The organism is Methylobacterium sp. Leaf108, from assembly GCF_001423265.1.
GTDB lineage: Bacteria > Pseudomonadota > Alphaproteobacteria > Rhizobiales > Beijerinckiaceae > Methylobacterium.
Genome location: NZ_LMND01000031.1, coordinates 1 through 56,841, shown reverse-complemented (window position 1 = coordinate 56,841; position 56,841 = coordinate 1). Strand labels below are relative to the sequence as shown.

Below are 56,841 nucleotides of genomic sequence, written 5' to 3'. Positions count from 1 at the left end.
CTGCGCGACACTCGCAAGGTCGCCACCTGCCTCGAGTTCGGGCCGCGCTTCCTCCACTCCACCGGCCAGGCCTACAAGGGCGGGCCCGACACCGGCGTGTTCCTCCAGATCACCGCCGACCCGGCGCAGGACCTCCCCATTCCCGGCCGCACCCTCGGGTTCGGGACGGTGGTGGCGGCCCAGGCGCGGGGCGACTTCTCGGTGCTGGCCGAGCGCGGGCGCCGGGCCCTGCGGGTCCACATCAAGGGCGGCGACGTCGAGGCGGGATTGAAGCGCATCGCGGCGGCGATCAAGGCGGCTCTGGTCTGACCAGGCCGGGGCTATCCACCGCGGTCCGGTCGTTCCCCTCCACCACCTCGTCCCGAGGTGCCCGCCTCGGCGGGCCTCGAAGGAGGGCTCCAGGGACGACGGCGCGAACGGGAGGGCTCCTTCGAGGCCTTCGCTTCGCTGCGGCGCCTCGGGGACGGGCGGATCGGTAGGACAAGGGTTGGCACGCATCGTGGGCCGCAGGGTCCATGATGCTTCCTCAGAGGGAGATCACCCATGCAACTCGGTATGATCGGTCTCGGCCGGATGGGCGGCAATATCGTCCGGCGGCTCATGCGCGACGGGCACACGGCGGTGGTGTTCGACCGGGACCCCGATGCGGTCGCGGCCCTGGTGGCCGAGGGGGCGACCGGCGCCGACAGCCTGGACGACCTCGTCGCCAAGCTCGACGCCCCCCGTGCCGCCTGGGTGATGCTGCCGGCCGGCGAGATCACGGACGGCACGGTGACCCGGCTCGGCGCCCTGATGGCGGCCGACGACATCGTCATCGACGGCGGCAACTCCTTCTACAAGGACGATGTGCGCCGCGCCGCCGACCTGAAGCCGAAGGGCATTTCCTACGTCGACGTCGGCACCTCGGGCGGGGTCTGGGGGCTGGAGCGCGGCTATTGCATGATGATCGGCGGCGAGACCGCCGCCGTCGAGCGCCTCGACCCGATCTTCCGCACTCTCGCTCCCGGCGCCGGCGCCATCCCCAAGACGCCGGGCCGCGAGGGCCGCGACCCGCGCGCCGAGCAAGGCTACATCCATGCCGGCCGGAGCGGGGCCGGCCATTTCGTCAAGATGGTCCACAACGGCATCGAGTACGGGCTGATGCAGGCCTACGCCGAGGGGTTCGACATCCTCCGGCATGCCGACTCCCCGGACCTGGCCGAGGCGCACCGGTTCGACCTCGATCTGGGCGACATCGCCGAGGTCTGGCGCCGGGGCAGCGTGGTCTCGTCCTGGCTCCTCGACCTCACCGCCGGGGCGCTGGCGGCCGACGAGACCCTGGCCGGGTTCTCCGGCTTCGTCGCCGATTCCGGGGAAGGGCGCTGGACGCTCAATGCGGCCATCGAGGAATCGGTGCCCGCCAACGTGCTCTCGGCGGCCCTCTACGCCCGCTTCCGCTCCCGCGAGGACGCCTCCTACGCCGACAAGCTGCTCTCGGCGATGCGGAAGGGCTTCGGCGGGCACCGGGAGCCGACCTGAGCGTCGTCCCGCCGAAGATCACTCCAATTGCCCATGCCGGCGATCCCGGGGCATCGGCAATCCAGCCTCACTCGGCCTCAGCGAGGTGCTTCGCGATGATCCCCCTCCCCCAGGGCACGGTCCTGTTCGACGACGCCGACGCGGTGGCCAGGGCCGCCGCCGACCACCTGCGGGCCCTGTGCGCCTCGGCGCCGCACGGGCGCATCGCCGTGTGCCTGTCGGGCGGCTCGACGCCCCGGCGTCTCTACACGGCGCTCGCCGGGGCGGAGTATGCCGACCTCCCCTGGTCGCGCCTGCACTGGTTCTTCGGCGACGACCGCGCCGTGGCTGCCGAGGATGACCTGAGCAACGTCCGCATGGCGCGCGAGGCCTTCGGGCCGGCGAGCGCCATCCCCGCCGGCCAGTTCCATCCGATCCCGATGGCGGACGGCCCGCAGGCCGCCGCCGGCCGCTACGAGGCGGCGCTCAAGGCGTTCTACGGTGCCGAGACCCTCGATCCGGCTCGCCCCCTGTTCGACCTCGTCCTGCTCGGTCTCGGCGAGGACGGCCACGTCGCCTCGCTGTTTCCCGGCCAGCCCGCCCTGGAGGAGACCACGGCCTGGGTGGTGGCGGTGCCCGAGGCCGGGATGACCCCGTTCGTGCCCCGCGTCAGCCTGACCTTTCCCGCCCTGGCTTCCGCCCGTTCGGTGCTGCTCCTCGTCAGCGGGCCGGGAAAACGCGACCCGCTCGCGCGGCTGGCGGCGGGCGAGGACCTGCCGGCCGCCCGTGTCCGCGGGCCGGTGCGATGGTTCGTCGACCGTGCCGCGGCCGACGTCTAGAGTCTCCGGCTGCGTCGGCGACCGGTGAGGGCGGTGCGCTCCAAGTCCGGCGGAAGTTTCGTCAGTCGACGGCTTGTCCATGTCGGTTTACCGTCCAGAAATTGACTCGTCTCCGGCGGCTCTATAGTTCCGTCAGTCATAGCGATGACAATGCGGGCGGGGGCTCGGCATGGCGGGACACAGTCAGGACGAGGCGGACCTCGACATCTCGCGGCGCTGGCGCCTTCCGTTCGGGCGACGGCTCGCCGCCGGTCCGCTGCGTTCGGTGTCGCGGCGCCGGCCGTTGGAGCGTCTGATCGTTCCGGCGCTCGTCGCGGTCGCGGTGGTGTCGGCCCTGGCGATCCCGTCCTTCGTCGGGCGAAAGCCGGTCCTCACCGCCGCCGCCCAACCCGAGGTGAAGCGGATCGAGCCGCGCCCCGTGGCCGTCGTCCCCATCGCCAGGCCGGCGCCGGGTCAGCCCCCGGCTGCGATGCCGCCGGTTCGGACGGCGGTGGCCGTCGATCCATCCAAACCCGCTGCCCCGGCGCCGACTCCCTCCGTCGTCTCGCCTCCGGCAACTCCGCTCGCGGTGCCGCCGCCCGCCAGAACGGCCGCGCGGCCGGCGCCCCCGCCCCTCAGCCTCGACATGCTGCCGGTCCTGGCCGGCGATCCGGCCGTGTCGGAGGTCGAGGCCGCGAAGCCGCCCGCCCGCAAGGGGCCGGTCCAGCGCCCGGCGGTTCCCTGAGGGCGGTCGTCCTCAGACGAAGTGCTTCGACAGCTTGAGGCCCTGGGCCTGGTAGTTCGAGCCGGCCCCGGAGCCGTAGAGGGTGGTCGGAACCTGCGCCATGCGCTCGTAGACGAGGCGGCCCACCACCTGTCCGTCCTCGAGCAGGAACGGCACGTCGCGCGAGCGCACCTCGAGCACCGCCCGCGCGCCGGCGCCGCCGGCGCTGGCATGGCCGAAGCCGGGATCGAAGAAGCCGGCGTAATGCACCCGGAATTCGCCCACCAGCGGATCGAACGGCACCATCTCGGCGGCGTGGTCGGGCGGCACCTGCACCGCCTCCTTCGAGGCCAGGATGTAGAACTGGCCCGGATCGAGGATGAGCGCGCGCGACGCGTCCGCCGGGATCGGCTCCCAGAAATCGGCCACCCTGTGGCGGCCCGGCGCATCGACGTCGACGAGGCCGGTATGGCGCCGCGCCCGGTAGCCGATCAGCCCGTCGAAGCCGGAGAGGTCCACCGAGACGGCGACACCCCCCTGGAACGAAGGCGCGGCGCTGTTCACCACCGGCGAGCGGGCATGGAGGGCGGCGAGTTCGGTGTCGGTGAGCCGGACCTCGCCGCGCCGGAAGCGGATCTGCGACAGGCGCGAGCCGGTGCGCACCTTCACCGGGAAGGTGCGCGGCGAGATCTCGGCATAGAGCGGGCCGTGGTAGCCGGCCTCGACCTGGTCGAAGGCGGCCCCCCCGTCGGTGATGACCCGGGTGAAGACGTCGATGCGCCCGGTGGAGCTCTTGGGGTTGGCGCCGGCCGAGATGTCGGGGGGCAGGGCGAGGCCCTCCTGCAACTCGGCGATGAAGACGCAGCCGGTCTCCAGGACGGCGCCGCCGGTCAGGTCCATCTCGTGCAGGGCGAAGGCCTCGATGCAGGAGGCCACCGCGCGGTTGCCCGGCAGGAAGCTGGTGCGGACCCGGTAGACCCGGCTCCCGAGCCGCAGGTCGAGGCTGGCCGGCTGGATTTGGTCGTGGGCGAAGGGCGTGGCGGGGAGGATGCCGCCGGCCTCGGTCAAGGCGGCGATGCCCTGCGCCGACAGGATGCCGGGGACGGTCGGGGCCTGGGACTCGCGCCGTGTGCTCATGCCGTTCAGCCCGCGTTCCCGTCCGGCCCGGTCGGTGGGCCGGCAAGCCTTTCCCCACCCGAGCCCTTCCCCACCTAGGCGGCAGAACGCTTAAATCCCCGTAAACCGCGTTTACCCGCGGGCGTCCGGTCAGGGTTCGGGATCGTCGGCGGTCTCCCCGGCGAGAATCCGGCGCACGATGGCCAGGCGCGCGATGCCGCCCATCGCCAGGAGGCCGGCCACGAGGCTCGCCATCACCGGAAATCCCTCCCCCCAGGCGATCGCGGCGGCGGCCAGCGCGACGGCCACCGCCGGCACGGCGCGATCGGGCAGCAGGATGAGCGAGGCCATCGCCATCGCCCCGTGGCCGGGGCTGCGGCGGGCCGCGATGCGCCCGGCCAGGCGACCGAGCCCGTCGACCAGAAGCGCCCCGATCAGGGCGCCGGCGGGCCAGCGGTTGCCCTCGGGATCGACCCAGGCGAACCCGAGGGCGAGACCGCCGAGGCCGAGCGCCCCGAGGAGCGCGTCGAAGGGGACGAGCCGCACCGGGGCCATGTCGGTCGGCGCGATGGGCCGGGTCTCCTGACGCACGGATTGGGTCCTCGGCGGGGATCGGTCGCCGTACCGATTGACGCGGTTTTCGGGCGGACGTACCACGGCATCACATCCCTGTCGCGTTGGCGGCGCGAGCCCGGACGATGCGGGTCAGGAGCTTCTTTCAGCCATGTACAAGGCCCAGACGCGCGGCATCAGCGTGACCGTCGAGCCCCGCTTCGTGGAGGAGGAATCCTCCCCGAGCGAGAGCCGCTACTTCTTCGCCTACACCGTCGAGATCGTGAACAACGGCTCCGAGCCGGTGCAGCTGCGCTCGCGCCACTGGCGCATCATCGACGGGCGCGGCGCCTGCCAGGAGGTGCGCGGCGCCGGGGTCGTCGGCAAGCAGCCGGTGCTCGATCCGGGCGAATCGTTCAGCTACACCAGCGGCTGCCCGCTCACGACGCCGGACGGGCTCATGGCCGGCAGCTACACCATGGCGACACACGCCGGCGAAAGCTTCGAGGCCGAGATCCCGGCCTTCTCCCTCGATTCGCCGCACGTCCGTCGCAGCGTCCACTGACCGTCATGTCCGCGCACGGACGGCGGCTGACGCACCTCGAGCTGCTCGAACGCCTCGTCGCGTTCGACACCGAGAGTTCGAAGACCAACCTGCCCCTCGTCGACATGGTCTGCGACTACCTCGCGGGCTGGGGCGTGCCCACGGTGCGCGTGCCCAACGCGGCCGGCGACAAGGCCGCGATCTTCGCCACCCTCGGCCCCAGGGTCGACGGCGGCGTCGTGCTCTCGGGCCATACCGACGTCGTCCCCGTCACGGGCCAGGCCTGGACCGGCGACCCCTTCGCCCTGCGGGTGGAGGACGGGCGGGCCATCGGCCGCGGGGCCGTCGACATGAAGGGCTTCTGCGCCCTGGCGCTCGCCGCCGTGCCGGACTTCCTCGCCGCAGGCCTCAAGCGGCCGATCCACATCCTCCTGTCCTACGACGAGGAGACCACCTGCCTCGGGGTGGCCGACACCATCGCCCGGTTCGGCGCCGATCTGCCCCGGCCCGGCGCGGTCGTCGTCGGCGAGCCCACCGACATGGAGGTGGCCGACGCCCACAAGAGCATCGTCACCTATCTCACCACCGTCCACGGGCACGAGGCCCATTCCGCCAAGCCCATGCTCGGGGCCAACGCCGTGATGGCGGCGGCCGACCTCGTGTCTGAGCTCAACCGCATCGCCGACGCGATGATCGCGCGGGGCGACGCCTCGGGCCGGTTCGACCCGCCGGCCACCACGGTCCACGTGGGTACGATCCACGGCGGCACGGCCCGCAACATCCTGCCCAAGGTCTGCACCTTCCACTGGGAGTTCCGCGGCCTGCCCGACCTCGACATGGCCGAGATCCCGGCCCTGTTCGAGGCGAGGGTCGCCGCCGTCACCCGCGACCGGCTCAACCGCTACGGCCCGTTCGGGCGCATCGAGACCCTGGAGGAGGTGGCGGTGCCGGGGCTGGCGCCCGAGCCCGGTTCCGACGCCGAGCGGCTGGCGCTGCGGCTGGCGGGGCGCAACCACACGATCTCGGTGCCCTATGCCACCGAGGCCGGCCGCTTCCAGGCGGCGGGCATCCCCACCGTGGTGTGCGGGCCCGGCTCCATCGACCAGGCCCACCAACCCGACGAATTCATCACCCTCGCGGCCCTGGAGGCGGGCGCCGCCTTCATGCGCCGCCTCGCCGCCGACTGCGCGGGTTCGTGAGGGCCGTCCCGTCATGAGAACCGTCACCCCCCGCACCATCGCCGCCGACGGCCCGGTCAAGCTCCGGCCGCTGGAGCGCGAGGACCTGATGTTCGTGCATCAGCTCAACAACAACGACAGCATCATGCGCTACTGGTTCGAGGAGGCCTACGAGTCCTTCGCCGAACTGGCGCAGCTCTACGAGCGCAACATCCACAACCAGACCGAGCGGCGCTTCATCATCGCCAATTCCGACGGCGCGCCCGCCGGCCTCGTCGAGCTCGTGGAGATCAACCACCTCCACCGGCGCTGCGAATTCCAGATCGCGATCCACCCCGCCTTCCAGGGGCAGGGCTATGCGCCCCGCGCCACCCGGATCGCCATGGACTACGCCTTCAGCGTCCTCAACATCCACAAGCTCTACCTGCATGTGGATCGCGACAATGCCCGCGCGGTGCGCATCTACGAACGCTGCGGCTTCGAACCCGAGGGCATCCTCAAGGACGAGTTCTTCGTGAACGGCAAGTACCGCGACGCGGTGCGGATGTGCCTGTTCCAGCCGGCTTACCTGGCGCGCCGGGGCGGCGGCGAGATCGCCGAGCCGGTGCTCAAGAGCTGACGGTTCTTCCGGGGCCCCGCGGAGACGACGTGGAAGAGCCGGAGCGGCTGGCTGCCGCTCCGGCTCTTCGGGGAGTCGGACCTGTCGCGAGCGATCAGTTGCGCGGTGCGCCACCCGGCGCGGACTGACCGGCAGCACCGCCGCGACCGCCCTCGGAGCCGCGACCGCCCTCGGAATTCCCGCCCATGGAGCGGCCGCCGGCGTTCGTGGTGCCCTTGTCGGCGTCGGCCCCGCCGCGATCGGCGGCGTTGCGGATGCCCTGCTGCTCGGAACCGCCCTCGCGGCCGGCATTGCCGGACCGCTCGGCCCGGCCCTGCCCGTTGCGGTTCTCGTCGCGGCGGTTCATGTCGCCGCGGCCGGCCTCGTTACGCCCGCCCTCGTTGCGCATGCCACCCCCGGTGCGGCGCTCCTCGCGGGACTCGCTGCGCGTCGAGACGCTGTTGCGCACCTCCACGCCACCGCGCGCGCGCTCGCTGAAACGCGCGCCCACGGACACGCCGCCACGCTCGCGGGTGGTCACGGTCAGGCGTCGATACTGCGGCGAGCCGTAGACGACGCGCTGGCCGCGAACCACCACGTAGCGCGAGCCGGGACGGCGCTTGGTGGTCTCGCTGACGGTGACGAGGCGCCGGTACTGCGGCGAGCCGTAGACGACGCGCTGGCCGCGGATGGTGACGTAGCGGCGGCGGCCGCCCTCGACGTAGCGATTGCCGCCGCGGCGACGCTCGATCACCACGAGGCGCCGATACTCGGGCGAGCCATAGACGACGCGCCGGCCGCCCAGCAGCACGGTGCGCTGGCTGGTGCGGGTGCGTCCCTCCACCCGGGTGTCGATCCGGCGCTCGCTACGGCGGCTCACCGACCGGTCGTCACGGTCGCCGCGCATGCCGTCGCGTCCACCGCGCCGCTCGGCCCTCTCGTCGCGTCCGCCGTCGCGGCCCGCGGTGTCGCGACGGTCGGAGGCCTCACCGCCGGATCTGCCCTCCGTCTTGCCGGAATCCTGCCTGGACGCATCGCGCTTGCCGGAATCCGCGCCCGCGGCGTCACGCCCCGCCGGACCCGGCTGGGCATTGTCCTGCTTGGCCGATGCGCCCGCGCGTCCCTCGGACGCCTTCTGGCCCATTCCCTGCGAGGCGTTGCCCTGCCCGGCGTTGCCCTGCCCACCGCCGCTGACTTGCCCACTGGCGCCCGCACCCTCGCGCGCGGCGCTGCCGCCGGCCGCCGTGCCGGCACCTTGTGCATAGACCGATGTCGACATCAGTAATGCGGCGAGACCCAATCCGATCTTCTTCATCGACGTTCCTCCCAGATCTTCAGGGATCCGAAACGTCGAACGGGGCAAAACCGTTCGTTTCCGCCGGCAAGAAAAACGACGTCCTGTCATCTCGCATCGCAAGATGACGGCATGCGTGACGACAGACCTCGCGCGTGACGGCGAGAGCCCGGGTCTCGGTCGAGTCTCGGGCCGTCCGGTCGACGTCAGTGCGCGCCGCCGTCCGCCTCGACCTCCGCCGGATCGAGATCGTAGCGGCGCGAGCAGAACTCGCAGGTGATGCCGATGCGGCCGTCGTCGGCGACCATGTCGCGGCGTTCCTGCACCGAGAACGAGCGGATCATCCCGAGGACCCGCTCGGACGAACAGCGGCATCGCTCGCGCACGCCCTGCGCCTCGAACACCCGGACGCCGCGCTCGTGGAACAGGCGGTAGAGCAGCCGCTGCGACGACACGGTGGGATCGACGAGTTCGTGGTCCTCCACGGTGGCGACCAGCGAGCGCGCCTCGACCCAGGCGTCGTCCTCGGGCGCCGTCCCGCCGCCGACATGGAGGTGGCCCTCGGGGATGTCGCCCGGCGGCAGGTCGGCCAACCGCGCGCGGTCGATGGATTGGGGCAGGAACTGCACGAGCAGGCCGCCGGCCCGGTAGCTGGTGACGCCGTCCTCGAACCGTTCGGCCACGGCCAGGCGCACCTGCGTCGGGATCTGCTCGGACTGGCGGAAGTACTGGTGGGCCGCCTCCTCCAGGCTCTGGCCTTCCAGCGCCACCACGCCCTGGTAGCGGCTGCGCTCGGAGCCCTGGTCGATGGTCATGGCCAGATGCCCCTGCCCGATCAGGTCCTCGCTCTTGAGCGGCGGCACGCCCAGGGCCGAGATCCGCGCCGCGTCGAAGCGGGCGGTGGCGCGCAAGGAATCGGGCGCCTCGAAATCGACGACGATCATCTCCACCGGGCCGTCGGTGCGGGTCTGGAGCTGGAAACGGCCCTCGAACTTCAGCGACGAGCCGAGCAGCACCGTCAGTGCCGCCGCCTCGCCCAGCAGCCGCGCCACCGGATCGGGATAGCCGTGCCGGCGCAGGATGGTGTCGACGGACGCGCCTAGGCGCACGACGCGGCCGCGCACGTCCAGCGCCTCCACCGAAAACGGCAGGGCGACGTCGTCCTCGCCCTCGATGACGGCGGATGTCTCGTGTCCGGAGGCCATGGCCCCTCCCTTCGGCTCGTGGAACGGTGCTGCAGGGTCATGCGGGAACCCGATGCCGAAGGAACGCAATCGACCCTTCGAAGGCTGCCGCCCGCCCGTGACTGACCGTGGATGACGTGTCGCGCCTTGGTATCACACACAAGCCTGCCGGCCCGCGTCACAGGCTGCCCGAGATCGTCCCGATGGGAAGGAACAGGGTGCGTGACCCGTCCGGAAAGGCCAGAAACTCCGCCTGCCGTCGATAGAACGCCAGCGCGGCCTCATCGAGGGCATGGACCATGACGGCGCCGATCCCGATGATCTCGGCGGCCTGCGCGATCCTCCGGAAAGCATCCGCGAGTAGGTCCGCGCCGAGCCCGCGACCGGCATGGGTAAGGTCGACCGCCAGGCGACCGAGGATCGAGACCGGGATCGGCTCGGGAGCATTGCGCCGCAGCCGCCCCGGGGCGCCTGCGCGCTCCACCGTTCCAGCCGAGACGCAGTAGTAGCCTACCACGACATCGTCTTCGCACACGACGTAGGTACGGGCGAACTTCCCTTCGCTGCGACGGGCTTGGTTCTTCAGCCAATCGTCGAGCACGGGCCGCCCGCATGCGAAGCGGTCCAGGATGTGATGCGCTCCGAGCGGCACTGGGCGCCCGAGCATCGCTCACCTGTCCCAAAGCGGTGTCTTGCGCATCAGCGCGGTCAGCCGGGGGCCAGGCGACGGCGGTGCGTCGAGGGCCGATACGAAGGCGGCGTGCCGTGCGTCGTCCAGCACGAACAGGCGCTGGTCCAGCAGAACGTCGACGGCATGGCGGCGTGCGGTATCGATCATGAACTCGGTCCGCGTCTTGCCGAGGACCGAGGCTGCGCTATCGATCAGATCGCGCGTCTCGCCCTCGATGCGCAGGTTGATCGTGGAGCCGCGTCGCGGCGGAAGGCCATCGACACTCATGGACGCCTCCGTCGTCTGGAAGGTCCGAAGACCGCGCTTCCATCGACAAATCGTATACACGATGTCAACACAGTCAAGGCCACTCCCGTCGGTGTTCCGACGTATCGGTCCTTCGCCGCCGCCGCTGCAAGACCATCCCCAACCCTGGGTTCAGGCCCCGCCCGCCCCCAGGCACCAGGCCAGGATCCCCTTCTGCGCGTGCAGCCGGTTCTCGGCCTCGTCGAACACCACCGACTGCGGCCCGTCGATCACCTCGGCGGTGACCTCCTCGCCGCGGTGGGCCGGCAGGCAATGGAGGAACAGCGCGTCCTTGGCCGCCGCCTTCATCAGGCGGGCATCGACCTGGTAGGGCATGAGCAGGGCGTGGCGGGAATGCTCGTCCTCGTCGCCCATGGAGACCCAGCAGTCGGTCACCACCGCGTCCGCACCCGCCACCGCCTCGTAGGGATCGGTGGTGAGGTTGAGGCGCGCGCCCTCGGCCTTCGCCCAGGCGATCAGGTCGGGGGGAACCGACAGGTCGGGCGGGGCGGCGACGTTGAGGGTGAAGTCGAAGCGCGCGGCCGCATGCGCCCAGGAGGCGAGCACGTTGTTGGCGTCCCCCGACCAGGCGATGGTGCGGCCCCGGATCGGCCCGCGGTGCTCCTCGAAGGTCATGACGTCCGCCATGATCTGGCAGGGGTGCGAGACCTTGGTGAGCGCGTTGATCACCGGCACCTCGGCATGCTCGGCGAGTTCGAGCATCAGGTCGTGGTCGAGGATGCGGATCATGATCGCATCGATGTAGCGCGACAGCACGCGGGCGGTGTCGCCCACGGTCTCGCCGCGCCCGAGCTGCATCTCCTTGCCGGTGAGCATCAGCGTCTCGCCGCCGAGCTCGCGCATCGCCACGTCGAAGGAGACCCGGGTGCGGGTGGAGGGGCGGTCGAACACCATCGCCAGCATCCGACCGGTGAGGGGCCGTTCGGCCGCGACCTCGCCCTTGCGGCGGCGGCCCTTCATGGCGGCGCTGGAGTCGAGGATCGCGCGCAGGTCCTCCCCGGAGAAATCCTTGAGGTCGAGGAAGTGGCGGGGACCCGCTTGGCTGGCGGCTGTGGCGGTCCCGGAGGTCGTCGTCGTCATCTGTCCGTTCTTCAACTTGTCCGGCCCCGATGAGGACCCCGTTCGATGCGTCCGGGTTCCGGTCGTCCGGTTGGAAAATGAGGCCCGTCGCTCACGACGGGATCACGTCTGCGTCGGGAGGCTCACGCGGCGGCGCCGCGGATGTCGCGCTCGAGGCCGGCCGCGGTCGCCTCGAGACGCTCCACGGCCGCCTCGACGTCGGCATCCGTGACGATCAGCGGAGGCAACAGCCGGACCACGTTGTCGCCGGCGGGGATCACCAGCAGGTGGTGGTCGCGGGCCGCGGCGGCGAAATCGGTGTTGGGCACGTTGAGCTTGAGCCCCAGCAGCAGGCCGCTGCCGCGGATCTCGGCGACGATATGGGGGTGGCGGTCCTTGAGCGCGGCGAGGCGCTGCTTGAGCAGGAGCCCCATGCGCTGGACGTGGTCGAGGAAGCCGTCGGCCAGCACCACGTCGAGGACGGCGTTGCCCACCGCCATGGCGAGGGGGTTGCCGCCGAAGGTGGTGCCGTGGCTGCCGGCCGTCATGCCGCGGGCGGCCTCGGCGGTGGCGAGGCAGACCCCGAGGGGGAAGCCGCCGCCGATGCCCTTGGCCGCGCTCATGATGTCGGGGGCCATGCCGGCCCATTCGTGCGCGAACAGCCTGCCCGTGCGCCCGACCCCGGTCTGGACCTCGTCCATGATGAGCAGCAGGCCGCGCGCGTCGCACAACTCGCGTAGGCCGCGCAGGCACTGCGGCGGCACCGAGCGGATGCCGCCCTCCCCCTGGATCGGCTCGATCATCAGGGCCGCCGTCTCCGGGCCGATGGCCGCGAGCAGCGCCTCGTGGTCGCCGAACGGCACCTGGTCGAAGCCGTCGGCCTTGGGCCCGAAGCCCTCGATGTACTTCTGCTGCCCGCCGGCGGCCAGCGTCGCCAGGGTGCGACCGTGGAAGGCGCCCTCGAAGGTGACGATGCGCCACCGCTCCGGCGCGCCGCCGGCCGCATGGTACTTGCGCGCCATCTTGATGGCGGCCTCGTTGGCCTCCGCCCCGGAATTGCAGAAGAAGGCCGTGTCCGCGAAGGTCGCGTCCACGAGGCGCCGCCCGAGGCGCTCGCCCTGCGGGATCTGGAACAGGTTGGAGGTGTGCCACAGCTTGGCCGCCTGCGCGGTCAGGGCCTCGACGAGGTGGGGGTGGGCGTGGCCCAGCGCGTTGACCGCGATGCCCGCGCCGAAGTCGAGGTAGCGCTCGCCGCCCTCCGTCACGAGCCAGGCGCCCTCTCCCCGCTCGAAGGCGATGGGAGCCCGGGCATAGGTCGGCAGAAGGGCGGATGTCACGTGTTCGTCTCCGTGAATGCGCGATCGGGGACAGCGGCCGCCGGAAATGACAATGCCGCCTCGAAACGGGGCGGCACGCGCGCGATTACTAGAGACATGGCTGGTTCTGTCAATCGCGTGCCTCGCCGGCAGGCTCCGAACCGAGGTCGACGACCGACGCCCGAAATGTGACCCGAACCGGGAAATCCTCGTGCCCGGTCGTTCCGGGGCGCCGCAGGAGAACCCGGAATCCAGAGCCGCCGACGCCTCGTCATCCGGCCGCCGCTGCGCCATCGCGAGCAGGAAGGGCTCCCGGTCATCGAGGGCCGGGGTGAGGTACGCCGGGTGAGGGACGCCAGGCGCGGCCGGTTCCGGGTTGCATCCGTCCCACCGGCCGTGTTCAGAGCCGCGCAGCGGCGCGCCTTCCGCGCTTCGTGCCCCAGGAGATCCCAGCCCCGATGAGCACCGTCACGCAACGCCTGGCCGATCTCGGCCTCACCCTGCCCAAGGCCGCAGCCCCCGTGGCCAACTACGTTCCCTTCATCCGCAGCGGCAATCTCGTCATCGTCTCGGGCCAGATCTGTTTCGGGCCCGACGGCACCATCGCCCCGGCGCACAAGGGCAAGCTCGGCGAGGGCGTCTCCACCGAGGCCGGGTTCGAGGCGGCCAAGCTCTGCGCCCTCAACGTCCTGGCACAGGTGGAGGCGGCGGTGGGCGACCTCGACCGCGGCGTCGTCCAGTGCCTGCGCCTGGGCGGCTTCATCAACGCCGCCGCCGGCTTCCATGCGCTCGCGCCGATCATGAACGGCGCATCCGACCTGATGGTCGCCGTGCTGGGGGACCGCGGCCGCCACGCCCGATCCACCGTCGGCGTGGCCGGGCTGCCGCTGGACGCCGCCGTCGAGGTCGAGGCGATGTTCGAGGTGAAGTGATGGCAGCCAACGCCCCGGCCTGGCTCACCGCCCGGCCGATCGCCCATCGCGGCCTGCACGACCGCGCCGCCGGCATCCCAGAGAACACCCTCGCCGCGGCGCAGGCCGCGGTCGCCGGCGGCTACGCCATCGAATGCGACGTCCAGCTCAGCGCCGACGGCGAGGCGATGGTGTTCCACGACGTGGCGCTCGGCCGGCTCACCGATGTCGGCGACCCCGTCGCGGCCCTCGACGCGGCGGCGCTCGGCCGGCTCGGCGTGGCCGGCACCGGGGAGCGCATTCCCACCCTGTCCGCGTTCCTCTGGGCCATCGGCGGTCGGGTGCCCCTCGTCGTCGAGGTGAAGTCGCGGTTCATGGGCGACCTGCGGCTGGTGCGGCGCGTGGCCGAGGTGGTGTCCGGCCAGGACGGGCCGGTGGCGGTCAAGTCGTTCGATCCGACCCTCGTCGCGGCGCTCGCCGACCTCGCCCCGGCGATCCCCCGCGGGATCGTGGGCGAGACCAACCAGGACGACCCCTCCTATGCCGCCCTGGCGCCGAGCCTGCGCCGGTCGCTGTCCGACCTGCTGCATTTCTCCGAGAGTCGGCCGGACTTCCTGTCCTGGCGGGTCGACGATCTCCCCTGCGCGGCCACCCACCTCTGCCGCCGTCTCGGCGGGATGCCGGTGATGACCTGGACGGTGCGCACCCCGGACCAGCGCGCGCTGGCGTCGGCCCACGCCGATCAGATGGTGTTCGAGGGGTTTCGTCCCTAGCCGCTCCCCGCGTTCGCCGGCCACCGACGTGGCAAGGGCGCTCGGCGCACTCCGCGCCGCCGGCATCGCCGGGCCCTGCGACGGCGGGGATGCCGGCGTCCGCTTGCTCGCCCCCGTCATCGGGCTAGATTGGACGGGATGGGGCTAGATTGGACAGGATGAAAACTCCGGACGAGGCGCCCACGTCACCGGCGGAACTGCAGGTGCGCCCGCTCACGGGTCTCGCCCAGATCCCGGCCGCGCGATGGGACGCCTGTGCCACTTCCGCCGAGACGCTCGCGGGTGGCGACGAGACCCACAACCCGTTCGTCAGCCACGCCTTTCTCTCCGCGCTGGAGGATTCCGGCTGCGTCTCCCGCCGGACCGGCTGGCTGCCGCTGCACGTCTCGGTGGAGCAGGAGGGCACCCTCCTGGGCGTGGTCCCCTGCTACCTGAAATCGCACAGCCAGGGCGAATACGTGTTCGACCACGGCTGGGCCGATGCCTACGAGCGGGCCGGCGGCAGCTATTATCCGAAGCTCCAGGTCAGCGTGCCCTTCACCCCCGTCACCGGGCCGCGCTTCCTGATAGCGCCGGGGCAGGATCCGGACCTCGCGCGCGCCGCCCTCGTCGCGGGCCTGCGCGCCCTGCGCCAGGAGACCGAGGCCTCCTCGATCCACGTCACCTTCATGCAGGAGGGCGAGTGGGAGGCGGCCGGGGCCCTGGGCTTCCTGCAGCGGGTCGACCAGCAGTTCCACTGGGACAACGCCGGCTACGCCGACTTCGAGGATTTCCTCGGGGCGCTGGCCTCGCGCAAGCGCAAGGCGATCCGGCGCGAGCGCCGCGACGCCCTGGCCAACGGCATCACCATCGAGCACCTCACCGGCGCCGCTCTCACCGAGGCGGTCTGGGACGCGTTCTACGACTTCTACGTCGACACCGGCGCGCGCAAATGGGGGCGGCCCTACCTCAACCGGCGCTTCTTCGCGCTCATCGGCGAGCGCATGCCCGAGCGCATCCTGCTGGTGATGGCCAAACGCGAGGGGCGTTACATCGCCGGGGCCATCAACCTCATCGGCGACGTCGCCCTCTACGGCCGCAACTGGGGCTGCGCGGAGGACCATCCCTTCCTGCATTTCGAGGTCTGCTACTACCAGGCCATCGATTTCGCCCTGGCCCGCGGCCTGAAGCGGGTGGAGGCGGGGGCGCAGGGCGAGCACAAGCTCGCCCGGGGCTACCGGCCGGTGCTGATGCATTCGGCCCACGACATCGCCGATCCCGCCCTGCGCCGGGCGGTGGCGGACTATCTGGTGCGCGAGCGCGACCACGTCGCCGAGGCCGCCGACGTCCTCGGGACCATGACGCCGTTCCGGCGCGCCGCGGGCTCGGACAAGGAGGACGACGCATGAGCCCGATCGACCGCATCGCCGCCTTCGCCGACGAATTGACGGCCCTGCGCCGCGACCTCCACGCCCATCCCGAACTCGGCTTCGAGGAGGTGCGCACGGCCGGCATCGTCGCCGCGCATCTCAAAGCCTACGGCATCGCGGTCCATCGCGGCATCGGCGGGACCGGGGTCGTCGGGGTGCTGGAGGGGCGCTCGCCCGCCGGGCGCCGCATCGGCCTGCGGGCCGACATGGACGCCCTGCCGATCGAGGAGGCGACGAACCTGCCCTATCGCTCGACGATCCCCGGCAAGATGCACGCCTGCGGCCACGACGGCCACACCACCATGCTGCTCGGCGCCGCCCGCTACCTCGCCGAGACCCGCGATTTTTCCGGCACCGCCCTCTTCATCTTCCAGCCTGCGGAAGAGGGGCTCGGGGGCGCGCGGGCCATGATCGCCGATCACCTGTTCGCGCGCTTCCCCTGCGACGAGGTCCACGGGCTCCACAACGCCCCCAACCTCGCCCGCGGGCGCATCGAGTTCTGCCCAGGGCCGGCGATGGCGGCGGCGGATTTCTTCGACATCCGCGTCGTCGGGCGCGGCGCCCACGCGGCCCAGCCCAACCGCGCCGTCGACCCGATCCTGGTGGCCACCGCCCTGGCCCAGGCGATGCAGTCCATCGTCGCGCGCAACGCCGATCCGCTGGCGAGCGCGGTCGTGTCGATCACCCGGATCCATGCGGGCGCCGCCTACAACGTCATCCCCGAGGAGGCGCATCTGGCCGGGACCGTGCGCAGCTTCGATCCGGCCCTGCGCAGCCTGATCGCCACCCGCATCCGCGACCTCGCTGCGGGGTTGGCGACAGCCTACGGCGCCCGGATCGAAGTGGAGCTCCGGGACGTGTTCTCGGTGCTCGTCAACGCCCCGGCCGAGACCGAGGCGGCGACACAGATCGCCCGCGACCTGTTCGGGGCGGAGGCGGTGAACGGGCGCGCCCGCGCCCACATGGGCAGCGAGGATTTCGCAGATATGGCGGCGGCGGTGCCCGGCAGCTATGCCTGGATCGGCATGGAGGGGCGCGCCAACCTCCACAACGCGGCCTACGACTTCGACGACGGCATCATTCCGCTCGGCGCCGCCTATCTCGCCAGCCTCGTCGAGCGGCGCACCGGAGCAGCCACCCCGTGACCACCCTCTACGACCTCGCGCCCAAGAGCGCCGACGGCACGCCCTATCCCCTGTCCCGGCACCGCGGCCAGGTGCTGCTCGTGGTCAACACCGCCTCGAAATGCGGCTTCACCCCGCAATACGAGGGGCTGGAGGCACTGTGGCGGCGCCATCGCTCCGAAGGGCTCGTGGTGCTCGGGTTTCCCTGCAACCAGTTCGGGGGGCAGGAGCCCGGCGACGCCGACGAGATCGCCCGGTTCTGCAGCCTGACCTACGAGGTCAGCTTCCCGGTGATGGCCAAGGTCGCCGTGAACGGCCCCGAGGCGGACCCGGTCTTTTCCCATCTGAAGTCGGAGAAGCCCGGACTGCTCGGCACCACCGGCATCAAGTGGAACTTCACCAAGTTTCTCGTCGGCCGCGACGGCCGCGTGATCGGACGCTACCCGCCCCAGACCAAGCCCGCCGACTTCGAAGCGGATGTGGCCCGGGCGCTGGCCGAACCGGCACCCTGACGACCGCCCTCACGCGGGAACCGGCGTCGCCGCCGCGTCGCGGCGCGACTGGACCTCGATGAACACCCGCGTGACGGTGGGATGCTCGCGCTTGAGCGTCGCCTCCAGGCGCGAGACCAGGGCCTCGATCTCGCCCGCGCGCATGGCGTCGTCCATGTCGAGGCTGACGTTCACGAGGATGTCCTGGGGGCCCAGGTGCTGGGTCAGCACCGCGTTGACGTGGTGGACGCCCGGTTCCTCGCGCATGGCCGCCGTGATGGCGGTCACGAGTTCGGGGTCGGCGGCCTCGCCGATGAGAAGGCCGTGCGTCTCGATCATCAGGAAGATCGCCATCCCGATCAGGATCAGGCCGATGCCCACCGAGGACCAGCCGTCGAGGGCCGGCCAATCGAGGACGTGGGCGAGGACGACGCCGGCCAGGGCCACCAGCAGTCCGAGCAGGGCCGCGACGTCCTCCACCAGCACCGTGAACAGGGCCGGGTCCTTGCTGCGTCGGATCGCGGTGATCGGCGGACGGCTGCCCTTCTCGCTCCAGAAGGCCCTGATCGCCACGAGGCAGGAGTAGCCCTCGGCCACCACCGCGAACCCGAGGATGGCGAGGTTGACCCACAGGCCCGGAACGGTCCGGCCCCAGATCACCGCATCGGCGGGCGCTTCCGGGTGCTGGATCTTGTGGATGCCCTCGTAGATGGCGAAGGCGCCGCCACCGAGGAAGATGAACAGCGCCACGATGAAGGCGTAGAAATAGATCTCGCGGCCGTAGCCGAACGGGTGGCGCGCGTTGGCCGGACGCTTGGCGCGCTTCAGGCCGATCAGCAGCAGGATCTGGTTGGCGGTATCGACGAGGGAGTGGACGCCCTCGGCCAGCATCGCCGAGCTTCCCGTGAAGAAGGCGCCCACGAACTTCGCCGCGGCGATGGCGAGATTGGCGCCCGCGGCGGTGTAGATGGCCCCGTTGCTCTCGTGAGCCATGAAATCCTATGTCCTTGTCGCCGCGTTGCGCAGACGAACGCGCGAGGGCGCGCGCGGTTCGCGGCGGAGTGGACGGCGGCGGCCCGCCTGTGCATCGTGCCGCCGCCATCAGCCGGAGCCGGACGCCATGACGACCCCGTACGATCCCACCAACATCTTCGCCCGGATCCTGCGCGGCGAGATTCCCGCCCATCGGGTCTACGAGGACGCCGACACCCTCGCCTTCATGGACGTGATGCCCCAGGCCGAGGGCCATACCCTGGTGATCCCCAAGGCCCCCGCGCGCGGTCTGCTCGATGCGGAGCCGGCCTCGCTGGCCGCCGTCGCGGCCACGGTCCAGCGCGTCGCCCGTGCGGTCAAGGCGGCCTTCACGGCCGATGGCTTGACGATCTTCCAGTACAACGAGCCGGCCGGCGGGCAGACGGTGTTCCACCTGCATTTCCACATCCTGCCGCGCCACGAGGGCGTGGCGCTGACCGGCCACACCGGGCGGATGGCCGATCCCGAGCGGCTGGCCGAGCATGCCGCGCGCATCCGGGCAGCGCTCGCGGCGTGATACGGGCTCCGGTTCGATAAAGTTGGAGCCGTATCACCGAGCCCGCGGCGCCTGAGGATGACCGAGATCCGCTTTGGGAAGCGCTCAGGCGAAGTTCGGATGACGGCGCCGGTCGCGCGGATCAGGCGGCGGTGGACTTGAGCAGGCTCGAGAGGGTCTGGCGCAGGGCGGCGTTCTCGGCCTCGAGTTCCTTCACCCGGCGCCCGAGGGCGAACATCGCGGCGGCGTCCTGCGCGGACGCCGCGGGTTCCGGTGCGGCGGGGGCGGACGGCTCCCGAGCGTGGGCCTCGCCCGCCGTCGATGTCGCCTCGGCGCCAGCCTTGGCCTCGGCAGCCTTGGCCTCGGCAGCCTTGGCTTCGGCGCTCCTGGCCTCGACGCTCCTGGCTTCGGCGCTCTTGGCCGCGCCCTCGTCCATGAAGGTGATGCCGATGCCGTCGCTGCGCCGCCAGCGCAGGCTGGAGCGGTAGGTCTTCTCCTTGACCGGGATGTAGAGGTCGAACGACTCGGGCAGGATGGCGGTCTGGCTGATGGCCAGGCGCGCGCCGGAGGCCGACAGGTCCCGCACGAGACAGTCCATGCTCGACGAACCGTTGTTGAAGATGATGCGCCCCTTGAGGAAGGTCCTCTGGCGCAATTCCCTACGATGCTCCGACATGGCGTCGGTCTCCGACTTCGCGATGGCGCACCCTGGCACGACGCGCGTTAAGAATGTTTCGTCGCAACCGTCGACGCGTCACGAGAAACGGATGTCGGTGGTCTGGAACAGGTAGAACCCGTTGAAGCGCACGCCCGTCTGCGCCGCCTGGCCGTCGAAGCCGCTCGGCACCCGCCCGGCCTGGTCGAGCTTGCCGTCGAAGGTCCAGCGGTCCGCCTTGAGGAAGCGCGGCACGGCGGACGTCTCGGGCACCGCGCAGCACAGGCCGCGCACGCTCTTCAGGCAGAACACGTTGTAGCTCTGCATCGCACCACCTTCCGCTCGGCCACCCTCGAGTCGCGGTTGTCGCCCGACAATGGGACCTTAGCATGGTCCTCAGGTTTCGGGCACGTTGCGCTCGAGCTCGGCGATCCAGGCGTTGGCGTTTCCGTCGGAGGGCGCGCGCCAGTCGCCCCGCGGCGAGAGCGCGCCGCCGGCCGAGACCTTCGGCCCGTTGGGCAGGGCGGACCGCTTGAACTGGCTGAAGCCGAAGAAGCGCTTCAGGAAGACCCCGAGCCAGGCCCGGATCTCGGGCAGGGCGTAGGCCCGGCGCTCGTCCGCGCGCAGGTCCGGCGGCCAGTCGCCGGCGGCGGGGTCGCCCCAGGCATGGAGCGCCAGGAACGCGATCCGCGACGGGCGGAAGCCGTGGCGCAGGGTGTAGTAGAGCGAGAAGTCCTGGAGCGCGTAGGGGCCGATGGTGGCCTGCGTGCTCTGTGGCGTCTCGCCCTCCGCCACCGGGACGAGCTCGGGCGAGATCTCGGTGTCGAGGATCGCCCGCAGGATGGCGCCGGCCTCGGCCGAGAACAGCCCCTCGCCGATGACCCAGCGGATGAGGTGCTGGATCAGGGTCTTGGGCACGCCGGCGTTGACGGCGTAGTGGCTCATCTGGTCGCCGACGCCGTAGGTGCACCAGCCGAGCGCCAGTTCCGACAGGTCGCCGGTGCCGATCACGATGGCGTGGTTGTGGTTGGCGAGCCGGAACAGGTAGTCGGTGCGCAGGCCCGCCTGCACGTTCTCGAAGGTGACGTCGTAGACGGCCTCGCCGCGGCCGAACGGGTGGTCCATGTCGGCCAGCATCTGCCGGGCGGCGGGACGGATGTCGATCTCGGCCGCGCGCACGCCGAGGGCGGCCATCAGCGCATGGGCGTTGGCCTTGGTGGCGTCCGAGGTGGCGAAGCCCGGCAGGGTGTAGGCGAGGATGTGGTCGCGCGGGAGCCCGAGCCGGTCGAAGGCGCGGGCGGCCACGATCAGCGCATGGGTGGAATCGAGGCCGCCCGAGACGCCGATCACCACCTTGCGCACGCCGATTCCCTGGAGGCGGCGCACGAGCCCGGCCACCTGGATGCTGTAGGCCTCGTAGCAATCCTGGGCGAGGCGGCCGCGGTCGGCAGGCACGAACGGGAACCGCTCGACCCGCCGCATCAGGCCGAGGTCGTCCGCCGGCGGGTCGAGCCGGAAGCCGATGCGCCGGTAGGGCCGCGCCTCGGCGCGGGCGTTGTCGTCGAAGCTGCCGGCCTGGAGCCGCTCCTGCGCGATGAGGTCGAGGTCGACGTCGGCCAGCGTCACCACCGGATCGCCCGAGAAGCGCTCGCCCTCGGCGAGACGCACGCCGACCTCGTCGATGCTGGTCTGCCCGTCCCAGGACAGGTCGGTGGTGGATTCGCCCAGGCCCGCCGCGGCATAGGCATAGGCGCACACGCAGCGCGCCGAGGCCGCCCGCGAGAGCAGGGCGCGGGATTCGGCCCGCCCCACGGTGATCGGACTGCCCGACGGGTTGGCCAGCACGGTCGCGCCCGCCAGCGCCGCCGCGGTGCCGGGGCTCGCCGGCACCCACAGGTCCTCGCAGATCTCGATCGCCAGGACGAGGCCGGGCAGGTCTGCGGCCGCAAACAGCAGGTCGGTGCCGAACGGCGCCGTGGTCCCGGCCACCGCGATGGTCTGGCCGGTCACCCCGATGCCGGGGGCGAAATGGCGTTTCTCGTAGAACTCCCGATAGTTCGGCAGGTAGCTCTTGGGCACCACCCCGAGGAGGGTGCCCCGGTGGATCGCCAGGGCGCAATTGTAGAGCCGGTGCTTCCACCGCAGCGGCGCACCCACCACCAGCACCGGCATCAGGTCGGCCGAGGCGGCCACGATCCGCGCCACGGCGGCCTCGACGGCGTCGAGGAGGGTCTGCTGCAGCAGCAGGTCCTCGATCGCGTAGGCCGAGACGCAGAGCTCGGGAAACACCGCCACCGCGGCTCCCGCCTCGTGGCAGCGCTGGGCCAGGGCCAGGATCGCCCCGGCGTTGCGGTCGGGATCGGCCGGCTCGCTGTGTCCGGTGCAGGCGGCGATCCGGGCGAAACCCTGGCCGTAGAGCGACCGGAAGGTCTGGGCGGATACGGGCTGGACCAAGGGGCAGGGGCCTCGTCGTTGCGGGTGGCGCGACCCTACGCGCTCCGGCGTCCCCGCTCCAGAGCGCCGCCGGCACGCGGGGCCTCCCTCGAGAACCCACCGGAGCCGGGCCGCGCTATTCAAGCGTCTGTTAACGACGTTGCGCCTAACTGACCGTGAACCGCTTCATCGGGCAAGCGGGCCTCCGTTCGAGTTCATCCGGCACATCATGCGCGCATCGGGACGGCCTCCCTATTCCCATCGTGATCCTTCCCGGCCCGGCCGCGGCGGCGACCGCCCCGGCCTGTCGCTGGGCGCCCTGGCGCACCGGCTCCTCAGCCTGAGGGCGAGCCTCGCGCGGCGCCTCACCGGCCCGGCCCAGCGCCCCGGCTTCTCGGTGGCCGCCACGCGGCCGGCCCAGACCTGGCTCGCCTCGCCCGCCTCGCTCCTGGGGCGCGACAGCGTCGCCGACGGCCCGACGGCCCAGACCTGGCCGGACCACGTCTTCGACGATCGCGCCACGCCCGACATGCTGCGCACTGCGACCCGCAGCGGCGAGAGCCGGATCGACGAGGACGCCTCGGGTCCGCGCGTCCTCATCCGCACGCCGCGGCGGCCCGCCGCCATCATGCCCGAGGCCGGGACCGCGGCGGCGGCCCCGCAGCCGTTCGGCGCCGAGGCCGAAGAGGTCGTGCGCTACACCCGCACCCCCGATCCCGTGCTGCAGGAGCGCCGCCAGCGGGTGCGCGACGCCGAACGGGCCGCCCAGGAGCAGGCCGACGCCCTGGCCGCCGCCCGCAGGGAGGCCGAGGCCGCCGAGGCGCTGGCTCTGGAGCAGGCTCAGGCGGCCCATGCCGCGGCCCTGCCGCCCGCCGCGCCGCTGCCGCTGTGGCGCCAGCCCTTCGTCGTGCCCCCCGGCGTGCGCTTCTTCCGCAGTCCCGACCGCAAGCCGGCCGCCGTGGTGGCCGTGGTCGCCCCGCCGGCCCCCGAGCCGGCCGAGGCGATCGCCGCCGACTGGTCCGACGTGCCCGACTGGTCGGACATGGGCACCTGGTTCGACGGCCAGGACGGCGCCGCCATCGAGGCCTGGTCGGACATCCAGGACCCGTCGGCGCAGGTCGTGATCCTCCCCGAGGTCGTGTTTCTCCCCGAGGTCGTGATCATCCCCGAGGTCGTCGTGCCCGAACCGTCCGCTCCGGATGTCGCGCTGCCGTCGTCGGTCGAGCCCGCCGCGCCCGCCTACGGCATCGACCGCCTCGTGCGGTTCGCGCCCTCGGCGGTGCCGAGCCCGGCGGACGGCCAGGACAACGCCGCCGGTGCCCGGCAGCGGCCGGCTGCGCTCTCGGCGATGGCCGCGCGAGCCGCCATCCGTCCGGCAGCAGCGAAGCCCCAGGCCGATGCACCCACCGTGGACCGGGTCCCCGAAGCCCCCTCCCCTGCCGCATCGTCCGTTCCGGGCCACGTCGCCGAGCCTCTCCTGCGTTCGGCCGAGCCGATCGCCGCGGTGATCCCGTTCCTGATCCCGGCGCTTGCCCCGGCAACCCTCGCCGAAGCGCCGGCCTTCGTGCCGGTGGCGATGGCGCCGCGCCCCGTCCTCCTGCGCAACCCGAAGGCCGCCGCGGTCGAGGTCGTCGAGGAGACACCCGCCGTCGCCGCCGGACCGGCGGTCCAGCTGCCGGCGGTCCAGGTGCCGGCGTCCGAAGTGCCGGCGTCCGAAGTGCCGGCGTCCGAAGGGCCGGCATCCGAGGTGCCTGTGCCTGCCGCCGCCGCTCCGCCGGAGCCGGTGCCCGCCGTCCACGCCCCGCGTGCGATCCTGCCCGATCACCGCGCCACCCTCATTCCCGCCGGCCGGCACGTGCCGATGTCGGTGGTCGAGAACGCCGACTACGAACTGCCCTCCCTCGAACTCCTGGCCGAGCCCGACCCCACCGGGACCGAGGAGGTCGATGCCGACGTGCTCGAGCAGAACGCCCTCAACCTGCAGCAGACGGTCCAGGACTTCGGCGTGCGCGGCGACATCCTCGCCGTGCGCCCCGGCCCGGTGGTGACCCTCTACGAGCTGGAGCCGGCGCCGGGCACCAAGTCCAGCCGCGTCATCGGCCTGTCGGACGACATCGCCCGTTCGATGTCGGCGGTCTCGGCCCGCGTCGCCGTGGTGCCCGGCCGCAACGTCATCGGCATCGAGCTGCCCAACGACAAGCGCGAGACCGTGTACCTGCGCGAACTCCTGGCCTCGGCCGACTTCGGGATGAGCAAGCACAAGCTCGCCCTGTGCTTAGGGAAAAACATCGGCGGCGAGCCGATCATCGCCGATCTCGCCAAGATGCCTCACCTGCTGGTGGCCGGCACCACCGGCTCGGGCAAGTCGGTGGCGATCAACACCATGATCCTCAGCCTCCTCTACCGGATGAAGCCGGAGGAGTGCCGCCTGATCATGGTCGACCCCAAGATGCTCGAACTCTCGGTCTACGACGGTATCCCGCACCTGCTCTCGCCCGTGGTCATCGATCCCAAGAAGGCGGTCATCGCCTTGAAATGGGCGGTGCGCGAGATGGAGGAGCGCTACAAGAAGATGTCCAAGATCGCGGTGCGCAACATCGACGGCTACAACGCCCGCATGGCCGAGGCCCGTGCGAGGGGCGAGGTCATCACCCGCGAGATCCACACCGGCTTCAACCGCGAGACCGGCCAACCGGTGTTCGAGACCGAGGAGATGGACCTCTCGGCCCTGCCCTACATCGTCATCGTGGTCGACGAGATGGCCGACCTGATGATGGTGGCGGGCAAGGACATCGAGGGCGCGATCCAGCGTCTCGCCCAGATGGCCCGCGCCGCCGGCATCCACCTGATCATGGCGACGCAGCGCCCGTCCGTCGACGTCATCACCGGCACCATCAAGGCGAACTTCCCGACCCGGATCAGCTTCCAGGTCACCTCGAAGATCGACTCGCGCACGATCCTGGGCGAGATGGGCGATGCTGTTCATGGCCGGCGGCGGGCGCACCACTCGCGTGCACGGGCCGTTCTGCTCGGATTCGGAAGTCGAGAGCGTGGTCGCCCACCTCAAGCGCCAAGGCCGGCCGTCCTACCTCGACGCCGTCACCGCCGATGACGGATCGGGCGACGAGAAGCCGGCCAAGGGGTCCAAGGCCGACAAGGCCGCGGCGGCCGAGACCGAGGAGGCGGATGCGCCGATCTTCGACGCGGGCGCCTATGCGGGCGGCGGCATCGATGCGGGCGCCGACCTCTACGACCAGGCGGTGCAGGTGGTGATGCGCGACCGCAAGGCCTCGACGAGCTACATCCAGCGCCGCCTGCAGATCGGCTACAACCGGGCCGCCTCGCTGATGGAGCGCATGGAGGTCGAGGGCATCGTCGGGCCGGCCAACCACGCCGGCAAGCGCGAGATCCTGATGGAGGGCGCCCCGCCCGGCATGATGCACGGCCACATGATGGACGACGACGACTGATCCCGGCCGTCGCCGAGACGACGTCCCCGGCGTCCCATAATCGCCACAGCGCGAGGCTCTAAGGCGAGCCTCGCCACCCCACCCGGAGAACGCCGCACCATGACCGGCCGACGTCCCCACCTCGCCGCCGGCTCGCTCCTCGTGCTAGCCGCCCTCGTTCAGCCGGTGCCCGCCCAGGCCCAGCTCGGGGCCTTCATCGACGGCATCCTCGGCCGCAAGGAGGCGCCGGCCCCCGAGCCGGAGGCCGCCCCCCCTCCCCCCGCGCCGACGCCGAAGAAGCCCCCCGCCCAGGCCGCACGGCCGGCCAAGGAGGGCAAGCCCGCCGGGTCACAGGACAAGGCCGGGCAGGACAGGGCCGGACAGGACAGGACCGCCACCGCCAAGGCGGCCGCCAGGCCCGCCGAGGCCGCCGGCAAGGCCGCTCCCGCGATCGAGGCGGACGCCGCGACCCTGGTCGCGCAGGCCAACGCCTATTTCAACGGCATCACCACGCTGACGGGCACCTTCATCCAGATCGGGGCGGACGGCCGCCGCATCGGCGGCAAGCTCACCCTGTCGAAGCCCGGCCGGCTGCGGTTCGACTACGATCAGCCCTCGCCCCTCGAGGTGGTGGCGGACGGGACCTCGGTGGCGGTGCGCGACCGCAAGCTCGGCACGCAGGACCTCTACTTCATCTCGCAGACGCCCCTGAAATTCCTGCTGCGCGAAAAGATCGACCTCGCCCGCGACCTCACGGTCACCGATGTCGGCAACGATCCGGGCGGCGTGCGCATCGTGACCGAGGACCGCTCGACGCTGGGCGGAACCTCGAAGATCCAGCTGTTCTTCGATTCCGAGATGAAGACCCTCAACCAGTGGCGGATCACCGATCCGCAGGGCTACCAGACCACGGTCCAGCTCTCGAACCTGCAGAAGGGCCGCACCGTCGAGGCGAGCCAGTTCTTCATCAACTACGGCCGCGCCGAGGACAAGGCGATGCAAAAGCAGCTGCAGCAGTAGGAGGCACGGGTTTTCGGTCCGGACCCGCACGCGGGTCCGGCCGTGCCTTTCCGGGCGGGTGAGCCCCCTCAGCTCCAGGCGTGGAAGGGCGGGTTCACGCCGTTGAGGGCGTGGTTGCCGACGATGGCGTATTTCCAGCGCACGGGATCGTGCAGCGTATGGGTGCGGGCGTTGCGCCAGTGGCGGTCGAGGTTGGCCTCCGCCAGGGTCGAGCGGGTACCGGCGAGCTCGAACAGGGTGTTGCTGGCCAGGAGCGCGATCTCGGTGGTCAGCACCTTGGCCTCCGCCACCGCGAGCTGGGCGGCGGCCACGCTGTCCGCCGTCGGGTCCGCCACGGCCTCGTCGAGGGCCAGACCCGCCCGGTCGAGGAGGGCCTCGGCCGCATGCAGGCGGATCGTCAGGTCGCCCACCGCCCGGATCGTGTGGGGATCGTCCGAGGCCCTGTCCTGGCCGCTGTCGATCCAGGGACGGGATTTGGTGCGCACGAAGGCGATGGTGTCGGCGAGGGCCTCGCGGGCGATGCCGGCATCCACCGCCGCCTGGATCACCTGGAAGATCGCGCCGTTGGCGCTGGGCGCGGCGTAGCCCTTCCAGGCCGGCACGAGATGGGTCCTGGGCACCCGCACCGCGTCGATGACCACGGTGCCGCTCGCCGTGGTGCGCTGGCCGAAGGCCGACCAGTCGTCGATCACGGTCAGCCCCGGGGCGTCGCGCTCGGCGATGGCGTACCAGGGGCGGCCCTCGCCATCGAGGGCGACGATCGGCACGAGATGGGCGAGCAGCGCCCCGGTGGAATAGAACTTCCGCCCCGTGACAACGACGTGGTCGCCGTCCTCGACGAACCGGGTCTGGAAGTCGGCGGCGCGCGGAGTGCCGATTTCGGAGAAGGCGTTGCCGAAGCGGGTGCCGGCCAGGACCTCGCCGAACAGCAGCGCCCTTTGCTCCGGGTCGGAGACGGTCTGGATCGCGGCGACGATGCCGAGGTGGTTCTGCGCGATCTGGCCGATCGAGGGATCGGCCGCCGAGACGATGGCGATCACCCGCGCCAGGGTCCGGTAGGACACCTCCGGGCCGCCGAAGGCCCGGGGCACGTTGATCGACCACAACCCGCTCTGCGAGAACGCGTCGAGCTCGGCCACCGGGCGGCGGTTGTCGCGATCGCGCTCCGAGGCGCCCTCGCGGAACGCCACCGCCAGGGCCTCTGCGACGCGGATCGCCTCGGCGTCGTCACGGATGACGTGGGCGGGGCCATCGGGGCGCGGGACGGCGGGACTGTCCTGGCCGGTCTGGAGCGCCTTGGCGTTCACGGCGATGGTCATGACGATCTCCGGGGTTGGATAGTCGGTGGTGTGCGACGGCGACGCTCCCCGGCGCCTCGCTCACCCGCGTGGGCGATCCGACGTGCGATTGAGGGGAGACGATTGGATTCGGGCGGCGGCGGGATGGACCTCGACCCCAAGCGAGGCCGACCGGACCACCCCCACCCTCGGATGCCTCCCACACCGGAGTGGGACGCGCGTCGCGAGGATCTGGACGACCCTTAAGCCGCCACGGCCCGGCGCTCGCGCGCGGCCTCCAGCGCCCGCACCCGCGGGATGACGTGGGCGCCGAAATGGGCGACTTCTTCCTGGAAGTGCAGGAAGGCCAGGAGCGCCAGGTCCACCCCGGCGTCCTTGAGCGCCAGGATGCGCTCGGCGATCTGGTCGGGGGTGCCGATGAGGTTGGTCTTGAAGCCGTCGTTGTACTGGACGAGGTCGGTGAGGCTGGACTTCGCCCAGTTGCCCTCCCCTTCCGGCGAGGCCTTGCCGGCGTTCTTGGCCTCGTGGCCGAAGGCCTTCACCGCCTCGGGGTCGGCGTGGTCGATGATCTCCTGGAGGACGGCACGGGCTTCCTCCTCCGTCTCGCGGGCGATGACGAAGGCGTTGACGCCGACCTTGACCGAATGGCCGTTGGCCCGCGCCTTGGCCTGGATGTCCTCGACCTGGGCTTTGACGCCCTCCGGCGTGTTGCCGTTGGTGAAGTACCAATCGGAGACACGGGCCGCCATGTCGCGCGCCGCCCGCGAGGAACCGCCCTGGAAGATCTCCGGCAGCGGATCGGCGGGCTTCGGCTTCAGGGTGTAGTTCGTGTAGCGGTAGAAATCGCCGCGGAAGGTGAAGTCGTCCTGCGTCCAGATTCCGCGCAGCGACCGGATGAACTCCTCCGAGCGGCGATAGCGTTCGTCGTGATCGAGCCAGGGTTCGCCGATGGCCCGGAACTCGCCCGAGAACCAGCCCGAGACCACGTTGATGGCGATGCGCCCGCCGGTGAGCTGGCTGATCGTCGCGATCTGTTTGCCGGCGAGGGTGGGGTTCCACGGGCCGGGCAGCAGGGCGGCGATGACCTTGAGCCGGGTCGTCGCCGCCAGCAGCGCGTGGCTGAAGGCCACCGATTCGTGCTGGTATTCGGCGCCGTAGCCGGCGGTGAAGCGGATCTGCGTCAGGGCGTAGTCGAAGCCGGCCTCTTCCGCGATCTGCGCGAGCCGCCTGTTGTAGTCGGCGTCCCAGCTCGTGCGCTGGGGGATCTTGCTGATGACTAGCCCGCCGGAGACGTTGGGTACCCAATAGGCGAAGCGGATCGGCTCGGACGTGGCGGCGTGATGGGACATGGCGGAGGCTCCTGCGGCTCGCGCCGCCGCCGGGGTCTCGTCCGCGCCTGCCCGTCCGCACCGTGAAGGAGCGTCCGGACGAGCGATATCGGCAGACGAGCACCGGTCGCGGGGTTGAGATGGACAGTCATTCGATCGACTGCCGCATGATCCCGCAGGGTCGTGTCCTCGTCAAAGGAACCGGTTACTTTTGTTGTCCGGCTTTCGACGAGAATATTCCCCACCGCGATGACGGTGGAGCAAGGCCGTTCTTTTCTCAAGCCTCGTCGGTCACATCGTCGGTATGGACGTCGAAGCTCACGAGGAGCGCGGTGTTGAAGCTCGTGGAGATGGCGACGTCGGTGGCGTCGCGCCCGCGGGCGATGACGATGCGGCCGATGCGGCGGATGTTGTTGCGCGCATCGAAGGTGTGCCACTGCCCGCCGAGGTAGACCTCGAACCAGGCCGAGAAATCCATCGGCGGCGTCAGGGGCACGCCGAAGTCGCCGAGGTAGCCGGTGCAGTAGCGGGCCGGGATGTTCATGCAGCGGCAGAACGTGACGGCGAGATGGGCATAGTCGCGGCAGACGCCGAGCCGCTGCTCGTAGCCCTGCGAGGCGCTGCGGGTGGCGTCGGCCTGCTGGTAGTCGAACTTGATGTGGTCGTGGACGTGGTCGCAGATCGCCTGCACCCGCGCCCAGCCCTCGGGCGTGCCGCCGAACAGCGACCAGGCGACGTTGGAGAGCCGATCGGTGTCGCAGTAGCGGCTGCCGAGGAGGAACTGCATCACCTCGTCGGGCAGATCCTGCACCGGGTGCTGGCGGGCGTCGGGCACGTACGGGTCGAGCTCGCCCGAATCCCGGACCGTGAAATCCGCCGAGACCGTGATGCGCCCGCCCGGGGCCAGGATGCGGGTGCAGGTGTTGCCGAAGGGATCGAGGTATTTGTGCGCCGGCACCGGCGGATCGATGGTCATCGTCTGCGGCGACAGCAGGTCGTGGACCCGGGAGGGATGCACGTCGAGCATCAGCGTCATCGGCGTCGGCTGTGCCGTGTCGTAGGTGATGGCGTAGCCGGTGCGGATTTTCATGGTGTCGGACTCGATCTCGATGAGGGTGCGGCGGGACGATGGGGTCTTCGAGGCAATAGGGACAAGGGGACGTGAGGGTCTAGGGACGAGGGAGTTGACCGGCGTCGCGCGTCGTTCAGGAGACGCCGGGCCGGGAGGATGCGTTCCGGCCGGGCGATCCCGCGCCGCCTTGCCCCCGTCGCTTGCACGATCCGGGCCTGTCGGATCGGCGGGGGATCATCCCCGCGCCGCCGGCGCGGCGTCGAAGGCGCCCTCGCCGTCCGGTGACGCGACGCCGACGCGACCCGAGAGGGTGAGGGCGAGGGCCGCCGCGGCGACCGCGGCGCCGATCCACGGCAGCGTCCCGTAGCCGAATCCCAGGCTCAGCGCGGCTCCGCCCAGGGCCGCCCCGGCGGCGTTGCCGAGGTTGAACGCCCCCTGGTTGAGGGTGGAGGCGAGGTTGGGGGCGTCGCTGGCCGCCTCCACCACCCAGATCTGCAGCGGCGAGACCAGGGCGAACACCAGCGCGCCCCAGAGCGGCAGGGTCATCACCGCCGGCCATGCCGCCCGGCTGGTGAAGGCGAACAGCACCAGCACCGCCACCAGCCCGGCAAAGCCGCCCACGATGGTGGCCGACATCCGCCTGTCGGCCAGGCGCCCGCCGGCGAGGTTGCCCAGCGTCAGTCCGATCCCGAAGATCAACAGGGCCCCGGTCACCTCCCCCGGCGTCAGGCCGCTCCGGCTGCGCAGCAGCGGTGTGATGTAGGTGAAGACGCAAAACAGGCTGACCGAGGCCAGCACGCTCACCAGCATCGGCCGCAGCACCTCCCAGCGCCGCAGGGAGCGGAACTCCCCGGCGAGGCCGCCGAAGGACCCCGGAAGGCCGGAGGGTACCGATGCCGCAATGGCGGCGGCCGCGGCGAGGCCGATGCCGAAGACCGCCCAGAAGGTCGAGCGCCAGCCCATCGCCTGTCCGAGCGCGGTGCCGAAGGGAACGCCGAGCACGTTGGCGAGGGTGAGGCCGGTGAACATCAGCGCCACGGCCTGGGTGCGCTGGTGGCGCGGCACCAGGTTGGAGGCCACCACCGCGCCGATGCCGAAGAAGGCGCCGTGCGCGAAGGCCGTGACGACCCGCGCCAGCATCAGCAGCCCGTAGGTCGGAGCCACGGCGCAGCCGAGGTTGCCCACGAGGAAGATCGCCATCAGGGCGAGGAGCGCGGTCTTGCGCGGCAGGCGTGCCGTGGCGATCGCCACGATCGGTGCGCCCACCGCCACGCCGAGCGCATAGCCGGAGACCAGGAGGCCCGCCTGGGGAACGCTCACCGCGAAGCTCTCCGCCACCTCGGGCAGCAGGCCCATGATGACGAATTCGGTGGTGCCGATGGCGAAGGAGGCCCCCGAGAGGGCGAGGAGCGGACGGGACAGCATGGACGCCTCAGCCGGTGGCGCCGCGCTTCAGCGACGCCGGACATTCATGTTGCAACGCAGCATGAATGGCGAGGCTCCCTGCCGTAACCCTTTCGTGATGGCGGCGCCCCGCACCGCCTCGGTGCGAGCCGGAGCCGCAAGACACGTCGATGCCCGCCCGACGGCTGTCGGGCGGGCATCGACGGTGGCCGCCCTGTCGGGTCGGGCGGTACGGATCAGGCGGCGGCCTGGGCTTTACGCGATACGCGGCGCTTCTTCTCGGGGACGATGTCCATGGCCGGCGCGGCCTCGGACGCAGCGGGCTCGACCAGGATCGCCTTGGGCAGGCTCTTGCGACGCTGCTGGCCGAGGCCGAGGGCGCGGGCGAGTTCCGACCGCTGCTCGGAATAGGCCGCCGACGTCATCGGGTAGTCGGGCGGCAGGCCCCACTTCACGCGGTACTGCTCGGGCGTGAGGCCGCGCAGGGTCAGGTGGCGACGCAGGGTCTTGTACTGTTTTCCGTCCTCGAAACTGATCAGATATTCGTTCGAGACGGACCGGCGAATTTCCGGGGGCGTCGCCTTGGGCGGGCCGGCCTCGACGGCCGGGGCGCCGATGCCGCTGACGCTGCGGATGGCGTCATGAACATCGCTGAGGAGCTTCGGCAGCTCCGCGCTCTGGACGTGGTTGTTGCTGACATACGCGGAGACGATGTCGGCCGTCAGAGTGATGAGGCGGCTGCCGTCGCTGTCGATGCTGATCATGATGATGGTACCATTAACGTGTCGGATCTACGATATCTCGCACCGTAAGCTCAGTTCGAGATGTTAGCAAGTTGTAATGACCATCGGACAGAAGTTTTCCGTGGTTGCTTGGGTTTGAGAGCAGGATTTTGGCGATCGAGCCTGCGGCAGTTCGGTCGATCACGCAGTGGTTGCCGTGATGGTCCGAGTGCATCTGGTCGTAAGCGGTCGTCCCGGAGGTTCGAAGCGAGCGAAATCGACGTAAGACCGATTCGGAATGGTTGTGCACAAGCAGATCCGGTCCGGTGCGGGGACGGAAAACGGCCATCGTCCCCGCAGGTCGGGCCGCGTGTCGCGGCTCGCCGCCACGCGCGCCGCGCCCGCCGCGAGCGGATGTCGTGCGGCCGTCGCGGACGGCGTTCCAGCCGCGTGCCGTGCGATGCTGACCCCTCGGGAGATCCATCACGTTCGGGTGATTCGACCGGGCCGGCAATCACATAGGAGGACTTTGGCGCGCGTGTCCGACGACCGGACACAAAGGGGGCGGCCCGGTCGTCCGAGGCTCCGGCAGCCTGCCCGGGCACGCCGGCCGCGCACGATATCCTCGGGCGAGATGCGTGGCAGAGCCCAAGCATCTCGCCCGGCGTTACTCACAGAGAGCAGGTTCTAGTCAGGGTCCGGCCGCGGCTTTATCGAACCCGGCTCCGGGCGCCGCCCGCGCCGGCGGGGCCGCCCTACAGCCCGAGGTCGGACAAACCGGGGTGATCGCTCGGGCGAGGACCGTGCTCCCAATGGAACTTGCGCTCAGCGTCGCGGATGGCGACGTCGTTGATGCTGGCCTCGCGGCGGCGCATCAGTCCGGCCTCGGTGAACTCCCACTGCTCGTTGCCGTGCGAGCGGAACCATTGCCCGGCCTCGTCGTGCCACTCGTAGGCGAAGCGCGCCGCGATTCGGTTCTCGTGGAAGGCCCAGACCTCCTTGATCAGGCGGTACGCGTGTTCCCGCCGCCATTTGGCCGTGAGGAACGCGACGATGGCCTCGCGCCCGCTCAGGAACTCCGAGCGGTTCCGCCACCAGGAGTCGGTCGTATAGGCGAGGGACACCCGCTCGGGGTCGCGGGTGTTCCAGGCGTCCTCGGCGCCGCGTGCCTTCTTGGCGGCGGTCTCGGCGGTGAAGGGCGGCAGCGGCGGGCGTGTCTCGGACATCGTTGGCGTCGTCTCCCCGGATACGGTGGTCGAGCGTGACCCTTCGACGGGTGCGGCGTCAATCCGCGATCCCGTGACGGCGAAGCGGCATCCGAGACGAAGCGGATCGGTCAGTCGAGGCCGAGCATCAATCCGAGGTTCTGCACGGCCGCGCCCGAGGCGCCCTTCCCGAGATTGTCGAGGCGGGCGACGAGGAGGGCCTGGCGGGCGCCCTCGGAGCCGAACACCCGCAGCTCCAGCCGGTCGGTGTCGTTGAGGGCTTCCGGCTCGATGCGGTCGGTGCCCGCGGTCGGGATCACGCTCACGAGGTCGCAGCCGTCGTAATACGCGGCGAGCGCGGCCTCGATCGCGGCCACGCTCGGGTGCCCGGGCAGGGTGTCGAGGTGGAGGGGCACGCTCACCAGCATGCCCTGGCGGAAGTCGCCCACCGAGGGGATGAAGATCGGGCGGCGGGTCAGCAGGCTGTAGGCCTGGGTCTCGGGCAGGTGCTTGTGGTCGAGGCCGAGCCCGTAGAGCAGGAACGGCGCACCCTTGCCCGCCTCGTAGTTCTCGATCATCGATTTGCCGCCGCCGCTGTAGCCGCTGACCGCGTTGATGCTGAGCGCGTGGTCGGACGGGATCAGCCCCGCCTCCACCAGCGGCCGGATCAGCCCGATGGCGCCGGTGGGATAGCAACCGGGATTGGCCACGCGGCGCGCGGCGCGGATGACGTCGGCTTGGGCCTTGTGGAGTTCGGCGAACCCATAGGCCCAATCGGGGTCGACCCGGTGCGCGGTGCTCGCATCGAGGAGGCGGGGGCCGCCGCCGGGCATGGTGTCGGCGAGCGCCACCGTCTCGCGGGCGGCCTCGTCGGGCAGGCACAGGACGACGAGGTCGACCGCCTCCATCAGGGCGCGCTTGACGGCGACGTCCTTGCGGCTCTCGTGCGGGATGCTTTTGAGGGCGACGCGCCCGTCCCGCTCCAGCCGCTCGCGGATGCCGAGGCCGGTGGTGCCCGCCTCGCCGTCGATGAAGACCGTGGGTGTGCCGCTGCGGGTCGCGCTCATGAGGAAACGTCCTGGGTTTGGCGAAGGAAAGCGCCGACGCCGGGCGTGAGGCGCCACGTGATGGCGGCCAGCTTCCCTGTCAACATGCCGCCTTGGGACAACTCTTCGACATCCTGATGACGGTGCCGTGTCCACAGGGCCCGGCGGAACGGCGCGTCGCGGTCGGCGGTTGTCAGCGGGTGAGACGAGGCGCGACATGTCGACGACAGCTGAGAAGTCGGACCCTAAGCTCTGGGAGAAGGTCAAGGACGAGGTGACCGCCTCGTCCAAGGGCGGCAAGCCCGGGCAATGGTCTGCACGCAAGGCCCAGGCCGCGACCAAGGCCTACAAGGAGGCCGGCGGCGGCTACGAGGGCGCGAAGACGAAGGACAACAGCCTCAAGCAATGGTCCGACGAGGAGTGGGACACCAAGTCGGGCGAGAAGAGCGGCGAGACCGGCGAGCGCTACCTGCCCAAGGCCGCCCGCGAGGCGGTCTCCGACAAGGACTACGCCCGCTCCACCGCCAAGAAGCGCGCCGATACGGCCAAGGGCAAGCAGTTCTCCAAGCAGCCGGACGATGTCGCCAAGACCGCCGCCGCGGCGCGGAAAGGCGAAGCGACGAAGGCCGAGCTTCTGAAGACGGCCCGGGCCAAGAACATCCCCGGTCGCTCGACGATGTCGAAGGACCAGCTGGCCAACGCCCTGGCGGACGCCTGAGTGCATCTCACGCAACTCCCCATCGCCGGGAGTTCGCCTCCGGCTCGCGACGGCGAGGCGGGAGTTTCGTGAGAGACACCGAGCCGCCGGCCCTTCCCCCAAAAGTGTCGGCCCGAGCGGCCGGGAAAGTCGCAAGATCCCATGACGAAATCGGCATTGATCGTCGGCGTGAGCGGCATCGTCGGCTCGGCCGCCGCGGCCCTGTTGGCCTCGGAGGGTTGGGAGGTGGCGGGCCTGGCCCGGCGAGCGGTCGCGCAGGACGGCGTCGCCGCCGTCACCGCCGATCTCGAGGATCGGGCCTCCCTCGACAGGGCATTGGCCGGGCTTTCGCCCGACCTCGTCGTCCTCTCCACCTGGATGCGCCGCCCGACCGAGGCCGAGATGGTCCGCGTCAACGGCGATGCCGTGCGCGACCTTCTCGCGGCCTTGGCGCCCGCCGGCAGCGTCCGCCACGTCGCCCTGGTGACGGGGCTCAAGCACTATCTCGGTCCGTTCGAGGCCTACGGCAGCGGCACCCTGCCGCCGACGCCGTTCCGGGAAGACCAGGACCGCCTCGACCTGGCGAACTTCTACTACGCGCAGGAGGATGCGCTGTTCGAGGCCGCAGCGCGCGACGGCTTTGCCTGGAGCGTCCACCGCCCGCACACGATCATCGGCAAGGCGGTGGGCAACGCCATGAACATGGGCACGACGCTGGCCGTCTACGCCAGCCTGTGCCGGGAGACCGGTCGGCCGTTCGTGTTTCCGGGTTCGGCCGTGCAATGGAACGGGCTCACCGACATGACCGACGCCTCGGTCCTGGCGCGCCAGATCCTGTGGGCCGCGACCACGCCGGCCGCCGCCGACGAGGCCTTCAACGTCGTCAACGGCGACGTCTTCCGCTGGAGCTGGATGTGGGGGCGCATCGCCGAGTGGTTCGGGCTGACGCCGGCACCCTTCGACGGGACGGTGCGACCGCTGACCGAGCAGATGGCGCAGGACGCTCCGATCTGGGCCGAGGTCGCCCGCCGCCATGGGCTGGCGGAGGCGGACCTGAGCCGCCTCGCCTCGCCATGGCACACCGATGGCGACCTCGGCCGCCCGGTCGAGGTGGTCACCGACATGAGCAAGAGCCGGCGCCTCGGCTTTAGCGCCTACGAGGCCACCGACGAGGCGTTCTTCGCGCTCTTCGCACGGCTGCGCGCGGACAGGCTCATCCCCTGACCCGAGACGGCCGGCCGGGTCTCCCTCAGGCGGCCCCCGGCTCCCAGCCGATCGAGCGGCGCAGGAACGCCATGCCGAGGGCGAGGAAGCTCGCCGTCTCGGCGTTGTCCTTGCCGTAGCCGTGGCCGCCGGCGGCGGGCTCGTAGAAGGCCGGATCGTAGCCCATCGCCCGCAGCTTCTGGGCCATCTTGCGGGCGTGGCCGGGATGGACCCGGTCGTCGCGACGGGTGGTGGCAATGAGGATCGGCGGGTAGGGCCGGCCGGGCTCGGCCGTGTGGTAGGCCGAGATCGCGCCGAGGAAGCTCCAGTCGTCCGGATCGTCGGGATCGCCGTATTCGGCGATCCAGCTGGCGCCGGCCAGGAGCTTGGCGTAGCGGCGCATGTCGATGAGCGGGATGGTGCAGAACAGGGCCCCGAACCGTTCGGGGTGGCGGGTGAGCATGTTGGCGATGAGCAGGCCGCCGTTGGAGCCGCCCTGCGCCGCGATCCGCCCCGGCCGCGTGACGCCGCGGGCGACGAGGTCGGCGGCGACCGCCGCGAAATCCTCGTGCGCCAGGGCCTTGCCCTCGCGCCGCCCGGCCTGGTGCCAGCGGGTGCCGAACTCGCCGCCGCCGCGGATGTTGGCCACCACCCCGGTGCCGCCCTTCTCCAGCCAGAGCTTGCCCAGCACCGCCTGGTAGGTCGGCAGCAGCGAGACCTGGAATCCGCCGTAGGCGGAGAGATGCACCGGCGCCTGCCCGGTCCGTTCCTCGGGCCCGACCTGGACGTAGGGGATGCGGGTTCCGTCCACCGAGACGGCCTCGTGGCGGGTGACGCGCAGGCCGGAGGTGTCGAAGGCGGCCGGCGTGGTGCGCAGGACCGTGGGCGCCGACAGGTCCGGGGCGATCGACAGCAGGGTCGGCGGGGTCAGCGGGTCCTGCGCCATCGCCAGCAGTGACCCGTCCGACTCGCTCGGCTCCGCGTCGAGGGGCCAGACCGAGACGCTGCCGATCGAGGGCAGGCCGGGCAGGTGACGGCAGGTCCAGGCGCCCCCGACCCATTCGTGGACGGTGTAGCCGGGGCGCAGGTCGTCGAGGGCGTCGACGATCAGGCGCTCTCCCGCCCAGGACATGCCCTGCAGCGCCCGCCGCTCGGAGGGCTGCCAGAGCACGGTGAAACCCCGGTCGCCGTCGAGAAAGTCGGAGAGCCCGATGGCCAGCACGGTGTCGGGCGCGAAGGTGCGGTCGCCGGGCGTCCACTCCGTGCGGGTGCGCACGGCCAGACGATCGCCCTGCAGCGCCACCTCCGCATCGGTGGGCAGGTCCAGCCGAACCGTCGGCCCGGTGCGGTCGCCGAGATGGACGTAGCCGTCGAAGAAGCCGGTGCGCTCGGCGAAGACCACGCGCTCGGCCGACCCTCCGTGCTCGACGCCGCCCCACAGGCCCATGTTCTCCTGTGCGGTCTCGAACAGGATCGGCGCGGCGAGGGGGTCGGTGCCCCGCGCCCACAGGCGCACCGTGCGGGCATACCCTGCGCGCGTGGCCATGCCCTCGCCCAGCGCGCTCGACAGGATCAGGGTGTCGCGGTCGAGCCAGTCGCACGAGCCCTTGGCCTCGGGCAGGACGAAGCCGTCTACCACGAAGCTGCGGCTCTCCAGGTCGAACTCGCGGATGACGACGGCGTCGCCGCCGCCACGGCTGAGCTTCACCAGGGCGCGGTCGTGGCTGCCGGTGACGACGGTGGCGCCCGCCCAGACCCAGTCGATGCCCTCCGCCGCGGCCAGGGCGTCGAGGTCGATCAAGACCTCCCAGGCCGGCGTTCCGGCCCGGTAGCCGGCCTCGTCGGTGCGCCGCCACAGGCCGAGCGGGTGTTCGGCGTCGCGCCAGAGGTTGTAGAGGAGGCCGCCGCGGCGAGCGACGAGGGGAATCCTGTCGGGTCGGTCGAGGATCGCCAGGGCGGCTCGGGCGTCGGCGGCCATGGTCGCATCGGAGACCCGCGCCAGGGTCTCGGCGTTGCGGGCCTCGACCCAGGCGATCGCCTCCGGGCCCTCGATCGCCTCGAGCCAGAGATGGGGATCGTCGTCGGGGTCCTGGCGAGTGGGACGCGGGTCGATCGACGGCGGTGCGGGGTTTGTCATCGGCGTGGAGCCTAGGCGATCCCGGCCGCCCTGGCGACGGGCCGGGTCGCCGCTCCCTCGCGCGTGGACCTCAGAACAGGCTGCCCTGGCCGGCGTCGCCGGAGCGCGGGGCCGTCGGGGTCGCGACGAAGGCCGGCGTTGCGCCGGTCGGCGCGATCAGGTCCGCGTCGTCGTTGCGCGCGTCGTTGACCCGAGGCCCCACCGGCTCCATCCGCAGCCACGCCTCCGGGCAGGGGCGGCACAGGGCGGCGGCCGGCCCCGAATCGACGCCCCGGACGTCGAGCCAGGGCGCGATCGCCGCCTCGCCCAGGATCGCTGGCATGCGCTCGTGGATCGCCGCCAGCACGCCGTTGGCCACCGTGGTGACGATCGCCGCGGTATCGACCTCGGAACCGTCGGCCCCTGCCCAGGTCTCCCACAGGCCGGCCAGCGCCATCGGCGCCCCGTCGACCCTGGTGATCTTGAAGGGCGTGCGCGTGGCCGTCCGGCCCGCGCCCTCGCGGCGCCATTCGAAGAACCCGTCGGCCAGGAACACGCAGCGGCGATGGCGCAGGGCGCCGCGGAACGAGGCCTTCTCGGCCATGGTCTCGCTGCGGGCGTTGATGAGGAGGGGAAAGTCGCGCGGGTCCTTCAGCCAGCCCGGCCAGAATCCCCAGCGCATCAGCCGGAAGCGCCGCTCCGCGCCCTCGCACACCACCACCGGCACCGGCTGGGTCGGCGCCACGTTGTAGCGCGGCGGAAAGTTCGGCTGCTCGGGGTAGCCGAGGTAGGCCCGGAACACCTCCGGCGCCTGGGCGATGAAGAAGCGGCCGCACACGACGAGGCGTCCCTCCGATCAGTCGCGGGCGAACGGACCCGAGCCGTTCCGTCCGCTCACAACCACTTCTTCCAGCGGAACAGCACGTAGGGCAGCACCGCGGCCACCACCATCATCGCCACCGCCATCGGATAGCCGAAGCCCCATTCGAGCTCCGGCATCGCCTTGAAGTTCATGCCGTAGACCGAGGCGATCAGGGTCGGCGGCATGAACACCACCGCCATGACCGAGAACAGCTTGATGATGTTGTTCTGTTCCAGGTTCACGAGGCCCAAGGTCGCGTCGAGGAGGAACTGGATCTTCGAGGACAGGAAGGTGGCGTGCTCCTCCAGCGACTGCAGGTCGCGCAGGGTCGAGCGCACGTCCTCGCGCAGTTCGCGCGGGGCCTTGGCGGTGCGGTAGGTCGCCGAGAGGGCGAGCAGGATGCGCTCCATCGAGACGAGGCTCTCGCGCTGCTTCGAGATGAGGTCGCCGTGGCGCCCCAGCGCCCGCAGGGTGTCCTGCAGCGCGGTGTTGCGCGCGGACGGGTCGGCCTTCTCCTCGAAGATCTTGCCCGAGAGCCGGTCGATGCGCTCGCCCTGGAGCTGGAGCACGTCCGCCGCCCGGTCGATCACGGTCTCGATCAGCCCGGCGAGGATGGTCTCGCCGGAGGTGGCGGTGGAGGGGCCGTTGCCCGTCGCCCGTCCCGCCCGCTGGGTGTACATCCGGAACGCCTGCGGCTCCTCGTAGCGCACGGTGACGAGGCGCGCGCCCTTGAGGATGAAGGTGATGCCGGCCAGTCCCGGCTCCTCCGAACTGTCGACCTTGCTCAGCACCCGTCCGGTCATGTAGCGGGCGCCGTCCTCGACGTAGAGGAGTTCCGAGGGCTCGATGTCCTTCATCTCCTCGCGCGTCGGCACCGAGATCCCGACGAAGGCCTCGACCTTGAGGTCTTCCTCCCGGGTCGGGCGGACCATGTCGAGCCAGACGGTGTCGTCGGGGATCGGGTCCTGAAGGTCGAGGGCGCGGCGCTCGAGCAGCATGTGCCCGGCGCCGGCGATGGGCTGGTGGATGAAGATCACGGCGCTCTAGATCTCAGGCGAAGGCCCCTTCGGGCGGTACGCTCGCATCCGGCACGAAGAAGTCCGGCGCAAGAGGGATGCCGGGTGTGACCCGGTATTGTGTGAAGTCCGTGACACCCTGCTCCGCCAGGAAGCTGTCGTCGATGAGGAAGCGGCCGGTCACCTCCCGCGACGGCTTGAGGAACAGGGCGTGGGCGGCGTCCGCGACGATCTGCGGCGTGCGGCTCGCCTGCATCAGGGCGTCGCCGCCGAGCAGGTTCTTCACGGCGGCCGTGGCGATGGTGGTGCGCGGCCACAGGGCGTTCACGGCGATGCCCGGCTTGCGCAACTCGCCGGCGAGCCCGAGCACGCACAGGGACATCCCGAACTTCGCCATGGTGTAGGCGAGATGCGGCGCGAACCATTTCTCGGCCATGTCGAGGGGCGGCGACAGCATCAGGATGTGCGGGTTGGCGGCCTTCTCGAGATGCGGGATCGCGTATTTCGAGACCATGTAGGTGCCGCGCGTGTTGATCTGATGCATCAGGTCGAAGCGCTTCATCTCGGTCTGCGGCGTGCGCGTCAGCGAGATCGCGCTGGCGTTGTTCACCACGATGTCGATGCCGCCGAAGGTTTCCGCCGTCCGGGCGATGGCCGTCGCGACGCTGCCCTCGTCGCGCACGTCCACCAGGAGCGGCAGCGCCCGGCCCCCCGCCGCCTCGATCTCGGCCGCCGCCGTATGGATGGTGCCCTCGAGCTTCGGGTGCGGCGTGTCGGTCTTGGCGGCCACCGCGACGTTGGCCCCGTCGCGGGCCGCCCGCAGCGCGATGGCGAGCCCGATGCCCCGCGAGGCACCGGTGATGAACAGGGTCTTGCCGTGGAGGGACATCGTGGGGCCTTTCTTGGTGGGGCGAATGGCGAATGGCGAATGGCGAATGGCGAATAGTGAGTAGCGAATAGTGGGTGTTGGTTGTGTTCGATATCGTTTTACATAAACTCGCTACTCGCGCTACTCGCTACTCGCTACTCGCTACTCGCTACTCGCTACTCGCTACTCGCTACTCGCTACTCGCTACTCGCTACTCGCTACTCGCTACTCGCTAGATCCCACCCGGAACCGCCCCGGCCGGGTGCCGTCGGCGTCGGTGAATCCGTAGGTGGCGGCGAGGTCCCCGGCGTGGAGGATGCGTCCGGCCTGCGCCGCCACGGCCGGGTCGGCGGCCAGGGCCGCCAGGGCGCGGCCGGCGTAGAGCGGGCTTTCGGTGGCGCGGTCGGCATGGCCGATGTCGATGGCGCGCTCGGTGCGCACGAAGCCCGGCGACAGGCCGAGCGCGGTGACGCCGTAGGGGTTGAGTTCCTGGGCGCAGGCGAAGGCCAGCCGGTTGGTGGCGGCCTTGGCCAGGTCGTAGTGGATGTCCCCGAGGTAGCCGGGCGCGGTGTCGAACGACACGAAGGCGATCAGGCCCTGCCTCGCCGAGACCATGGCCGGCGCCACCGCCCGGGCGAGCAGCAGGGCCGGATAGGGGCCGCTGCCGAAACCTTGCGAGAACGGCTCGGCCGAGCGGCGCCAGAACGGGGTGCCCCATTCGGCGCCGTCGGCGTAGCGCTCGCCGTCGTAGCCCTCGTTGCCGCCCCAGACGCTGGAGACGGCGACGTCGATGCGTCCGAACCGGCGCAGGGTCCAATGCACCAGGGTGTCGACGGCGCGCTCGCTGGTATGGTCGCACAGGTAGTGGTGGCCGTGGCCCCCGGCGGCGTCGACCTCGCGAGCGGTGTCCTCGACGAACTCGCCGCGACCCTCGGTGCGCTGCCCGGTCTCGCTGGAGCGGGCGGTGACGACCACCGTGGCGCCGGCCTCGCCCAGCGCCCGCGCGATGCCGCGCCCGACCCCGCGCGAGGCGCCCGCGACGAGGCAGATTTTTCGTGACAGATCGGGCGGCGCGGTCACGACCGGGCCGGCTTGGATTTGGTGAGGAAGCTCATGAACGCCGCCTGCGCCTCGGGCGTCCGCAGTCGCGCCTCGAAGGCGACCGCCTCCGCCTCCAGGGCCGCCTCGACGGCCGCCTGGTCGCCGCGGATCAGGTGCCGCGAGGCCCGCACCGCTCCGCGTGGCAGCGCGGCGAGGGCGGCGGCCTTGGCGAGCGCATGGTCGAGCAGCATCGCGCTCGGGACGATCGCGTTGAGGAGGCCGAGGCGCAGGGCCTCGTCGGCGTCGAAGGGCTCCGACAGCAGCAGCAGTTCGGTCGCCTTGAGGAGGCCGATCCGGCGCGGCAGCAGGTAGGAGGAGGCCGCCTCCGGCACCAGCCCGAGTTCCACGAACGGCATCCGGAAGCGGGCGGCCGGGCTCGCGTAGACGAGGTCGCAATGCAGGGTCAGGGTCGTGCCGATCCCCACCGCGATCCCGTCCACCGCCGCCACCATCGGGGTCGTGGTGCGGGCCAGCTGCCGGATGAACCGGAGCGCCGGCGCCTCGGTGAAGGGTTTGGCCGCGCCCGCCACGAAGTCGGCGATGTCGTTGCCGGCGGTGAACATCCCGGGCTCGCCGGCGAAGACGATCGCGCCGACGTCGTCCGACGCTTCCGCCCGTTCGAGGGCGTCGCGCATGGCGTCGTACATCGCGCCGGTGAGCGCGTTCTTCTTCTCAGGCCGGGCGAGGCGGATCAGGCGCACGCCCGTGGCCATGTCGTCGATGATGACGTGGTCGCTCATGGTCGGGTCCCGGTCGTTTGTCCTCGCGTGCATCCCCTCCCCCGGGGGGAGTTCGTGCGGTTCAACCCGCCAGCGCCAGCTCTGCATCCTGCGTGAAGCCGCCCCCGTCGATGACGCTCTCCTCCAGCCCGCCGGCCGCGGTCAGCAGGTTCTCGCAGAAGAACCGCGCCAGACTGACGCGGGCGGCATGGGCCGGGTCGGTCTCGCCCGCGCGCAGGGCGGCGCTCGACGCCAGCGCCGCCTTGGCGAGGCAGGCGCCGCCCTGGGCCAGCCCGAACAGGCGCAGGTAGGGCGTCGCTCCGGCGAGCGCGTCGTCGGGACGGTTCGAGCCGAGCGCCTTGGCCTGGAAGCTCGTCGCCCGGTCGAGGCTCTCGATGCCGGCCCGCAGGCGCGCGGCGGTGTGGCCGAAGGCCGGCGAGGCGTCCTTCTGCACGCCCTCGGCGATCCGGCGCATTCCGGCGATCTGCGCCCGCACCGTGGCGCCGCCGGCCAGCGGCAGCTTGCGGGCCACGAGGTCGATCGCCTGGATGCCGTTGGTGCCCTCGTAGATGGCCAGGATGCGCGCGTCGCGCATGTGCTGGGCGGCCCCGGTCTCCTCCACGAAGCCCATGCCGCCGTGGACCTGGACGCCGAGCGAGGTCACCTCGTTGGCGATGTCGGTGGAGAAGGCCTTGGCCACCGGCGTCAGCAGCGAGGCCCTGTCGGCCGCCGCCTGGCCCTCCGCCCCCCTGGCCGCGTCGAGCGCCTGCGCGGTGAGGTAGCAGATGCCGCGCGCGGCCGCCGTAGAGGCCTTCATGGTGAGCAGCATGCGTTGCACGTCGGCGTGTTCGACGATCGGGCTCGCCTGCGTCGCACCGGGGGCGCGGCCCTGGCGCCGGTCGCGGGCATAGGCCAGCGCCTGCCGGTAGGACCGCTCCGCGACGCCGACCCCCTGCAGCCCGACGTTGAGGCGGGCCGAGTTCATCATCGTGAACATGCAGGCGAGCCCCCGGTTCTCCTCGCCGATCAGCCAGCCGGTGGCGCCGCCGTGGTCGCCGAAGGCCATGGAGCAGGTCGGCGAACCGTGGATGCCGAGCTTGTGCTCGATGCCCGAGCAGCGCAGGTCGTTGTGGCTCCCGTCCGGCAGCACCTTGGGGACCAGGAACAGCGAGATGCCGCGGGTGCCGGCCGGCGCGTCCCTGAGGCGGGCGAGCACCAGGTGGACGATGTTGTCGGTGAGGTCGTGCTCGCCGTAGGTGATGTAGATCTTGGAGCCGGTGATCCGGTAGCTGCCGTCGCCCGCCGCCTCGGCCCTGGCGCGCAGGAGGGACAGGTCCGAGCCCGCCTGCGGCTCGGTCAGGTTCATGGTGGCGGTCCATTCGCCCGAGACGAGCCTGCCGAGGTAGCGCTCCTTGAGCGCGTCCGAGCCGTGCCGGGCCAGGGCCTCGATGCCGCCGGCGGTCAAGAGGGGGCACAGGCCGAACGCGATGCTGGCCGCGTTCCACATCTCAGTGCAGGCGGCGTTGAGGAGGAGCGGCAGGCCCTGTCCGCCGTGATCGGCCTCCGCCGAGAGGCCGTTCCAGCCGCCCTCCGTCCAGGTCCGGTAGGCCTCGCGCCAGCCCGGCGGCGTCGTGATCGACCCCTCCGCCAGCGGGGTGCCGTGGCGGTCGCCCACCGTGTTGAGCGGTGCGATCACCGCATCGGCGACGCGGGCCGCCTCCTGCAGGATCGCCTCGGCGTCCTCCGCCGTCAGCTCCCCGTAGAGCCCCGACGCGATGCCCTCGTCGAGCCCCGCCACATGGCGCAGGGTGAAGGCCATCTCGGCCACCGGCGTGCGATAGGACATCCCGACACTCCTCCGGCACCGTCTTATGGCGGTGCTTACGTCCCGGCGAGCCGGGGACCGTTTGACGCGCGGATCGGCGCGACGCACATCCATACGTCCGCCGCCTCCGGTCGTCACGACGAGAGATAGTTTATATATGAACGATCTCGGGTCAATCCCCGATCCGGCGGACCACGGGCCGACCCTTCGGCTCGCCGCCGACCGGGACGGGCTGGCGCGGGGGGCGCGGCTGCTGGCGGCGGGGCGCCTCGTCGCCTTCCCCACCGAGACGGTCTACGGCCTCGGGGCCGACGCCACCGATCCGCGCGCGGTGGCCGCGATCTATGCCGCCAAGGCGCGGCCGCGCTTCAACCCGCTCATCGCGCATGTGGCGGGCCTCGAAGCCGCCCTGCGCGAAGGCCGGTTCGACGAGACGGCCCTGGCCCTGGCGCGGGCGTTCTGGCCCGGCCCGCTGACCCTGGTGGTGCCGGCCGCGGCCGGGGCGACGGTCTGCGATCTCGCCCGCGCCGGCCTGCCCAGCGTCGCGTTGCGCGTACCCGGCTCGGGGATCGCGCGCGATCTCCTCGCCGCGGTCGGCCGTCCGGTCGCCGCCCCCTCCGCCAACCGCTCGGGCCGGGTCAGCCCGACCAGCGCCGCCGACGTCCTGGCCGACCTCGACGGGCGTATCGCGGCGGTGATCGACGGCGGCGCGGCGGCGGTGGGGGTCGAATCGACGGTGGTGGCCTGCCTCGGCGGGCCGCCCCGCCTGTTGCGGCCGGGCGGCGTCACCCGCGAGGACGTCGCGCGGGTGCTCGGCCTCGCCCTCGAGGGGCGCGAGGACGATCCTGACGCACCGCTGTCGCCGGGGCTGCTGGCCTCGCACTACGCGCCCCGCGCGCAGGTTCGGCTGGAAGCGCGATCGCTGCAGCCGGGCGAGGCCGTGCTGCTGTTCGGCCCGAACCGTCCCGCCGGCCTGTCCGCGGCCGTGGCCTCGGTGAACCTCAGTCCGTCGGGCGACCTCGCCGAAGCGGCCGCCGGATTGTTCGCGGCCCTGCGCCGGCTCGACGCCTCGCATGCCGCCGTCATCGCGGTGGCGCCGATCCCGCACGCGGGCCTGGGCGAAGCCATCAACGACCGCCTCGCACGGGCCGCCGCCCCCCGCTGAAATTTTTGCCGCGAGCGTTGCAACCCTTCCGGGCTTCGCCCGTTATCCCTGCACGAAGGCCAGTTCAGCCCCCAATGGCCTTTCTTCCTTCCAGGCTCGGAGCAATCCGAGCCTTTTTTGTTGCCCGGCTTCCAACGAAGCCGGGCGCCTCGACCGTCAGCCCGCGAGCTTGGCCGCGATGCCGGCCACGTGGCGACCCTGGAAGCGGGCGCCGTCGAGTTCGACCGGGCTGGGCTGGCGCGAGCCGTCGCCGTCGGCGATCGTGGTGGCGCCGTAGGGCGAACCGCCCTTGACGGCTTCGACGCCGTTCTGACCCTGGAACGCATAGGGCAGCCCGACGACGACCATGCCGTGGTGCAGGAGCACCGTGTGGAAGCTCGTCAGCGTCGTCTCCTGGCCGCCGTGCTGCGACGCCGTGGAGGTGAACACCGAGCCGACCTTGCCCACGAGCTTGCCCTGGGCCCAGAGGCCGCCGGTCTGGTCGAGGAACTGCTTCATCTGCGCGGCCATGTTGCCGAACCGGGTCGGCGTGCCGAAGACGATCGCGTCGTAATCGGCCAGTTCGTCCACGGTGGCGATGGGCGCGGCCTGGTCGAGCTTGTAGTGGAACTGCTTGGCGACCTCCTCGGGCACCAACTCGGGCACGCGCTTCACCGAGACCTCGGCGCCCGCCTCGCGTGCGCCCTCGGCCACGGCCTGCGCCATCTGCTCGACATGGCCCCAGGACGAATAATACAGCACCAGAACCTTCGCCATCACGCTCTCCGTCCATCGTCTCGTCGAGGCCGCGCGACGACGCGGGCCTCTTCCACGGTCCGATATCGCCCGCTGCGGGCCTTGCGAAAATACCCTCTCCTGCAAAGGTTCGTTTGCGTGCGTGCAAGACCGGCCGCCGCTGACGGGGATGACGGCTCATGGGGTTGGCGATCACGGGAATGGCGTGGGACGATTTTCGCCTGGTGAAGGCGGTGGCCGATCGCGGCGGGCTGACGCGGGCGGCCGAGGATCTGGGCATCAACCATTCCACCGCGTTCCGCCGCCTCGCCGCCATCGAGGCGCAGACCGGGACCCGCCTGTTCGAGCGCCACCGGGGCGGCTACGTGGCGACCCCGGCCGGCATCGCGATGATCGAGGCGGCCGGTCGGATGGAGGCGCAGGTCGCACGATTCCAGCGCGAATCTGCGGGACGCTCCCTGGAGCCGGCGGGCGAACTGCGGATCACCGCCCCGGCGGGTCTCGTCGCCAACACCCTGATGCCGCTCCTCGGTCGCTTCGCCGAACGGTATCCGCTGATCTGCCTCGACCTCGTCGTGTCGGAGGAGGCGTTGAACCTGTCCCGACGCGACGCCGACGTGGCGATCCGCGCCAGCGACGAGCCGCCGGCGACCCTGGTCGGACGCCGCCTCGCCACCATCCAATGGGCGGTCTACGGGCGCTCCGACCGCATCTGGCCGCCGCTGTCGGAATGCGTGTGGGTCTGTCCGAGCGAAGCGGTGGCCGGCGGCCGGTTCACCCGGTTCCTGGCCGGACGGGCGACGTCCGGGCGCTTGGGCATGCGCATCAATACGGTGCTCGGCCTGCGCGAGGCGATCGAGGCCGGCATCGGCGTCGGACCCCTACCCTGTTGGGATGCGGATGCCAGCCCGACGCTCATTCGCCTGTCGGAGACGGTGCCGGAACTGACCGCCGGTCTCTGGCTCCTCACCCACCCCGACCTGAGGCACGCCGGGAGGGTGCGCGCCTTCATGGACTTCATGGCCGAGGCCTTCGTCGGCCTCAGGCTCGCCATCGAGGGCCTCAGCCGACCGCGGTGATCTCGACCTCGTGGCCGTTGACCTCGACCGTGTCGCCCACCGTCTTGCCGGTGAGCGCCTTGGCCATGGGCGAGACGTAGGCGATCGAGCCCTGCGCCGGGTCGGCCTCGTCCTCTCCGACGATGCGGTAGCTCTGCTTGGTGCCGTCCTCGCGTTCGATCTCGACGCGCGAACCGAAGCGGACCTCGTCGCTCGGCGTCGGCGCGACGAGTTCAGCGGTGCCGAGCCGCGCCGTCCAATAGTGGAGGTCGCGGGTGATGCGGGCGGTGTCGGCCTTATCGTCGGGACCCAGCGCCGCGAAATCGGCTTGGTGACGGGCCACCTCCGCCTCGATCTGCGCGAGGCCTTCGGGCGTGACGAAGTTGGTGTGGGGGGAGATGGGGCGGTCGGGGAGATCCTCGAAGGCTTCCCCGCCCTCCGGCTCTCGAACGAATGCTTGGCTCATGAGGCCAGCAATGCGCCCTCGCGACGATCGGTTCCCGGCAACGCCCGCTTTTTCCCTTTAGCCGACGGTCACGAGAGTGCGCCCCCGGGTGCGTCCGGCCAGGATGTCCTCGGCGAGGCCGCCGACATCGGCCAGCGCCACCTGCGTCGTCATGCTGGCGAGCGTATCGAGGTCGAGGTCGCGGGCGAGGCGGGCCCAGGCCTCGCGGCGCTTGGGCTGGGGAGTGGTCACGCTGTTGATGCCCAGCAGCGAGACCCCGCGCAGGATGAACGGCGCTACCGAAGTCGGCAGGTCCATCCCCTGCGCCAACCCGCAGGCGGCCACCGCCCCGTCCGCCTTGGTGGCCGCGAGGACGTTGGCCAGGGTCGTCGAGCCGACCGCATCGACGGCCGCCGCCCAGCGCTCCTTGGCGAGCGGCTTGCCGGGCGCGGCGAGTTCGGCGCGGTCGATCACCTGCGCCGCCCCGAGGCCGGTGAGATAGGCCGATTCCGCTTCGACCCGCCCGGTCGAGGCGATCACGTGCCAACCGGCGCGGGCGAGGAGCGCCACCGCCACCGACCCGACGCCGCCCGAGGCGCCGGTCACCACCGCCGGACCGTCGGCGGGGGTCAGCCCGTGGCGCTCGATCGCCATCAGGCACAGCATCGCGGTGTAGCCGGCCGTACCGATCGCCATGGCCTGGGCGGGGGTGAGGCCCTCGGGCAGCGGCACCAGCCAGTCGCCCTTGACGCGCGCCTTCTCGGCATAGGCGCCCAGATGCGTCTCGCCGACCCCCCAGCCCGTGAGCACCACCGCATCGCCGGGGCGGTATTCGGGATGCTCCGAGGTCTCGACGATGCCGGAGAAATCGATGCCCGGGATCATGGGAAAGCGCCGCACCACCGGGGAGCGGCCGGTCATCGCCAGACCGTCCTTGTAGTTCAGGGTCGAATGGGTGACGCGGACGGTGACGTCGCCTTCCATCAGGTCGGAATCGAGGAAGTCGCCGTAGCGCAGGGACTGGCCGCCCTCGCCCTTCTCGACGATCCACGCCTTGAACTGACCCATGCGAAGTCCCTCCCTGTCACCCGGGGAGGTGTGGCGCACCGCCGCTGAATCAAGGCGGCCCCCGGACGGGGGCCGCGCAGGAAGGCGCCGGGACGGACGCTCAGTAACCGTCGTAGATGCTGCCGGTGGAGAATCCGAGGGCGACGCCGACGTCGGCCGAGCTCGCCCCGGTCATGCCGACCGCGTCCGGAATGGAGCCGACGCCGAGGTCGGCCCGCGGACCGTAGGCGCCGTAGCCGGCCCCCCGGTGGCCGTAGCCGCGGTGGCGCGGGCGTCCGTACTCCGCGCCGCGGTAGCCGACGGCGCGATGGCCGCCGTAGCCCGCGCCGTAGCCCGGGCCGATGCCCGCATAGGCCGGAGCACCGAAGCCGCCGGCATCGGGGGCCGGCACCCATCCGGCCCGCGCCGGCTCGACGAGGACGCGGCGCTGGACGCTGGCGTATTCGGCGGGGATGGTCTCGGGGATAGATTGGGCCGGTTGCACCAGCACCCGGCGGTGGCGGGTGGTGTACTGCGGCGGCACGTCGACCCAGCAACCGACGAGGCTGCCGTAGGCGTCGCGGCTGGTCTGCCAGACGCGCCCGCCAGCGGACACCAGCACCTGCTCGGACACCGTCTCGTAGATCGGCGGGGTGGTGCGGTAGACGGTCTCGGCCGGGCGTACGAGCACCCGTTCGGAGACCGCGCCGTAGACCGGCGGGGTCGAGACGTGCCGGTAGCATTCGGCGCCGGCGCATCCGGCCTGGGCCGCCGACGTGACGAGGGCGGCGCCCACCAGGGCGGCGAGGGCTGACGACATGGAAGTGACCGGCGCGGCCATGATGGAATCCCCGAGCTGAAACGCGATAACGACAAGACTGCGGCGCTGATCGGCGCATCTCTTGACGAACCAGAAGCAATCAAGTTGCCTCCGACGCAAGCTCTATTGAAAACGAAGGTAAAATTAACCATCGATGCAGACTACGTAAATCATGGGATTGTCAGTTAAGAGATCTCCTTTTGGGACTCGTTGCTCTACGGGAGCACGCCGCGCGTTATCGGCAAGGGTCGCTGCGCGCTATCGGCAAGGGTCGCCGTCGCGCGACCTGGCGGGTCGCGGTCGCTTCGCAGGCGTCGGTGGACCGCTGCGGGACATCCGCGTCGCATTCCATCCGCGCGTGGATCGCCCGCCGATGCCGGAGCTTCGGCCGCTTCGTTATGCCCGCAGGGGTGGGTCGGCGGCGGCGGTGCTCCGCGAGCGGCTCGCTAGCGGGCCGCGCTGATCGCCGTGGCCGCCGGGAAGCCGATGGTGTGGATGGTCACGCGCGACAGGCCGGCTTCCACCGGCAAGGTCCAGAAATCGGCGCCGAACTCGGTGTGGACGACGAAATCGTCGCCCGTCTCCGCCGGATTGCCGTGATAGCTCTTGGGCAGACCGGCTCGACCCCGCGACAGCCGGCCTACGATGACCGGCACGGTGTAGCAGATCGCGCCGCCCGGCTTCAGGACCCGGGCACATTCCCGCAGCGCATGCGCCGGGTTCTCGATGTGCTCGAGCGTGTCCGAGTGGACGACGAGATCGAAGCTTTCGTCGGGGTAAGGGAGGGCGTGCATGTCGACCTCGGGATAGGCGCCGAAGGTGTAGCCCGGCATCTTGCGAAGGTATTGGCTCAATCCTCCCGCTTCGTTGAGCTCCAGGATCCGGATGCGCGAGGCGGCCCTGGAGGCGACGAACTCCCTCAATGTCTCCTGCGTGCCGAGGGTCGCCACGATCGCCTTGGCCAGCGCGATCGACCGAAGGTTCGCGCCGCAGTCGGCGCAGCATTCGCCCTGCTGCCGATTGACGTAATGCGTCTCGTGTTCCGACAGCTGCCACTCGTCGATCAGCGCGTCCCACAGGACGGGCCGGACAGGCCGGAAGCGATCGCTGCCGCAGGCGAAGCACCAGGGCGCGTCTGTCTTGGACGACGGTCGTTCCAGGCGTCTCGGCGGCGCAACCTGCGAGGCCGACTCCGGCTTGATCATCAGGCCCTGACCGGTGGGCAGCGATGCGATGGTGATGTTCTTGGCGGCCGCGAAGGCATCCATCGCGATCTTCTGGGTGCGATAGCCGTAGTACGCGTAATCATCGAGGAGGATCGGCGCTCCGGGTACGATCCTGTCCCAGAAGTATTCGAGGGCGGCGACTTCGGGAGGCGAGCAATTCATGTCGATGTGGATGAAGGCGATCGTCTCCGGCGTCGCCTGGGGCAGCGTTTCGGGTATGGCGCCCTCGATGATCCTGACGTTTCGCCAATCTGCGAAATTCGCATGCGCGAGTTGCGATCCGGTGACGAGAAATCCCGCGTCGCGCTCGCGCTGGGTGCGCTCCAGGACGCCGCTCCTCCGTTCTTCGTCGGAGACATAGCGCGGATCGACGCCGGTGAACGTGTCCATCAGGTAGAACGTGCGGCCGGTCGTGTCCCAATCCAGCATCTGCATGATGGCGGAGCTGAGGAACCCGCGGTTCACGCCGCATTCGACGAAATCACCCTGGAGGTTCGACGCGTGGCGCGCGGCCCACAGGCCGATGTGGACCCGCCAGTACCACTTGTAGTCCTGTCCCGCCGCCTGGACCCCGCGGGCGTAAGCGCCCTTGAAGTCCGCATCGTCCAGGAATTCGTGGTTGTGGATCGTCCTGAGACCATCGAAGTCATATGCGGTCATCGTCGATCGTCACCTGCGAGGCGGTCCGGACACGGCCGAGGGTGGATGGCCCTCCCAGGGGTGTCAACGCCGTCCGGCGCGACGACGTGCGAAGGAACGCGCCCCTGACCGCGACCCCCGACCCGATGCGGACCGGAGCGGTTCTCGGGATGCGTGTCTCCCGACTTCCGCTCGCGTCGCGAGCGCGACACCAAGATTTAACGGCGGCTCGGTAATCGAGGGCGGGAGGACGGAGCGAATTTGGCCGATGACGACGCTGACGGTTAAGGCTGGGCCCGTCCGATCCGGCCCCTCGGCCCGCCTCGCCGCGTTCCTCGGCCTCTACACAGCGACGATCTTTCTCTCGGCCTTGCTGCTGTTCGGCATCCAGCCGATGTTCACGAAGATGGTGCTGCCCGTCCTCGGTGGCTCGCCGTCGGTGTGGTCCGTCGCGATGGTGGTGTTCCAGGCGCTGCTGCTCCTCGGGTACGCCTATGCGCACGCCCTCGTCCGGTACTGTCCCCTACGGATCGCCGCCGCGGTCCATGTCCTCGTGATGGTCGGCGCGTTTGCGGCACTGCCCATTCAATTGGCTGCCGGATGGGGAAAGCCGCCGGCAGACGGAGAGGCCGTTTGGCTCCTGGGCCTGTTCCTGGCCTCCGTGGGACTGCCGTTCTTCGCGCTTTCGGCCAACGGACCACTCCTGCAGGCCTGGTTCGCCCGGTCGGGCCATCCGCAGGCCGAAGACCCCTACTTCCTGTATGGCGCGTCGAACATCGGCTCGTTCCTGGCCCTGATCGCATATCCGCTTGCGGTCGAACCGTTCGTTTCCCTGCAGGATCAGAGCCGAGCCTGGACCTTCGGCTTCGCGGGCCTGGCGGCCGTCATCGCTCTCTGCGCCACGACGGCAACGCGCATGGCCGCAGGCACGGACCGGAGCGCGCGGATACCTTTGCTCGCGACCACGCCGGCGAACGCAGGAGCTTTGTGGCGCGAGCGCCTCGCCTGGGTGGCCCTCGCCTTCGTGCCCTCCGGGCTTCTGGTGGCGGTGACGGCGCATATCTCCACCGACGTCGCGGCGGCGCCCCTCCTATGGGTGGTGCCGCTCGCCTTGTTCCTGCTGACCTTCGTCCTGGCGTTCCGCGACCGGATGGCTCCGTCCCAACTCGTGCTGTCCGGCCTGCAGGTGATCGGGACCGCGTTGGCGCTGTTTCCGATGATCTCCGCGACGTCCCTGTTCGTCGGGCTGGCACTCCATCTCGGCCTGTTCTTCGTCAACGCCATGATCTGTCACGGGGCGCTCTACCAAGGCCGGCCTGCGGCCGGGCGGCTGACGGAGTTCTACCTCTGCCTGTCGTTCGGCGGCATGCTGGGCGGCATCTTCTGCGCCCTCGTCGCACCGCGCCTCTTCTCCACGGTGCTGGAATATCCCATCCTCCTCGTGGTGGCGCTCGCCTGCAGGCCGGATCTGGCGGCACTGTCGCGGACGTCGCTGCGGGACGGCTGGCGGCGTATCGTGCTGGCGGCCACGCTCCTGGCGGCCGGGTCTGCCGTCACCGTCTCGATGCTGCCAGCCTCGGCGCTCGTCTTCGGCCTGCTGGCGTTGATCGCTCTGATGATCGCCCAGTGGCGCAAGCCGCTCGTGGTCGCTCTTGCCGGTCTGACCCTCGCCGTGAGCACCGCCCATCTCCAGAGGTCGGCGTCCGAGACCACGGCGTTCCGGTCGTTCTTCGGCATCCACAAACTGTCCATGTCGAGCGACGGCCGCTTCCGGATGCTCAACCATGGCACGACCCTGCACGGCGCCATGCGGGTGACCTCCGACGATGGAACCCCGTTTCTGGGCCGACCGGAGCCGGTGACCTACTACGGAATGGACGGCGCGATGGGCACGGCCATCGCGGCATCGCGAGCCAGCCACGGGGGCACGTTGGGAGCGGTCACGGTGGTGGGGCTGGGGGCAGGCAGCCTCGCCTGCCACGCGGTCCCCGGCGAGGCGTGGACTTTCCTGGAGATCGATCCCGAGGTCGTCCGCATCGCGAGTGACCCGACCCTGTTCCGCTTCCTCGGCTCCTGTGCCCCGCAAGCCCGGATCGTCGTCGGCGATGCCCGGCTGACCCTCGCGGAACAGACGGGGGCCAACGCCCTGATCGTGGTCGATGCGTTCTCGTCGGACGCGATCCCGAGCCACCTGCTGACCCGCGAAGCGCTCGGCCTCTATGTCTCGAAACTCGAACGGGATGGGGTGATCGTCATCCATATCTCCAACCACCATCTCGAGTTGCGTCACATCCTCGCTCGCGCAGCTGCCGACAGCGGATTGGTGACCTATGTCCGGGACGACTCGCGCAGGACGTTTTCCCAAAGCACCTTCATCGCTCCGAGCGTCGTCGTCGCGATGGCTCGCACGGACGGTGACCTGGAGGCTCTCCATCGGCGCGGCGACTGGACGAAGGTCATCCCCGACAACCGACGCACGCCCTGGAGTGACGATTTCAGCAACATCGTCGAAGCCATGGTCGACAAGGTTCGGCGCTGAACGGCGCGTCCTCTATGGACTTGAGGGTCGCCCGCGGGGCCTGTCTGCGATCGGGTCGAAGCGGGTCGAGTGTCGGAGAGGTCGGCACGGGCGGTTCAATTTCGATGTGTCCGTGAAAACGGTTCTCCCGCAGTTTGCGTGGATTACGCAGTGAGGAGGACACGTCGTCGGAGCAGGGGGAAGCCTGCGCGTCCGTACATCGTCCGCTTGAGCATTTTCNGGTTCTCCCGCAGTTTGCGTGGATTACGCAGTGAGGAGGACACGTCGTCGGAGCAGGGGGAAGCCTGCGCGTCCGTACATCGTCCGCTTGAGCATTTTCAGGCGGCTAATCTGACCCTCCGCCTGACCGTTGCTCCATGACGTCGTCAACGCGGCACGCACCGCCGCTCCGTCCCGCTCCAGACCAGCAGCGAACGTCTCGAGGGCCGGTATGCCACTGAGGCGCGCCGCGTCGAGCCAGAGGTCGAGTTCGCCGGCAGGATCCGAGGGCCGGCTGTCATCATCACAGCAAATCCGCACCAGAGCTGCGAACCGCTGCACCAATTCACCAAACCGGGCCGCCTCCGGATCCTGCTTGATCCGGCCAATAGCGGCGGTCGCATGGGGCAGTCGACCCTCGACGGGCTGGGTCAGGAACCAAGCCAGTTGCTTGGGAGACGGAAGAGGGATCGCATCGGTGATCGGTGGGGACGTCCGGACCAACCATTTGCGGGCGGTGCGCCGCGCCGGCCTCGTGCGACGCTCGGCAACGAAGCGGTGAACCTGCCGGTGCGTCCCGGCAAAGCCACGCTCGCGCAGCTCGCGCCAGAGCTCCATCGCGTTCTCGCACCCCTCGGTCATCCGCTGCTCCAGATGCGCAAGGTAGGGATCGAGGCGGCTGGGGCCGGGGCGACGTGCTGCGCGTTCCGGGAAGCTCTCGGCCTGGGCATACTTGCGCACCGTCCCGCGAGCGAGGCCCGTATGCCGAGCGATCGCCAGCAGGGTCTCACCGCCCTGAAAGCGCCGACGCACGTCCTCGTAGGCGGCCAGACGACGGGTACGGCTGTCGAGGCCCACGGCGATCTCGGCCTCACTCCGGCGGTAGGCGCGCAGACGCTGTCCGGGCCGTCGTGCCTCTCCGGCGGCAAGGCTCGGCAGACGTCGTAAGCGTCCATGGACGCGGCCGAGCCAGCGCTCCACGGCCTGGCGCAGGTTGAGGAGCAAATGCCAGCGGTCGGCGACTTGGAGAGCAGCGGGAGCGCCCATGGTGGCTGCGCGCGCGTATTCGGACGAGCGGTCGCGCGTGATGATCGCGATACCAGGATGGCGACGGAGCCACGCGGCGACGGTCGTGCTGGAGCGATCCGGCAGCAGGTCGATGGGACGTCGCCGGTCGAGATCGACAAGGAGCGTGCCGTAGGTCTGTCCCTTGCGGATCGCCCAGTCGTCGATTCCCACCGCCCGCAGCGGACCGATCGGCGGGAGCGTCATACCGTGGACGAGACGCAGCACCGTATCGGGACTCGTGGCCATGGCCAGATGTCCGGAGAGGCGAGCGCCGGCCTCACCACCCAATGAAAGGCCGACATGGGCCTGAGCTCGAGCGAGCCGACCGGTGCGTCGTGCGCGTGGCGGCAGAAGCCGCGGCAGCGATTCGACGAAGGTGCGCCGTCGGCAGGACGGATGGTGGCAGTAGAAGCGGCGCACCATGAGCCGCAGCCTCACGGCCTCGCCGAAACTTGGAAGATCGGCAGGATGCCGGACGTATCGGCTATGAACGGCAGAGCTTGGCGCGCTGCAGTCAGGACAGCGCCCACGCTCCCGACGAACGTGGGCGACGATAATGAGATGACCGGAGCGGCGGATGACTTGGTCGACGACGCAGCCCGGCAGGGATGACGATAGGATCATCCCCGGTGTGAATCAGTCCATCGACGCTGCGTCGCCGCGACCCTTCCACGCAAACTGCGGGAGAACCGTGAAAACAGGGGAGGGACGGCGGGCGGTGCGGGGGCCGGCGGCGGGGCCTGGACCGG

The 56,841-nt window shown here is 70.8% G+C and carries 50 protein-coding genes and 2 pseudogenes (1 of these 52 only partly in view); 20 read left to right on the top strand and 32 right to left on the bottom strand.

Annotated features, from left to right (window positions below; all coding sequences use genetic code 11):
• From ASF39_RS14970 to ASF39_RS22590, 4 genes are all read left to right on the top strand, one after another.
• Positions 1-309, top strand: partial view of a bifunctional transaldolase/phosoglucose isomerase gene (locus ASF39_RS14970; RefSeq protein ID WP_056285340.1) — the 3' end only. The gene continues 2,544 nt to the left of window position 1, outside the view; only the last 309 of its 2,853 coding nucleotides appear in the window; its start codon lies beyond the left edge, outside the window; it ends in the stop codon at positions 307-309.
• Positions 310-543: 234 nt separating this feature from the next.
• A complete protein-coding gene (gene gnd, locus ASF39_RS14965) occupies positions 544-1,518 on the top strand; it encodes a phosphogluconate dehydrogenase (NAD(+)-dependent, decarboxylating) (RefSeq protein WP_056285336.1) in 975 nt (324 codons plus the stop codon).
• Positions 1,519-1,613: 95 nt separating this feature from the next.
• Positions 1,614-2,336 (top strand): 6-phosphogluconolactonase, encoded by a 723-nt coding sequence (gene pgl, locus ASF39_RS14960; RefSeq protein ID WP_056285333.1) that lies wholly within the window; start codon positions 1,614-1,616, stop codon positions 2,334-2,336.
• A gap of 169 nt (positions 2,337-2,505) precedes the next feature.
• Positions 2,506-3,060: a hypothetical protein gene (locus tag ASF39_RS22590; RefSeq protein WP_056285332.1), complete on the top strand. Its 555-nt coding sequence runs from the start codon at positions 2,506-2,508 to the stop codon at positions 3,058-3,060.
• A gap of 12 nt (positions 3,061-3,072) precedes the next feature.
• On the opposite strand, the gene ASF39_RS14950 is transcribed toward ASF39_RS22590, so the two are convergent.
• Entirely contained in the window at positions 3,073-4,176 is a 1,104-nt protein-coding gene (locus ASF39_RS14950; RefSeq protein ID WP_056285328.1) for a 2'-deoxycytidine 5'-triphosphate deaminase, read from the bottom strand.
• A 129-nt stretch (positions 4,177-4,305) separates the two neighbouring features.
• Positions 4,306-4,746 carry a hypothetical protein gene (locus ASF39_RS14945; protein ID WP_056285326.1) on the bottom strand — a complete coding sequence of 147 codons (441 nt, stop codon included), beginning with the start codon at positions 4,744-4,746 and terminating at the stop codon, positions 4,306-4,308.
• 133 nt (positions 4,747-4,879) lie between these two features.
• Between ASF39_RS14945 and apaG the strand changes: the two genes are divergently transcribed.
• From apaG to speG, 3 genes are read left to right on the top strand one after another with little or no spacing between them, the layout of a single operon-like run.
• A complete protein-coding gene (gene apaG / locus ASF39_RS14940; protein WP_056285323.1) occupies positions 4,880-5,272 on the top strand; it encodes a Co2+/Mg2+ efflux protein ApaG in 393 nt (130 codons plus the stop codon).
• Between the two features lie 5 nt (positions 5,273-5,277).
• The gene (argE, locus tag ASF39_RS14935; RefSeq protein ID WP_056285318.1) at positions 5,278-6,450 is read left to right on the top strand and encodes an acetylornithine deacetylase; all 1,173 of its coding nucleotides are present in this window, start codon (positions 5,278-5,280) and stop codon (positions 6,448-6,450) included.
• A gap of 13 nt (positions 6,451-6,463) precedes the next feature.
• Positions 6,464-7,048 carry a spermidine N1-acetyltransferase gene (speG, locus tag ASF39_RS14930; protein ID WP_055889035.1) on the top strand — a complete coding sequence of 195 codons (585 nt, stop codon included), beginning with the start codon at positions 6,464-6,466 and terminating at the stop codon, positions 7,046-7,048.
• Between the two features lie 94 nt (positions 7,049-7,142).
• Here the strand turns inward: speG and ASF39_RS14925 are convergent, their stop codons facing one another.
• The 6 genes from ASF39_RS14925 to ASF39_RS14900 form a co-directional block, all read right to left on the bottom strand.
• Positions 7,143-8,342, bottom strand: a complete 1,200-nt coding sequence (locus tag ASF39_RS14925) for a hypothetical protein (protein WP_156648515.1) — start codon at positions 8,340-8,342, stop codon at positions 7,143-7,145.
• Between the two features lie 185 nt (positions 8,343-8,527).
• Positions 8,528-9,526 carry an Hsp33 family molecular chaperone gene (locus ASF39_RS14920; protein WP_056285313.1) on the bottom strand — a complete coding sequence of 333 codons (999 nt, stop codon included), beginning with the start codon at positions 9,524-9,526 and terminating at the stop codon, positions 8,528-8,530.
• 157 nt (positions 9,527-9,683) lie between these two features.
• On the bottom strand, positions 9,684-10,157 hold the full coding sequence (locus tag ASF39_RS14915) for a GNAT family N-acetyltransferase (protein ID WP_348271523.1): 474 nt from the start codon (positions 10,155-10,157) through the stop codon (positions 9,684-9,686).
• 18 nt (positions 10,158-10,175) lie between these two features.
• Complete coding sequence (locus tag ASF39_RS14910; RefSeq protein WP_056285307.1) at positions 10,176-10,463, bottom strand: DUF1778 domain-containing protein; 288 nt, start codon at positions 10,461-10,463, stop codon at positions 10,176-10,178.
• A 150-nt stretch (positions 10,464-10,613) separates the two neighbouring features.
• Complete coding sequence (gene argF, locus ASF39_RS14905) at positions 10,614-11,582, bottom strand: ornithine carbamoyltransferase (RefSeq protein WP_055889433.1); 969 nt, start codon at positions 11,580-11,582, stop codon at positions 10,614-10,616.
• Positions 11,583-11,704: 122 nt separating this feature from the next.
• Positions 11,705-12,898: an aspartate aminotransferase family protein gene (locus ASF39_RS14900; protein ID WP_055889020.1), complete on the bottom strand. Its 1,194-nt coding sequence runs from the start codon at positions 12,896-12,898 to the stop codon at positions 11,705-11,707.
• Between the two features lie 437 nt (positions 12,899-13,335).
• Between ASF39_RS14900 and ASF39_RS14895 the strand changes: the two genes are divergently transcribed.
• The 5 genes from ASF39_RS14895 (at position 13,336) to ASF39_RS14875 (ending at position 17,606) form a co-directional block, all read left to right on the top strand.
• Entirely contained in the window at positions 13,336-13,809 is a 474-nt protein-coding gene (locus ASF39_RS14895; RefSeq protein WP_056285304.1) for a RidA family protein, read from the top strand.
• Positions 13,809-14,561 carry a glycerophosphodiester phosphodiesterase family protein gene (locus tag ASF39_RS14890; protein ID WP_056285302.1) on the top strand — a complete coding sequence of 251 codons (753 nt, stop codon included), beginning with the start codon at positions 13,809-13,811 and terminating at the stop codon, positions 14,559-14,561. The genes ASF39_RS14895 and ASF39_RS14890 overlap by 1 nt, the downstream gene beginning before the upstream one ends.
• Before the next feature lie 158 nt (positions 14,562-14,719).
• Positions 14,720-15,949 carry a GNAT family N-acetyltransferase gene (locus ASF39_RS14885; RefSeq protein WP_056285299.1) on the top strand — a complete coding sequence of 410 codons (1,230 nt, stop codon included), beginning with the start codon at positions 14,720-14,722 and terminating at the stop codon, positions 15,947-15,949.
• Positions 15,946-17,115: a M20 aminoacylase family protein gene (locus ASF39_RS14880; protein ID WP_056285296.1), complete on the top strand. Its 1,170-nt coding sequence runs from the start codon at positions 15,946-15,948 to the stop codon at positions 17,113-17,115. The genes ASF39_RS14885 and ASF39_RS14880 overlap by 4 nt, the downstream gene beginning before the upstream one ends.
• Entirely contained in the window at positions 17,112-17,606 is a 495-nt protein-coding gene (locus tag ASF39_RS14875; RefSeq protein WP_056285293.1) for a glutathione peroxidase, read from the top strand. Before ASF39_RS14880 ends, ASF39_RS14875 begins: the two co-directional genes overlap by 4 nt.
• Positions 17,607-17,615: 9 nt before the next feature.
• Here ASF39_RS14875 and ASF39_RS14870 read toward each other — a convergent pair whose 3' ends face one another.
• Entirely contained in the window at positions 17,616-18,578 is a 963-nt protein-coding gene (locus ASF39_RS14870; RefSeq protein ID WP_056285289.1) for a cation diffusion facilitator family transporter, read from the bottom strand.
• A 127-nt stretch (positions 18,579-18,705) separates the two neighbouring features.
• On the opposite strand from ASF39_RS14870, the gene ASF39_RS14865 reads away from it, so the two are divergent.
• Positions 18,706-19,134, top strand: a complete 429-nt coding sequence (locus tag ASF39_RS14865) for an HIT family protein (RefSeq protein ID WP_056285286.1) — start codon at positions 18,706-18,708, stop codon at positions 19,132-19,134.
• Positions 19,135-19,543: 409 nt separating this feature from the next.
• Here the strand turns inward: ASF39_RS14865 and ASF39_RS22440 are convergent.
• The 3 genes and pseudogenes from ASF39_RS22440 to ASF39_RS14850 all read right to left on the bottom strand — a co-directional run.
• Positions 19,544-19,789: pseudogene (locus ASF39_RS22440) on the bottom strand (PilZ domain-containing protein); the annotation flags it as partial.
• Between the two features lie 78 nt (positions 19,790-19,867).
• Positions 19,868-20,095: a hypothetical protein gene (locus ASF39_RS14855; RefSeq protein WP_055885092.1), complete on the bottom strand. Its 228-nt coding sequence runs from the start codon at positions 20,093-20,095 to the stop codon at positions 19,868-19,870.
• A 69-nt stretch (positions 20,096-20,164) separates the two neighbouring features.
• A complete protein-coding gene (locus ASF39_RS14850; protein WP_056285284.1) occupies positions 20,165-22,222 on the bottom strand; it encodes an NAD(+) synthase in 2,058 nt (685 codons plus the stop codon).
• Between the two features lie 208 nt (positions 22,223-22,430).
• On the opposite strand from ASF39_RS14850, the pseudogene ASF39_RS14845 reads away from it, so the two are divergent.
• Together ASF39_RS14845 and ASF39_RS14840 are read left to right on the top strand one after the other, a co-directional pair.
• Positions 22,431-25,671, top strand: a pseudogene (locus tag ASF39_RS14845) (DNA translocase FtsK).
• A 99-nt stretch (positions 25,672-25,770) separates the two neighbouring features.
• On the top strand, positions 25,771-26,670 hold the full coding sequence (locus ASF39_RS14840; protein WP_056285282.1) for an outer-membrane lipoprotein carrier protein LolA: 900 nt from the start codon (positions 25,771-25,773) through the stop codon (positions 26,668-26,670).
• A gap of 68 nt (positions 26,671-26,738) precedes the next feature.
• Here ASF39_RS14840 and ASF39_RS14835 read toward each other — a convergent pair whose 3' ends face one another.
• The 7 genes from ASF39_RS14835 to argC all read right to left on the bottom strand — a co-directional run bounded on the left by ASF39_RS14835 (position 26,739) and on the right by argC (position 34,766).
• The gene (locus tag ASF39_RS14835; RefSeq protein WP_056285279.1) at positions 26,739-27,989 is read right to left on the bottom strand and encodes an SfnB family sulfur acquisition oxidoreductase; all 1,251 of its coding nucleotides are present in this window, start codon (positions 27,987-27,989) and stop codon (positions 26,739-26,741) included.
• A 221-nt stretch (positions 27,990-28,210) separates the two neighbouring features.
• Positions 28,211-29,317: a dimethylsulfone monooxygenase SfnG gene (gene sfnG, locus ASF39_RS14830; RefSeq protein ID WP_055885076.1), complete on the bottom strand. Its 1,107-nt coding sequence runs from the start codon at positions 29,315-29,317 to the stop codon at positions 28,211-28,213.
• Between the two features lie 256 nt (positions 29,318-29,573).
• Positions 29,574-30,386, bottom strand: coding sequence for a transglutaminase family protein (locus ASF39_RS14825; protein WP_055885073.1), 813 nt, complete (start codon positions 30,384-30,386; stop codon positions 29,574-29,576).
• A 216-nt stretch (positions 30,387-30,602) separates the two neighbouring features.
• Complete coding sequence (locus ASF39_RS14820; RefSeq protein ID WP_056285276.1) at positions 30,603-31,793, bottom strand: MFS transporter; 1,191 nt, start codon at positions 31,791-31,793, stop codon at positions 30,603-30,605.
• Between the two features lie 215 nt (positions 31,794-32,008).
• Entirely contained in the window at positions 32,009-32,536 is a 528-nt protein-coding gene (locus ASF39_RS14815; protein WP_055885068.1) for a MucR family transcriptional regulator, read from the bottom strand.
• Positions 32,537-33,249: 713 nt separating this feature from the next.
• Entirely contained in the window at positions 33,250-33,720 is a 471-nt protein-coding gene (locus tag ASF39_RS14810) for a nuclear transport factor 2 family protein (RefSeq protein WP_056285273.1), read from the bottom strand.
• A gap of 110 nt (positions 33,721-33,830) precedes the next feature.
• Positions 33,831-34,766: an N-acetyl-gamma-glutamyl-phosphate reductase gene (gene argC, locus ASF39_RS14805; RefSeq protein WP_056285270.1), complete on the bottom strand. Its 936-nt coding sequence runs from the start codon at positions 34,764-34,766 to the stop codon at positions 33,831-33,833.
• A 196-nt stretch (positions 34,767-34,962) separates the two neighbouring features.
• Between argC and ASF39_RS14800 the strand changes: the two genes are divergently transcribed.
• Complete coding sequence (locus tag ASF39_RS14800) at positions 34,963-35,463, top strand: hypothetical protein (RefSeq protein WP_056285268.1); 501 nt, start codon at positions 34,963-34,965, stop codon at positions 35,461-35,463.
• Between the two features lie 141 nt (positions 35,464-35,604).
• Positions 35,605-36,666, top strand: coding sequence for an SDR family oxidoreductase (locus ASF39_RS14795; RefSeq protein ID WP_056285263.1), 1,062 nt, complete (start codon positions 35,605-35,607; stop codon positions 36,664-36,666).
• 25 nt (positions 36,667-36,691) lie between these two features.
• Here ASF39_RS14795 and ASF39_RS14790 read toward each other — a convergent pair whose 3' ends face one another.
• The 7 genes from ASF39_RS14790 to ASF39_RS14760 form a co-directional block, all read right to left on the bottom strand.
• Positions 36,692-38,782 (bottom strand): prolyl oligopeptidase family serine peptidase, encoded by a 2,091-nt coding sequence (locus tag ASF39_RS14790; protein WP_056285261.1) that lies wholly within the window; start codon positions 38,780-38,782, stop codon positions 36,692-36,694.
• 70 nt (positions 38,783-38,852) lie between these two features.
• A complete protein-coding gene (locus tag ASF39_RS14785) occupies positions 38,853-39,599 on the bottom strand; it encodes an SOS response-associated peptidase (protein ID WP_056285258.1) in 747 nt (248 codons plus the stop codon).
• Between the two features lie 56 nt (positions 39,600-39,655).
• Positions 39,656-40,660 carry a magnesium transporter CorA family protein gene (locus tag ASF39_RS14780; RefSeq protein WP_056285255.1) on the bottom strand — a complete coding sequence of 335 codons (1,005 nt, stop codon included), beginning with the start codon at positions 40,658-40,660 and terminating at the stop codon, positions 39,656-39,658.
• Positions 40,661-40,673: 13 nt separating this feature from the next.
• Positions 40,674-41,528: an NAD(P)-dependent oxidoreductase gene (locus ASF39_RS14775; RefSeq protein WP_056285252.1), complete on the bottom strand. Its 855-nt coding sequence runs from the start codon at positions 41,526-41,528 to the stop codon at positions 40,674-40,676.
• Positions 41,529-41,732: 204 nt separating this feature from the next.
• Positions 41,733-42,587: an SDR family NAD(P)-dependent oxidoreductase gene (locus tag ASF39_RS14770; protein ID WP_056285249.1), complete on the bottom strand. Its 855-nt coding sequence runs from the start codon at positions 42,585-42,587 to the stop codon at positions 41,733-41,735.
• Positions 42,584-43,348: an enoyl-CoA hydratase-related protein gene (locus tag ASF39_RS14765; protein WP_056285247.1), complete on the bottom strand. Its 765-nt coding sequence runs from the start codon at positions 43,346-43,348 to the stop codon at positions 42,584-42,586. The genes ASF39_RS14770 and ASF39_RS14765 overlap by 4 nt, the downstream gene beginning before the upstream one ends.
• A gap of 61 nt (positions 43,349-43,409) precedes the next feature.
• Positions 43,410-45,173: an acyl-CoA dehydrogenase gene (locus ASF39_RS14760; protein WP_056285244.1), complete on the bottom strand. Its 1,764-nt coding sequence runs from the start codon at positions 45,171-45,173 to the stop codon at positions 43,410-43,412.
• Positions 45,174-45,309: 136 nt separating this feature from the next.
• Between ASF39_RS14760 and ASF39_RS14755 the strand changes: the two genes are divergently transcribed.
• Positions 45,310-46,317, top strand: coding sequence for an L-threonylcarbamoyladenylate synthase (locus ASF39_RS14755; RefSeq protein ID WP_056285241.1), 1,008 nt, complete (start codon positions 45,310-45,312; stop codon positions 46,315-46,317).
• A 156-nt stretch (positions 46,318-46,473) separates the two neighbouring features.
• On the opposite strand, the gene wrbA is transcribed toward ASF39_RS14755, so the two are convergent.
• A complete protein-coding gene (wrbA, locus tag ASF39_RS14750; protein WP_056285238.1) occupies positions 46,474-47,073 on the bottom strand; it encodes an NAD(P)H:quinone oxidoreductase in 600 nt (199 codons plus the stop codon).
• Positions 47,074-47,252: 179 nt separating this feature from the next.
• Here wrbA and ASF39_RS14745 point away from each other — a divergent pair, with 179 nt between their 5' ends.
• Positions 47,253-48,131, top strand: a complete 879-nt coding sequence (locus tag ASF39_RS14745; protein WP_056285236.1) for a LysR family transcriptional regulator — start codon at positions 47,253-47,255, stop codon at positions 48,129-48,131.
• Here the strand turns inward: ASF39_RS14745 and greA are convergent.
• From greA to ASF39_RS21920, 4 genes are all read right to left on the bottom strand, one after another.
• On the bottom strand, positions 48,115-48,576 hold the full coding sequence (gene greA, locus ASF39_RS14740) for a transcription elongation factor GreA (protein ID WP_055885025.1): 462 nt from the start codon (positions 48,574-48,576) through the stop codon (positions 48,115-48,117). The genes ASF39_RS14745 and greA overlap by 17 nt on opposite strands.
• 57 nt (positions 48,577-48,633) lie before the next feature.
• On the bottom strand, positions 48,634-49,623 hold the full coding sequence (locus ASF39_RS14735) for an MDR family oxidoreductase (protein WP_056285233.1): 990 nt from the start codon (positions 49,621-49,623) through the stop codon (positions 48,634-48,636).
• 100 nt (positions 49,624-49,723) lie between these two features.
• Positions 49,724-50,422 (bottom strand): hypothetical protein, encoded by a 699-nt coding sequence (locus ASF39_RS14730; protein ID WP_244472427.1) that lies wholly within the window; start codon positions 50,420-50,422, stop codon positions 49,724-49,726.
• 446 nt (positions 50,423-50,868) lie between these two features.
• Entirely contained in the window at positions 50,869-52,308 is a 1,440-nt protein-coding gene (locus ASF39_RS21920; protein ID WP_200938231.1) for a TylF/MycF/NovP-related O-methyltransferase, read from the bottom strand.
• On the opposite strand from ASF39_RS21920, the gene ASF39_RS14720 reads away from it, so the two are divergent.
• Positions 52,268-54,826, top strand: a complete 2,559-nt coding sequence (locus ASF39_RS14720) for a fused MFS/spermidine synthase (RefSeq protein WP_244472426.1) — start codon at positions 52,268-52,270, stop codon at positions 54,824-54,826. The genes ASF39_RS21920 and ASF39_RS14720 overlap by 41 nt on opposite strands.
• A gap of 243 nt (positions 54,827-55,069) precedes the next feature.
• Here the strand turns inward: ASF39_RS14720 and ASF39_RS14715 are convergent, their stop codons facing one another.
• Positions 55,070-56,716 (bottom strand): ISL3 family transposase, encoded by a 1,647-nt coding sequence (locus tag ASF39_RS14715; RefSeq protein WP_056285224.1) that lies wholly within the window; start codon positions 56,714-56,716, stop codon positions 55,070-55,072.
• Between the last annotated feature and the right edge of the window lie 125 nt (positions 56,717-56,841).

Coding starts and splice junctions, on each gene's coding strand:
- gnd (WP_056285336.1), top strand. CDS start 544: ATGCAACTCGGTATGATCGGTCTCGGCCGGATGGGCGGCAATATCGTC.
- pgl (WP_056285333.1), top strand. CDS start 1,614: ATGATCCCCCTCCCCCAGGGCACGGTCCTGTTCGACGACGCCGACGCG.
- ASF39_RS22590 (WP_056285332.1), top strand. CDS start 2,506: ATGGCGGGACACAGTCAGGACGAGGCGGACCTCGACATCTCGCGGCGC.
- ASF39_RS14950 (WP_056285328.1), bottom strand. CDS start 4,176: ATGAGCACACGGCGCGAGTCCCAGGCCCCGACCGTCCCCGGCATCCTG.
- apaG (WP_056285323.1), top strand. CDS start 4,880: ATGTACAAGGCCCAGACGCGCGGCATCAGCGTGACCGTCGAGCCCCGC.
- argE (WP_056285318.1), top strand. CDS start 5,278: ATGTCCGCGCACGGACGGCGGCTGACGCACCTCGAGCTGCTCGAACGC.
- speG (WP_055889035.1), top strand. CDS start 6,464: ATGAGAACCGTCACCCCCCGCACCATCGCCGCCGACGGCCCGGTCAAG.
- ASF39_RS14925 (WP_156648515.1), bottom strand. CDS start 8,342: ATGAAGAAGATCGGATTGGGTCTCGCCGCATTACTGATGTCGACATCG.
- ASF39_RS14920 (WP_056285313.1), bottom strand. CDS start 9,526: ATGGCCTCCGGACACGAGACATCCGCCGTCATCGAGGGCGAGGACGAC.
- ASF39_RS14910 (WP_056285307.1), bottom strand. CDS start 10,463: ATGAGTGTCGATGGCCTTCCGCCGCGACGCGGCTCCACGATCAACCTG.
- argF (WP_055889433.1), bottom strand. CDS start 11,582: ATGACGACGACGACCTCCGGGACCGCCACAGCCGCCAGCCAAGCGGGT.
- ASF39_RS14895 (WP_056285304.1), top strand. CDS start 13,336: ATGAGCACCGTCACGCAACGCCTGGCCGATCTCGGCCTCACCCTGCCC.
- ASF39_RS14890 (WP_056285302.1), top strand. CDS start 13,809: ATGGCAGCCAACGCCCCGGCCTGGCTCACCGCCCGGCCGATCGCCCAT.
- ASF39_RS14885 (WP_056285299.1), top strand. CDS start 14,720: ATGAAAACTCCGGACGAGGCGCCCACGTCACCGGCGGAACTGCAGGTG.
- ASF39_RS14880 (WP_056285296.1), top strand. CDS start 15,946: ATGAGCCCGATCGACCGCATCGCCGCCTTCGCCGACGAATTGACGGCC.
- ASF39_RS14870 (WP_056285289.1), bottom strand. CDS start 18,578: ATGGCTCACGAGAGCAACGGGGCCATCTACACCGCCGCGGGCGCCAAT.
- ASF39_RS14865 (WP_056285286.1), top strand. CDS start 18,706: ATGACGACCCCGTACGATCCCACCAACATCTTCGCCCGGATCCTGCGC.
- ASF39_RS14855 (WP_055885092.1), bottom strand. CDS start 20,095: ATGCAGAGCTACAACGTGTTCTGCCTGAAGAGCGTGCGCGGCCTGTGC.
- ASF39_RS14840 (WP_056285282.1), top strand. CDS start 25,771: ATGACCGGCCGACGTCCCCACCTCGCCGCCGGCTCGCTCCTCGTGCTA.
- ASF39_RS14835 (WP_056285279.1), bottom strand. CDS start 27,989: ATGACCATCGCCGTGAACGCCAAGGCGCTCCAGACCGGCCAGGACAGT.
- sfnG (WP_055885076.1), bottom strand. CDS start 29,317: ATGTCCCATCACGCCGCCACGTCCGAGCCGATCCGCTTCGCCTATTGG.
- ASF39_RS14825 (WP_055885073.1), bottom strand. CDS start 30,386: ATGAAAATCCGCACCGGCTACGCCATCACCTACGACACGGCACAGCCG.
- ASF39_RS14820 (WP_056285276.1), bottom strand. CDS start 31,793: ATGCTGTCCCGTCCGCTCCTCGCCCTCTCGGGGGCCTCCTTCGCCATC.
- ASF39_RS14815 (WP_055885068.1), bottom strand. CDS start 32,536: ATGATCAGCATCGACAGCGACGGCAGCCGCCTCATCACTCTGACGGCC.
- ASF39_RS14810 (WP_056285273.1), bottom strand. CDS start 33,720: ATGTCCGAGACACGCCCGCCGCTGCCGCCCTTCACCGCCGAGACCGCC.
- argC (WP_056285270.1), bottom strand. CDS start 34,766: ATGAGCGCGACCCGCAGCGGCACACCCACGGTCTTCATCGACGGCGAG.
- ASF39_RS14800 (WP_056285268.1), top strand. CDS start 34,963: ATGTCGACGACAGCTGAGAAGTCGGACCCTAAGCTCTGGGAGAAGGTC.
- ASF39_RS14795 (WP_056285263.1), top strand. CDS start 35,605: ATGACGAAATCGGCATTGATCGTCGGCGTGAGCGGCATCGTCGGCTCG.
- ASF39_RS14790 (WP_056285261.1), bottom strand. CDS start 38,782: ATGACAAACCCCGCACCGCCGTCGATCGACCCGCGTCCCACTCGCCAG.
- ASF39_RS14775 (WP_056285252.1), bottom strand. CDS start 41,528: ATGTCCCTCCACGGCAAGACCCTGTTCATCACCGGTGCCTCGCGGGGC.
- ASF39_RS14765 (WP_056285247.1), bottom strand. CDS start 43,348: ATGAGCGACCACGTCATCATCGACGACATGGCCACGGGCGTGCGCCTG.
- ASF39_RS14760 (WP_056285244.1), bottom strand. CDS start 45,173: ATGTCCTATCGCACGCCGGTGGCCGAGATGGCCTTCACCCTGCGCCAT.
- ASF39_RS14755 (WP_056285241.1), top strand. CDS start 45,310: ATGAACGATCTCGGGTCAATCCCCGATCCGGCGGACCACGGGCCGACC.
- wrbA (WP_056285238.1), bottom strand. CDS start 47,073: ATGGCGAAGGTTCTGGTGCTGTATTATTCGTCCTGGGGCCATGTCGAG.
- ASF39_RS14745 (WP_056285236.1), top strand. CDS start 47,253: ATGGCGTGGGACGATTTTCGCCTGGTGAAGGCGGTGGCCGATCGCGGC.
- greA (WP_055885025.1), bottom strand. CDS start 48,576: ATGAGCCAAGCATTCGTTCGAGAGCCGGAGGGCGGGGAAGCCTTCGAG.
- ASF39_RS14735 (WP_056285233.1), bottom strand. CDS start 49,623: ATGGGTCAGTTCAAGGCGTGGATCGTCGAGAAGGGCGAGGGCGGCCAG.
- ASF39_RS14730 (WP_244472427.1), bottom strand. CDS start 50,422: ATGTCGTCAGCCCTCGCCGCCCTGGTGGGCGCCGCCCTCGTCACGTCG.
- ASF39_RS21920 (WP_200938231.1), bottom strand. CDS start 52,308: ATGACCGCATATGACTTCGATGGTCTCAGGACGATCCACAACCACGAA.
- ASF39_RS14715 (WP_056285224.1), bottom strand. CDS start 56,716: ATGATCCTATCGTCATCCCTGCCGGGCTGCGTCGTCGACCAAGTCATC.